We start from the raw sequence: 55018 nt of genomic DNA on the forward strand, positions 1-55018 counted from the left end.
AACAAGTTCCTGAGCGACTACGGCACCTGGTACCTGCTGGGGCTCGGGCTGCTCGCGATCGTCGTCACGCTGTTCTTCAAGCAAGGGCTCTGGGGTTATGCGCAGCAGCGCTGGGGGTGGTCGCTGTTTCCGACGCAGCGAAAGCTGCTGCCTGCGCGGTCGGGATGAAGGGGAATGACCTTGCGCGAGCCTGACCTGGGCTTGCGCATCGCGGTGTCATCATGTAACGTTGTGTAAGTGAAGCGTAAGCATCTTCCCTAATCCCAACCCCTCTGGAGTCACCTTGACGATCACCAAACGCCGCTTGCTCGAAGGCGGCGCTGCAGCCGTTGCCACATCGCTGTTCGCGCCGGGCGCATGGGCCCAGCAGCGCCCGGCCGCTGGCGGCGGCGACGCATGGCCAACCAAGCCGGTCCACATTCTCGTGGGCTTTCCCGCCGGCGCATCGCCCGACCTCGCGGCCCGTGCCATTGCCGAACCCCTGTCGAAGATCCTGCGCCAGCCGGTCACGGTCGAGAACAAGCCCGGCGCCAGCGGCAACCTCGTGGCCGACCAGGTGGCCAAGGCCACCGACGACCACACCATCGGCGCACTGATCAACGGCAACCTCACCATTGCCAAGCTGCTCAACCCCGCGATCCCGTTCGACCCCGAGAAAGACTTCGCACCCGTCGGCATGATCGGCACCGCGCCGCTGGTGCTCGTGGTGTCGGGCAGCGCCACCGGCAAGAGCGCGGCCGACTGGCTGCTGTGGACGCGCAACCTCGGCAGCGGCGGCAAGTACGGCACGCCGGGCGTGGGCACCGTGGGCCACCTGGGCATGGAACTGCTCAAGAGCCGCGCCGCCATCACCGCGCAGCACAAGCCCTACACCGGCAACCCGCAGGTGATCGCGGGCCTGCTGGCGGGCGAGATCCAGCTCGCGCTGCTGCCGCCCGGCCTCGCGATGCCGCATGTGAAGTCCGGCAAGATCAAGGCGATCGGCGTGACCTCGCCCGAGCGCAGCCCGCTGGCCAGCGAACTGCCCACGATCCGCGACGCCGACGTGCGCGGCGCCGACCTCGAGATCTGGACCGCGCTGGCCGCGCCCGCGGGCATGAAGCCGGCCGCCGTGGCCCGGCTCAATGCCGCGCTGGTCGAGGTGATCAGCACGCCCGACGTCAGCGAGGCCCTGCTGAAGACCGGCTGGCAGGCGCAGCCGGGTTCGCCCGACACGCTGGCCAAGCGCATGCGCGCCGACACGGCGCGCCTGGGCGGCGTGATCATCATGAAGGGCATCCGCTCGGAAACCTAGGACGCCCCCCGAAGCGCCTTCGGCGCCTCCCCCCACTGGGGGGCGCACCCGGCGGCCCGGCAAAGCCGGTTCCGCGGGTGCACTGGGTGGGGCCGCTTTCTCGTTACAGCAGTTGTGAGACCTTCTTCGCGGCATCCATCAGCGCCGGCAGCATCGTCTCCTGCATCACCTTCGCGCTGGTGCGGTTCGCCTGCCCGGTGATGTTGAGCGCCGCCACCATGCGCCCCTGGCGGTTCACGATGGGCGCGGCCACCGAGATCAGGCCTTCTTCGAGCTCCTGGTTCACCAGGCACCACTGCTGCCTGCGGGCCTGCGCGACCTTGGCCATCAGCGCATCGACATCGGTCACCGTGTGCTTCGTGAGTGCCTCGATGTTCGAGGCTTCGAGCCGGGCGCGCACCTCGTCGTCGTCCAGGTCGGCCAGCAGCAGCCGTCCCATGGACGTGCAGTAGGCCGGCAGGCGCGAGCCCACGCCCAGGCTGATGTGCATGATCTTCTTCGTCGGCACGCGCAGCACGTAGACGATGTCGGTCGCGTCGAGCACCGCGGCCGAGCACGACTCCTGCACCTGCTGCACCAGCGCCTCCATCACCGGCTCCGCGCGATTCCAGATCGGCATCGACGACAGGTACGCAAACCCCAGGTCGAGGATGCGCGGCGTGAGCGTGAAGAGCTTGCCGTCGGTCACCACATAGCCCAGCGCCTGCAGCGTGAGCAGGATGCGCCGCGCGCCCGCCCGCGTGAGGCCGCTGCCGGCGGCCACCTCGCTCAGCGTCTGGCGCGGCGCGCTCTCGCTGAACGAGCGGATCACCTGCAGACCGCGCGCGAACGACTGCACGTAGCTGTCGCCGGGGGCGGGCGTTTCGGGGTTTTTCAGGTGGGTTGCCATGGTGCGTGATGTTCTCTAAAATTCATTATACGAACAAATGTTCTTTAGACGAACAAGTTCGATTTCTTTCTTCACCCCCGGAGACAAGCTTCATGATCAACAAGATCGCGCGCTCGGTCGCCGATGCCCTGGCGGGCATCCCCGACGGCGCCACGGTTCTCATCGGCGGCTTCGGCACCGCCGGCATTCCCGGCGAACTCATCGACGGCCTCGTCGAGCAGGGCGCCAAGGACCTCACCGTCGTCAACAACAACGCGGGCAACGGCGAGACTGGCCTCGCGGCGCTGCTCAAGGCCGGCCGTGTGCGCAAGATCATCTGCAGCTTTCCGCGCCAGGCCGACAGCCAGGTGTTCGACGGGCTCTACCGCAGCGGCAAGATCGAACTCGAGCTCGTGCCCCAGGGCAACCTCGCCGAGCGCATCCGCGCCGCGGGTGCAGGCATCGGCGCCTTCTTCTGCCCCACGGGCTACGGCACGCAGCTCGCGGGCAACCGCGAAACCCGCGAGATCGACGGCCAGCAGTACGTGCTCGAGTACCCCATCCACGGCGACGTGGCGCTCATCAAGGCCGAGCGCGGCGACCGCTGGGGCAACCTGGTCTACCGCAAGGCCGCGCGCAACTTCGGCCCCGTGATGGCCATGGCCGCGAAGAAAACCATCGCCACCGTGCACGACATCGCCGAGCTCGGCACGCTCGACCCCGAGAGCRTCATCACCCCGGGCATCTTCGTGCACCAGGTGGTGCGTATCGAACGCGTTGCCACCCAGGCTGGCGGTTTCAAGAAGGCAGCATGAACATGGCATACACACGTCGCACCAAGGACCAATTGGCCGCCCGCGTGGCGCAGGACATCTTCGACGGCGCCGTCGTCAACCTCGGCATCGGCCAGCCCACGCTCGTGGCCAACCACCTGCCGCTGGGCCGCGAGGTCATCCTGCAAAGCGAGAACGGCATTCTCGGCATGGGCCCCGCGCCCGAGGCCGGCGAAGAAGACTACGACCTCATCAACGCCGGCAAGCAGCCCGTCACGCTGCTGCCGGGCGGCTCGTTCTTCCACCACTCGGACAGCTTCGCGATGATGCGCGGCGGCCACCTCGACATCTGCGTGCTCGGCGCGTTCCAGGTGTCGGCCACCGGCGACCTTGCCAACTGGCACACCGGCGAGAAAGACGCCATTCCCGCGGTCGGCGGCGCGATGGACCTTGCCATCGGCGCGAAGCAGACCTGGGTGATGATGGACCTGCTGACCAAGCAGGGCGCGAGCAAGCTGGTCAAGGAATGCACCTATCCGCTGACCGGCATCGGCTGCGTCAAGCGCGTGTACTCCGACCTCGCCACGCTCGAATGCACGCCGCAGGGCCTGAAGCTCATCGACCTCGTCGAGGGCCTGGGCCGCGAAGAACTCGAGAAGCTCGTCGGCCTGCCCATCGCGAGCTGAGCAGCCCGACCCCATTCAAGCCAACACGGAGAGACAACGCACCATGACCAACCAAGCCTTCATCTGCGACGCCGTTCGCACCCCCTTCGGCCGCTACGGCGGCTCGCTCAGCAGCGTGCGCACCGACGACCTCGGCGCCGTGCCCCTGCGCGCGCTGATGGAACGCAACAAGAACGTCGACTGGCAGGCCGTGAGCGACGTGCTCTACGGCTGCGCCAACCAGGCCGGCGAAGACAACCGCAACGTCGCGCGCATGTCGGCGCTGCTGGCAGGCCTGCCGCTCGAAATCGGCGGCGGCACCATCAACCGCCTGTGCGGTTCGGGCCTCGATGCCGTGGGCACCGCAGCCCGCGCCATCCGCGCCGGCGAGGCCGGTTTGATGATCGCCGGCGGCGTGGAAAGCATGAGCCGCGCGCCCTTCGTCATGCCCAAGGCCGAGAGCGCCTTCAGCCGCAACAACGCGGTGTACGACACCACCATCGGCTGGCGCTTCGTCAACAAGCTCATGAAGGCGCAGTACGGCGTCGACTCGATGCCCGAGACGGCCGAGAACGTGGCCACCGACTACAAGATCGAGCGCGAAGCGCAAGACCTGATGGCGCTGAACTCGCAGCTGCGCGCCGTGGCCTCGCAGAAGTCCGGCTTCTTCGACGCCGAGATCGTGCCCGTGAGCGTGCCGCAAAAAAAGGGCGACGCCGTCATCGTCAACAAGGACGAGCACCCGCGTGAAACCAGCCTCGAATCGCTCGCCAAGCTCAAGGGCGTGGTCCGCCCCGACGGCACCGTGACGGCAGGCAATGCCAGCGGCGTGAACGACGGCGCCTGCGCGCTGCTGCTGGCCGACGAAGCCAGCGCCGCCAGGCATGGCTTGACGCCGCGCGCCCGCGTGGTCGGCATGGCCACCGCCGGCGTTGCGCCGCGTGTCATGGGCATCGGCCCCGCGCCCGCCACGCAGAAGGTGCTGGCGCTCACCGGCCTCACCATCGACCAGATCGACGTCATCGAACTCAACGAAGCCTTCGCGGCGCAAGGCCTGGCCGTGCTGCGGCTGCTCGGCCTGAAGGACGATGATGCGCGCGTGAACATCAACGGCGGCGCCATTGCGCTCGGCCATCCGCTCGGCGCCAGCGGCGCACGCCTGGCCACCACCGCGGTGAACCAGCTGCACAAGGGCGGCGGCCGCTACGCGCTGTGCACCATGTGCATCGGCGTGGGGCAGGGCATTGCCGTGATCCTCGAACGCGTCTGACACCTGACACCCACGCAGAACACACAAGAAGACAGCACCCCAGCCATCGGCAGCCGCACAGCGGCCCGGTGGCTTTTTTTCAACCCAAGAGGAAGAGAAGAGGATCAGAGGATGAACAGCAAGATCGTTTCGAAATCGCGCCGCGGCCTGGGCTTGGCGGCCGTTGCGTTGGCCGCGGCCGGCCTGCTGCCCGCAGCCGCATGGGCACAACAGCAACAGGCTTTTCCCACCAAGCCCGTGCGCATCATCACGCCGTTCCCGGTCGGCGGCGGCCCGGACGGCGTGGCCCGCCTCGTGGCCGACAAGCTCTCGCGCGCCTGGGGCCAGCCCGTGGTGGTCGAGAACCGCCCGGGCGGCAATGGCTTCATCGCCATCGACGCCTTCAAGCGCGGCGCCAAGGACGGCCACGACATCATCGTGCTCGACAACGTGCACCTGGCCGCCTACCCCGCGCTCTTCAAGAAGCTGCCCTACGACGCCAGCAAGGACTTCGACGCGCTGCTGCCGCTGTTCAAGACCTACTTCTTCTTCACCGTTGCCACCAACAGCAAGTACAAGACCATCGGCGACCTGATCGCCGATGCCAAGGCCAACCCCGGCAAGCTCGACTACGGCTCGTGGTCCGTCGGCAACCCGGTGCACCTGGGCTCGGAACTCTTCGAGTCGGCCACCGGCACGCAGATGGAGCACGTGATCTACAAGGAAACCACGCAGCTCTACACCTCGGTGGCAACCGGCGAGCTGGCCTTTGCGCTGGGCAGCAGCGCCACCGCCGGCCCGCTGCAGCGCGCGAACAAGCTGCGCTTCCTGGCGGCGGCCGCGCCCGCGCGCGTCGCGGCGTTCCCCGACGTGCCGACCGTGAGCGAATCGGGTGGGCCGAAGGGCTTCGAGGTGATCGGGTGGAACGCGATCGCGGTGCCGAAGGGGCTGCCTGCTTCGGTGACGGAGAAGATCAAGCGCGACATCGAGAAGGGCCTGGCCGAACCCGATGTGCTGGAGAAGTTCAAGAGCTTCGGGTACGAGCCGTTTCCGACGACACGGCCGCAGTTCGATCAGTTCGTGGCGAGCGAGACGAAGCGGTTTGGGGATGTGATCCGGAAGGCGAACGTTTCGCTGGATTGAGCGGGGGAGGGCCGTAAGTCACGTCGCTTGCTTGGCAAGCGGCGTGACAGTGGATGACCGTTGAAGACTGGTTGCGGTCCTAAGGTTGCGACGCCCGAACGTCGCAATCGGGCCCATTTGCGACATTGGGTCTTGCTCAAAGTGGGCACAGGAAACCCGTGCAGTTGCTCGCTATTGCCCCTTGAAATCTGGAATCAGCACCTCGTCCACCGGCTGAGCAGTCAACGCCTGTCGGATCGCTTCAAGTAGTGACTCGATTGATTTCCTATCATCGCCAAAATATCCTGAGATTAAGAGTTGCCCAGATCCTTCGTCGCTTGACGCGACAAGTCCATGGCTTCGGCCACCGGTTGCACTCTCTTTTCTGCAGTTCACAAGCATCATTCTTTGTCCGATGATCGAACTGTGCTCAGTGCACGAAAAACCAGCGTCTCTAGCGCTCGCTTCAACGATCTGAAATATGCGCGCCTTTGACGCTTCATCGAATCGCACTTGGAGTTGCACGTCAATGGGCAGAGGAGTTATCCCGTGCGCATGTGATGCCATCACAACAGAAAGTACCAATAGAGCTAAACGAATCATCCTTCGATCCCTATCTTCTATGGAACCATCCCTGACACCGGAATGACTGCTGTTCGTCGGCATGAAGTAGAACGCCAGAAAGGCCGGTCTTGGTCGACTGCAGGCATGCTACTGAAACTCGATTGCAAGCCGAAACGGATGGTTCTGATTCGGAGAAGGCTGATCTTGGTGAGCTCGAAAGTGCACGGAAAACTGCGTATATCCATAGGCGTCTGAGCCGTCGTCCGGGTCAAATGCAAGCCGGACGATGTAATCGCAGCCGGCCCTCTGAGCTTCCAAGCCGATATCAATGTCGCTCAGAGACCAATCACCGAGGTCCTTCATGAAGGAATCGGCTACGGCGATGGCCTTGGCCTGAATCTCGTTCAACGCGGCAACAACAGCTTTGGCCAGTGTGACTGCGTTCTCATCGGAGAAGTCATCTCCTCCATGGATATAGAGACCGACGCCGTTCCCGCTTTCGCAAAACCACTCAGCCGAATGGTGTGACTTCTTCAAGGCCGTGTAGTCAAACACTTCTTTCCTCCTCAATTAGCGGTCCATGCTCAACGACCGGTCCTGGCCGAACCCGGAAGTCTAGCCTCGGCCAACGACAGACCGCTTCCGCTGCATAGCTACCCTTCGTTTTTGTCCACTTCAGACTGGTCGCAGTCGATCGACTGGCGCGCTCGAACGACTGCTGTTGTTGCAAGCAGTCGGTCGTTCGCTAAGAAGGATCCTTCTTGGCCCCGAGCGACCGCCGACGTCAGATCTCGGTCTGCTCTGAAATCTCCAGAGCGTCATCGACCTCGATGCCGAGATATCTCACGGTGGACTCGAGTTTCGAGTGCCCGAGAAGCAGTTGCACCGCGCGCAGGTTCCCGTTCCATGCATTGATTGCGCCGCGTGCTCGACGTCTGAGCATCGTCGAGCCCTTCAACCAGTCGGAGTCAAGAGGGCCTTGAGGCCGCACTTACATTCGAGCAGTCGCCGGTCGAATATCGAGCGGTCAAGGTCTGAACGGCAGATGGCTCAGACCCGATGCAGCTCTCGACGCTTCCGAATTAACTGAAACCCATGCCCAGATACTTTTCCGTCCCCTTCCGCCGCTCGAGAACCGCGCCACTCGCCGTGCTGTGGAGCGCGATCGCGGCGCTTTGCGTCGGTTGCGCCGCCAGCCGCACCGAGCCTGATCTCTCGCCGCTGCACGACACGCTGCGGCAGTTGGCCACCCGCTACGGCATCTGCAGCGTCGCCATCGCGGTGGTCAGGGATCGCCAGCTCCAGGCCGTCGACGCGACGCCGGGATGCACGACCGACTCGCCAACGACGCCCGACAGCGTCTTCGAGGCCGCTTCGCTCAGCAAGCCCGTGTTTGCGTACGCAGTGCTGATGCTGGTGCAGCAAGGAAAGATGGACCTCGACGCGCCGGTGGTGAAGTACCTGCCGAAGGGGTATTGGCACCGCTTCCAACCGCATCTTGCCGATTCGCAAGCCGATCTGGTGTCCGATGCGCGCCTGCAGGCGGTCACGGTGCGCATGGCGCTGAACCACACCTCCGGTCTGCCCAACTGGGCTGGCGGACCTCTGGACTTCGACCGCAAGCCCGGCGAGCGGTGGCAATACTCGGGCGAAGGCTATGTGCTGCTGCAGCGTGCCGTCGAGGCCGTCACGAACGAGGAGCTCGACGACTTCATGAAGCGCCAGGTGTTCCAGCCGCTCGGCATGACCCGCAGCGGATACACGAGCAAGCCGCGTCTGGAGAAATACATCGTCCCAAGCGTGGGCCAGGATGGCGCGCCGATGAAGCCGCGGCCTTTCCTCGCGCCGGTGTCCGCGTTCACGCTCTACACCAGCGCGCACGACTACGGCCTCTTCCTCGCAGCGCTGCTCAACGATGAACGCTCGCTGCGACAGATCGTCGAGTCCCCGGTGCCGGTGAGCCCGAAGCTGAATCTGAGCTGGGGACTGGGCTGGGGCCTCGAACAAGACAAGGCCGACACCCTCATCTGGCACTGGGGCAACAACCCCCACTACCGGGCCTTCGTGATCGCATCGCCGCGAACTGGAGACGGCTTCATCATGTTCACCAACAGCGATGGCGGCCTGCGGCTGGCCGAACCGCTGAGCAACAAGATCCTGCCGGGACCGCACAAGTTGTTCCGTTTCCATCTGCTGCGCGAGGGGCTCGACAACCTGATTTGCGAGACGTTCGATGTCTGCCTCTAGTATCGTCCTGCGAGTTAACCAGCAGGCAGCTACCGTCTGGTTCGTTTTCGGCGGCGATGGTGGCGGCGAACTCTATGCGTTCGCCCTGACGGGCGAGCAGCCGTGGCCGGTTGTGCGGTTCGACGGCATCGACCCAGAAGGCTCGGTCGAAGACGTAGCTGAGAGCTTTGCCAGTTTCATGCAGCTCCTGGCCACGGCGGCGGATTCAACCGGACATTCCGTGCAGCCTTGGGAATCCCGAAGGAGCTCGAATGCCGCCCTTCGAAGAAGCTGACTCACTTGGTCGTGGATGCCCTTCGTCAGAAGGCACTCTTGACAACACCGCCGTCGACGCGAAGGGCTGCGCCCGTGGTCGCCGACGCGAGCGGACTTGCCACGTAGGCCACCAGCGAGGCCACCTCCTGCGGCGAAGCGAAGCGCTTGATCAGCGATGTCGGGCGGACGTGATCGAAGAACTCTGCCTCGACCTGCTCGAAGCTCTTGTCGCTCGATCGGGCCATGCCTTCCACGAAGTCGCCGACGCCACGCGATTTCGTCGGGCCTGGAAGCACGCTGTTCACCGTGATGTTCGTACCGGCGACCGATTCCGCAAGCCCGCGCGAAACGGCAAGCTGCGCGGTCTTCGTCATGCCGTAGTGAATCATCTCGGTCGGTATCTGCACCGCGCTCTCGCTCGAAATGAAGATGATCCTTCCCCAATTCGCTCGCTTCATTTCCGGCAGCACCAAGCGTGCAAGGCGCACGCCGCTCAGGACGTTGACGTCGAAGAAGCGCTGCCAATCTTCATCTGGAATATCTTCGAAAGCCTTGGCCTCGAAGATGCCCAGGTTGTTCACGAGGATGTCGATGCCGGGGTGGCGACGCACGGCCTCCTCGGCGGCATCGGCCCGGCTGAGGTCTGCGGCATAACCGAGAACCGCGCCGTTCGTCTCCGAGCGGATGCGATCCACCGCCTCGTCGACCGCCGCCTGCGACCTGCCGTTGACAATGACGCTTGCGCCTTCCTGGGCCAGCGTGCGCGCGATGGCATACCCGATCCCGGCGGTGCTGCCGCTCACCAGTGCCAGCTTGCCGTTGAGTTGAAGGTCCATGTTGATTCTCCTTGGTCGGTTCGGCGTTTGTGCCCGTTGAGTTCTGCTGTTCGTGCCATCGGGATGGCGGCACGCGGCGGGCACCTGTCGTTCGATGACGGGCCCCATTTGCCGCTGGATTGGCCGCTAGCCCAGGAAGGTGATCAACGCCGGTATGACTTGGTCTGGCGCCTCTTCCATGAGCCAGTGCCCGGAACCTTTGACGATCACGCCCTGCACGTTGGTCGCAACCATCTTGCCTTGCTCGATCAGGAAGGTCCCGCCGGCCTTTTCACCGGAGAGGACCAGCATCGGCATGGGCAGCGGCGTCTTGCCCAATTCGGCGAACTCGGCCGCGTCCTGCTCGAAGGCCTTGAAGTATTCGAATCCGGCACGCATGCCGCCGGGCTGTGCGTAGGCCTTGGCGTAGAACCGGCGATCGGCTTCGGGCACCGAGTGCTTCGGGTCGGCCGCAAAGTCATTCCAGAAATGCTCGAAGTAGATGCGTTCGCGCCCGCTCACGAGCGCCAGCGGCGTCTTACCGTGGAAATGGAAATGCCAAAGGTCGCGCAGGAGCCAGACGTTTTGCCATTCGCCGATGCCGGGCAGGAAGGCGTCCATGAGCACCACCTTGTCGGTCTCGGAAGGGAACTGGGCGGCATACGCGTAGGCCACCATCAGGCCGATGTCGTGGCCGACGATGCTGGCGCTGCGGATGCCGAGCGACCGGACGAGTTCGCGGATGTCGACGGCCATGTTCTTCTTGCCGTAGCCCGTCTCGGGCTTCGACGAACTGCCGGCGCCCCGAAGGTCGGGCACGACCACGGTGTGCGTTTTCGCCAGCAGCGGCATCAGCGGGTTCCACATGTGCCCGGTCTCGGCGTAGCCGTGCAGCAGCACAACGGCCGGCCCGGTGCCGCCAATGCGGTAGTGGATGCGGGTGCCGTTCACCTCCGCGGTGCCTGCGCGGAAGCCCGGCACCGCGTCGATAACAGGTGCGGCGTGCGCTGTGGAGCCCATGGTCAGCGCGGCGCCAACCGCGACTGCGCCGGCGATCAGCGCGCGGCGGGTGGGGGTGGGATGGGTATCGGTCATGCTGGGGTCCTTTTCTGTCGGTGTCTGGGGTGACGAGAATTTATGATTCAGCTTCACTTCCACAAAGGCCTCAAAAGTGGTTTACTCATTCAGCTTTCATGAATGATTGGAGCCGACGCCCATGGACCGATTGCGTGCTTACGAGGTGTTCGTCGCGGTGGTCGCGCGGGGCAGTTTCACCAAGGCGGCCGACGCGCTGGACACCTCCCCGGCCAACGTGACGCGCTACGTCAACGAGCTGGAAGCCCACTTGCGCACGCGGCTGATCAACCGCACGTCGCGCCGCTTGTCGCTCACCGAAGGGGGCGAAGCATTGTTCGACCGGGCGAAGTCGATTCTTGAAGAAGTGGCGGAGACCGAGGCGCTGGCGACCACCGCGTCGCTCCAGCCCCGTGGGCGCCTGCGCATCAACGCGCCGCTGAGTTTCGGCAGCCTGGTGCTGGCGCCTGTGTGGCCGAGGTTCATGGCGAAATATCCCGATGTCGAGCTGGACATCGCACTCATCGACCGCGTGGTCGACATCGTCGAAGAGGGCTACGACCTGGCCATCCGCATCTCGCGGACCACGTCGGGAAACCATATCGCGCGCCGCCTGGGCCGCTCGCAGAACCTGGTCTGCGCCTCGCCCGAATACCTTGCGACCCATGGTATGCCCAAGGTCCCGGCGGACCTTTCGCGGCACCTGTGCCTGGGCTACACGTACGGCGCGACATCCGATGAGTGGCAGTTCGCCGGCCCCGGCGGGACGCTGGAGTCCGTGCGCGTGCGCTGGGCCCTGCGGGCCAACAACGGCCACACCGCTCGAGCCGCGGCACTCGCTGGCATCGGCGTCATCTGGCAGCCGAGCTTCGTAGTGGGCCAGGATGTGCGGGCCGGTCGATTGGTCGAGGTCATGCCCGGCTATCGCATGCCCCCCATCGACATCCTGGCGATCTACGCAAGCCGTCGCCATCTCAGTGCAAAGGTGCGCGTGATGGTCGACTTTCTGGTCGACGCATTTCAAGATTCGCCGCGGGAGGAAGGCGAATTGGCGGCGGTTGGCGAGTGACCCGGCATGTGGCCCAACGGAGTTTTCACACAGCCTCGGCCATCAACGGTCGGTGGCGATGGGCAGCTTCCGGGCGGGCGTCGCGGCACGGCCCGCCAGGGTTCACCCCTGGGGCTGTCGCATCGGAGGCTGGAGGTGTTGCAGTCATGTCGCGCCGCGAACTGAGGCGGGATCCAACACTGGCCGTGTTACACCGTAGCGGGCTTCGGGTCGGATTTTGATGCGTTTACCCGCTGATCGCGCCAGCGCAAGAACGGGCGCTCGACGAGGTAGTGCAGAGCTGCCCCAAGCAGAAGAGCGGCGAGCGAATATGTCAGAAACAGGAGTACATCGTAATCCTGCATCGACGGTGCGACCGCCGCGTGCACGACATGAAAAGCGATCTTGTGGCTCAGATAGAGGCTGTACGAGATCGTGGCAATCCAGCCCACGCCTGGCGCTCGCCAACGGCCGATAAGACTACGGCGATCTGCACCGGCAAACACCAGCAGCCCGAACCCGAATGACAGCAATGGCCAGCCGAGCGTATTGGCGAGAAGACCCGTGCGGTCACGAAACAACCAGAACGCCAGGCAGCACACCACCACTCCTCCCAGCAAGAAGGCATCGGAACGTAGCTGCAGACGTGTCCAAATCTGCGGCCGATACACCCGCAGGGTTGCCAGCATCACGCCCATTAGCAGGCCGTCCAAGCGCATCCACGTGGGGTAGTAGAGTTCCTCAATGAACCAGTTGCGCGGCGGATCGATCGCCGCATAGTGCAGCCAAGTTGCGCCCCGCAGTGCAATGCCAAGTATCACCGCGGTCGCGCAAGCGCCTAGGAATCGCGACGCGGATGCTCGCCTCGTCAGCCACCATGCCAGAAGCGGAAAGACGAGATAGAAGTGTTCCTCCACACAGAGGGACCATGCGTGCGAGAACGCCTGGTTGCGGTCGTAGTCGATCAGCAAGTTCATCGTGAACGTAGCGAACTGCCACCACGGCTGAAGCCCTGGCGCTTCGCGCAGAGTCGGGAAGAACGCATAGAGCGCCAACACCACGGCAAAGGGCGGCAGGATGCGCCAAGCACGTCGCGCGTAAAAGTCGCGCACTGAAAAGGCTGCGCTTCGCTGCAGCTGCCGGAGCACCTGCGTGCCGATCAAGAAGCCGCTGAGTACGAAAAAAATGTCCACGCCGGCCCAGCCAAAACGCGAAAGCCACTCGAAGGCTGGCCCCATCCCGCCAACGAGGAATGAATGGAAAAACATGACCCAAACGATGGCGATGKCGCGAAGCAGGTCCAGACCAGGAAGGCGACTCATGGATATCAACGAGACAAGTTGGTGTTGGGCAGGGATTGTCAGAGGGGTGGCTGAGTGAATTCACACTGCCCGGAAAATATCGAGCGCTGGCCAGAACCGGCCTGTAATGGAGTGAAATGGACTGGCGCATGAAGAGGCGCCACAGTGCTCAGGTTCGGTTTCCGGCGTGGGCGGAGATGGGCAAGATGATGGCTTTCTTTGGTGCCATCGTCGGTCTGGACGAAGAGATCGCATGGCGCGTGGCCTTCGGTCTGTTGCGCCCCGTGTCGGCCTCCGGGCATCCCCGTCACGTCGGGGGCGAGCGCGCATTTTTCATCTATCCACTCAAGCAAGGAGCACAGCCATGTCTTTCAAGATTCTCTGCTGCGACGGCGGCGGCATCCGCGGCGTCATCACGGCGCTGCTGATCCAGGACCTGGACCGAAGCTTCGGCATCGTCCAAAGCGCAAACGGTTTCGCCGGCACTTCCACCGGTGGCCTGATCTCGCTGGGCCTGGTGAGCAACGTGGGCATCGACGCCATCGTCAATCTCTACCAGAACCAAGGCTCCACCATCTTCGAGCCCAACGGCTGGTTGCTGGACGCACAGGCCAAACAGCAGGACCGTGCGCCGGCGCAGTCGACGGAAGAACTGCTGGGCAGCGGCCCTGGCATCTTCAGATGCCAGTACGTCAACACCGGCTTGCAGCAAGTCGCTCAGAATCTGGTGGGTAATGGCGCGCTGTCTTCGGCGAGCCGCTTCGTGGCCGTCAACTCCGCGCGACTATGGGATGCGAGCGACAACAGTTGGGCGCCGTGCACCATCTCCAACGGTCCGAGCAACACCTACCGTGGCATCAGCATGGTGGACGCCGCGCTGGCCACCTCGGCCGCGCCGACGTACTTCCCGCCGTACCAGGTGGGTGACTTCGGCTACTTCGCCGACGGAGGCACCTTCGCCAACAACCCCTCGATGACGGCGATCGTGGAAGCGATCTACCAGGGCTACGCCACCGCCACGTCGGACATCGTGATGCTGTCGCTGGGCACCGGCGCCAATCCCGTGGGCGTGCCGCCCAGCTCCGTGTCCAATCCGCTGGACTGGGGCGTCACGCATTGGCTGTGGCCGTTCAGCGATGGCGCGGTGCCGGCGACGGCGCTGCTCAATCTCACCATGGATGCCACCGCGGAGTTGGCGGCGATCCAGGCCCAGCAACTGCTCGGCAGCAACTACATGCGCGGCAATGTGCCGCTGAGCCAGCCGTTCGGTCTGGACGACTACAAGAACGTGGGTGAGTTGGTGAGCGCGACGCTGAACTACATAGAGACCTCGCCCGAGTGGGCGGCGGTGCGCAGTTGGGTGCAGCAGAACTGGACGGCGTGAGCGAGCATGCGCGTGAGGGGGCTGCGTATGGCGATGAAGGCGTCGGGCGCCACGGCGGCGTGGGCCCGAGGGTCAGTCAGAGTTCCCCGGCGTGGCGGGCATCGCGATGCTGGCCTGAGCGGGAGGGGGATCGAGGTCCTTCGCCACTTCGGCGAGGTAGGCATTGACCTTGGGAATCGACAAGACCTTCTGTGCCTCTTCGCGTGCATCGCACGGCAATGTCCCGAACTTCAACTTGGCAACAGCGGGAAAGGGTGACCCTTGCCCCTTCTTGACGGTCACCAGCCACGCATCGAAGCGCGCCCGGTTCTCCGTCGAGGGCGGGTCCGATCTGTCGAGCGCACCGTAGAGTGCTTCCGCGTACGCGAGGTAGTTGTCCAAGGCGAGCGTGTCCTTCGCGATGTTGTCCGGGTTGACGCCGAACACGCTGTCCCACGCGTGCCCCCAAACCTTGTTGTAGGACTTCAGCGTCTCGCCCTTTCCGTGGACGTGCGCGTAGCTGTCGCCCAGCGCGTGGATCAGAAACCCGACCTTCCAGAGCTCGTCCTTGTTCTTGAAGCTCAGATCGAAGTCCTTGATCATCGCGGCAAGCAGCCTGCGCCTCGTCTTGACGGCCTCCTCGTGGCCGCCATGCAGTGAGTGAAGTGTTTCGACGATCCGCTGCCGGTAGGGAATCCACACCACGCCCCAGATGGCCACAGCCGTGGCCGAGTACGAAAGCGCCAGGTCGTCGGGAGCCTGGCTGAACAGCGTGATCTCCCGATTGACCTCGGCGCTGACACCCGCGAGTTCGGCGACCTTGTTGGTCGTGAAGTAGTGACCGTCGGGGCCGAACTGCGGATGGTCGGGGCCTGCACAAAGCTCGGGGAACGGATTCCGGGTCTGAAGCTCCTTGTTGAGCTCCACCATCCCCTGCTGGAAGTCTTGTGCAACGGCACTTGCGCCGAGAAGCGCGGTCAGCAGGAGCACTGGGATTCGGGTCGACAACCTCATGCTTTTTCTTGTTCTTTCATGCACATCACCTGGGGGGCGGCCGACGAGGCCCCCGATGAGCGCCAGCCTGTAGCGCCCGTGCACTGCCGCAGGGTTTCAGGCGTAGGCCTTGGAAGAAAGCTCCTGCAGCATGGTGTTCTGCCGAACCTCCTCGGAGTCCCGCAGGCTCTTGGCGGCGCGGGCCGCCACATAGGCGACGTACAGGGTCTCGATGGCCTTGGCCCAGTCGTGCGCCTTCTGGGAAATGCCCTCGGGTTTCAGGGTCGATCCTGTGACGGCGTTGGTCGAGAGATCGTCGTCCGGACGGGCCGGCACGTCGAACCCCACCTTGCTGAGGATGTTGGCTTTCTGAAGGATGGTGAGCATGCGGATTGCCTCTCTGTGTTCATCGCATTAGCAGGTTAGTTGTACTTGGCAAGGGGCGCCATCAGCCGTACGACGTATGCGCCTGCCACTTGTTGTGGGGTATCTTTCAAGATTCGTGCCATGGGCAGGCCCAGCCCGTTTTCTGGCTGGTGAAATGGCGCTCATGGAGTTTCCCCTGTGCATGGCCTGCACATGGGTTGCCGGACCCTCCTAACGATTGGGATTTACCCTCAACGGAAGGTTCAGGCCGCCGCGTCCTGCCACACCAGCGTGGCGGCCGCCAGGTCTTCCAGCGCGCTGCCCACGGCCTTGAACACGGTGCGTTCCTCGCTGTCGGCACGGCCGGGGCGCTCTCCGCGACACAGTTCAGCGAGCGTGCCCTGCACCGCGTCGGCGCGCAGCATGCCGGCCGCCATGGCGTCCAGCAGGTCGCCCGACTTCTGCAGCGCCTCGCCGGTGTCGATGAAGGTGCGCGCCCCCTCGAAGCAGCGCGCATCCGCCTCGCGCATCGCAGGCGTGAAGCTGCCGATCAGGTCCAGGTGCGACCCCGGCGCGAGCCATTCGCCGCGCACCAGCGGCGCGGTGGCCAATGTGGCGCAGCTCACGATGTCGGCTTGGCGCACGGCCGTCTCCAGATCGGTCGCAGCCTGCGCATTCCAGCCCTCGGCGCGCCATTGCGCGGCCAGGGCTTCGGCGCCTTCGGGACGGTGGTTCCACACGCACACCTCGTCGATGGGCCGCACGCTGGCATGCGCGGCCGGCAGCATGCGCGCGATGCGGCCGGTGCCCACCACCAGCAGGCGGCGCGCATCGCCCCGCGCCAGAAACGAGGCGCCGAGCGCCGACGCGGCAGCGGTGCGGCGCGCGGTGATCTCGTTGCCGTCCATCATCGCCAGCGGCACGCCGGTGCGCGCGTCGTACAGCACATAGGTCGCATGCAGGCCGGGCAGGCCGCGCGCGCTGTTGCCGGGAAAGATGTTGATGGTCTTGATGCCCAGAAAGCCCGCATCGCTCCACGCCGGCATGATGAGCACGGTGCCTTTGTCTGCGCCGGCGGTCTCGATGCTGTGCACATGGCGCGGCGGCACCTGCGCCTCGGCGGCGAAGGCTGCGCGCAGTGCGGGCACGAGCCGCTCGAAGCCCAATGGCGCGCGGGTGGCGGCTTCGTCGAAGTGCTTCATGGCTTGAGCGGACGCACGGATGCGTCGAAGAAATCCGTCAGCGCCTGCTGGTAGGTGGTGCCGAATCGCGGCGCCGACATCGGATCGAGGTGCCCGGCGCCCGGCACTTCGATCAGCCGCTTGGGCTCGCGCGCCTCGGCGAGCAGCCGCTGCGAATGCGTATGCGGGATCGCGTCGTCGGCCGTGCCGTGGATCAGCAGCAGCGGAATCGGCGAGATGGCGGCAACGAACTTCGACGCCGCGTAGTCGTTGCCGACCAGCAGGCCGGCGCCCATGAGCTTGTCGTTGGCAATCGAGGAATACGAATAGAAGGTCGACTCGATGGCTGCCGCCTTCACGCCGGCCCGGTTGCCCGAGCCGACGACGGCGATCGCATTGGTGCCGCCCAGGCTTTGCCCGAAGACGAACAGCCGCCCGGGATCGACATCGCCGCGCGAGCGCACGTAGTCCAGCGCGGCGCCGGAGTCCTCGAACACGCCCTTGGGCTCCGGCTTGCCTTCGGACTCGCCATAGCCGCGGTAGTCGAACACGAACACGTTGTAGTCCTGCTTCGGCAGCCACGCCACGAAGCGCCAGTGCGACGTCATGTTCTGCGCATTGCCGTGGAAGTGAACCACGGTGCCCTTGGCTTCCTTCGGGTTCTGACGGCCCACGGCAGGAATGAACCAGCCGCTCAGGCGCGTGCCGTCGGCGCTCTTGAACTGCACGCTCTCGTAGCGCAGGCCGAGCGCGTCGGGCGTCTCGTAGCGCATGCGGTCGGGGTAATAGAACATCGACTGCACGCAGCCGCCCAGGAAGAGCGGTACGGCGCACAGCGCCACCCTCCACCATCGGCGGTCGGATGCTGTCATTGCTGTCCGTCGGCCCTGCGGCTTTCCGCGAGCATGTTGCAGAAGAGGGCGCCTTGCTCGATGGCATCGTCGAGCGCGACGTGGGTGTGCGGCAATTTGTCGAACCAGCGTTTCGGCATCGCGCGCTTGGTGCTGTCGCGGTAGTCGAGCTTCAGCATCGCCATCGCGAACGACTTGACGTCGAGCGCCGAGTGGCTGAACGGGCTCTCGCCCGCGAAGCGCATCAGGTACCAGTAGACGAACAGGAAGTCGAAGCCCGCCGGATAGGCGACGAACACCGGCCGCGCGGGCAGGCCCTTGAGCCAGCTCACGTAGTTCTTCATGGCGCGCGCCGGGTCCTGCAGGTCGGTGCGGCACGCGGCCCAGGCCTCGGGCTGGGTCTTCCACCATGCGGCCGTCTTCGGGTCGGCCTCGGCGTCAGGCAAGGTGTGGAGGTTGGCGCTGAAGGTGGAGAGGAGTTGCTTGTCGGCCGTGTAGGCGGCCGAGCCGAAGCTGAGCATCGAATGCGGGCCGGGGATGGGGCCGTCGGTTTCGACGTCGGTGCTGATGTAGATTTCTGACATTGATTCAATCGATTTCGAGGATGGACCCTACCGAGCGTTGGAGTTCTTCTATGAGCTCAGGGTCCATGTATTTGTATTCGTCGGGGATGTCGAGCACGTGGATCGGCTTGCCTTCCAGCATCCGCGTGAACTCGGCCACCAGCCGCGACTTGTGTTTTTCTTCCATCACGAGGATGACGTCGGCCCAGTCGATGTCGTCGACGGAGACCTTGTGCCGGGCATTCGGACTGGTGCCCGCAGAACGCACCGAGAGCAGCGGATGGCGGCGCCAGATCTGTTCCGCGGTCGGGCTGCGCCACTGGTTTCGGCTGCAGATGAAGAGCACGTTGCGCATGGATCAGGCGCCCGCTTCCGGCAATCGGAAGATGTGAAAGTCCTGCCAACGGCCGGACGAGTTCTCGATCAATGCAACCTCCGTGCAGCTGGCATGAACGGCGCCCAGCGTGAAAAGACGGGCCTGCAATTCGGCCGCGGCTGCGTCCGCATCGAGAGGATTGCCGTGCGCCACGGTGAGATGCGGGATCACGCCCTGGTGCTCGCCGCCGTACGGAGGGAAATCGGGAAAGGCTTTCACGAGGGCCAGGGTCATCGCGATGAACGGCCTGGCCGGTTCCGGTGCAAGGTAGGCCGTCCCGGGGAATCGCCCGATCTTGCCCAGCGAGAACGAAAACGAAGGCGTGCGGTTCAGCGCGCGCTGCGCGCGGGCCAGCATTTCCGGTGTGATCAGCGCGGGGTCCATGAAAGGAACGAGGACTGTGATGTGCGCCGGCACACCGAGCGCCACGGTGGCGTCGTAGCGGCGGCGCAAGTCGCCAGCGAGCGATTCGGCTGCGGGGACTTTCACGACGAATGCAGAGATGGCCATCCGCGCGGAGGATAGCTCAGGCGTCGGCGATGCGGCTCCATTCGATGCCGTGCTTCGCAAGGTATTTGCGCAGCCTGTCCGCATCGTTCACCACGCTGCGCTGCTCGCGCGAAGCCTGAAAAAGCTGCCGCCCTGCATCGGAAAGGCTGCGCGATTGTTTGCAGACCCGCACTACCGCTTCGAGTTGCAGCCGGTCGAACAGGTCGAGCGCAGCCGCGCGCTCTTCGCCCAGCAATGCATCCAGATCCACATCGCCGCTGCCCGCCGCCACCGGCCCCCCGCGTTTCCAGAGCCACCGCAGCCGCGCAATCTCGGCCTCGACCAGCGCCACTGGAATGCGCCCGCCATCCGCCAGTGTGGCCAGCCGCGTCACGCTCGCCGAGAGGTCGCGAAAGTTGCCGCTCCAGATCGCCTCGCCACTCTGCGCAAAGCGCAGGTAGGCCGTACGTGCTTCGGCGTTGAAGCGCACCACGCGATGGTTCTCGGCCGCGTGAATGGCCAGCAGATGGTCGACATTGGGCTCGATGTCTTCGGGCCGCTGCGCGAGGCCGGGCAGGTCGTACGTCCAGAGGTTGATCCGTGCGAACAGGTCTTCTCGAAACCGCCCGGCCGCGACATCGCTGCGCAGATCGCGGTTGGTGCCGGCGATGAGCTGGAAGTCGCTCTCCACTTCCCTGTCCGCCCCCACCGGAAAGAAGCGCTTCTCCTCGATGGCCTTGAGCAGCATGGCTTGCTCGTCGGGCCCGAGTTCGCCGATCTCGTCGAGGAACAGTGCGCCCTGATGTGCGGTGCGCAGCAGCCCGGGCCGGTCGCTCGCGGCCCCGGTGAAGGAGCCCTTCTTGTGGCCGAACAAGGTGGACGCTGCACCATCGCCGCGCAACGTGGCGCAGTTCACCTCGACGAACGGCCCCGTCATCTGATGCCGCGCCTGCTTCAGCTCGAACATGCGCCGCGCCAGGAACGACTTGCCCGCGCCCGTCGGGCCGACCAGCAATATGGGCGCGCGCGATCGCACGGCCACGCGTTCGATCTCGTCGATCAGCGCGTTGAAGCGCGCATTGCGCGTGGCGATGCCGCTCTTCAGGAAGGCGACCGCATCGCGCTGCTCCGCGTCGAAGCGCCGCGCGATCACGTCGTAGCGCGACAGGTCGAGGTCGATCAGCGTGTACTTGCCGGCTTCGCCTTCGCGCTGCTTCTTGGGCGGTGAGGTCTGCGCCAGCACGCCCGGCACCACGCGCGATTCCGACAGCAGGAACATGCAGATCTGCGCGACGTGCGTGCCGGTGGTGATGTGCGTCCAGTACTGCTCGCGTTCGGTATCGAAGGTGTAGGCGCGCGCCCAGTCGTACAGGCGCGTGTAGACCTCGCCGAAATCCCACGGGTCCACGAGGTCCAGCGGCACGAGGTTGACCGTGGTCTCCGGCGACACGGTGGCGATGTCGGCCTTCACCAATTCGGCCAGCGCCTTGTGGCGCAGCGTGTAGAGCAGCTCCATGCGCGAGACGACCATGTCCTCGTGCTGGGCCAGCGAGACGGTGGGGCGCCACTTGTTCCAGCGGCCGGCGCCCTGGCCGGCGTCGAGCTGGGTGCCGAGGAAGCCGATGACGACGATGGATTTTTTCATTATTGGATAAAAGACTATCCAAAATTATAAGAAAACAGGATGACTCTCGATGGAGCAGATGAAAACTGAGAGCGATACATCAGAAAAAGTCCAATCAAATCAAAGGCTTGAAGGATTCGCGCGTAGAACGACCCGGAGCTGGCACACCCGTTGCAATAAGGATCACACATTCAAGAAACGAACGAACAAAAAGAACCCCACAAGGAGAAGTCACATGGCCAACCTTCAACTCTTCCAGACCCGCCGCGGCGCCCTGCAGCCTTCGGCCAATGCGCTCAACGAAGCGGGTGGCGTGGCCTGCGCGCTGCCGCCCCAGCACCAGCTGGCGCAGCTCGCTGCGACCGGTTGCCTGAACAACACCTTCTACGCACAAGCGCAGGACCAGCTCGACGCCGTGCTGGCCCTGGCCCGCGAAGTCGATCCGGTGTTCGTGGCCAAGACGGCCGTGTACGCCCGCCGCGCCGGCCATATGAAGGACATGCCGGCGCTGCTGGCCGCATCGCTGGCGGTGCGCGACGTGTCGCTGCTCGCCAAGGTGTTCCCCCGCGTGGTGGACAACGGCAAGATGCTGCGCAACTTCGTGCAGATGCTGCGTTCCGGCGCGGTGGGCCGCAAGTCGCTCGGTACGCGTCCGAAGAAGCTCGTGCAGCAATGGCTGCTCGAAGCGACCGAAGCGCAACTGCTGAACGCCTCGGTGGGCAACACGCCGTCGCTGGCCGACGTGGTGAAGATGGTTCACCCCAAGCCCGCCGAAGCCTGGCGCGCCGCATGGTTCGCATGGCTGATCGATCGTCCGTATGCGCTGGAGGCACTGCCCCCGGTGACGCAGGCCTTCGAACGCTTCAAGCGCGACCGTTCGCTCGAAGTGCCCGACGTGCCGTTCCAGATGCTGACCGCGCTGGAGCTGGACACGCAGGCGTGGGCGCAGATCGCGCAGCGTGGATCGTGGCAGATGGTGCGTCAGAACCTGAACACCTTTGCGCGCCACGGCGTGTTCGAACTGCCGGGCCTCGCGGAAGCGGTGGCCGCCAAGTTGCGCGATGCGCAGGCGGTGGCCAAGGCCCGCGTGCTGCCGTACCAGCTGATGGCGGCCTACACCGCAACCGGCGCCGAGGTGCCGCACGTGGTGAAGGAAGCGCTGCAGGACGCGATGGAACTCGCGCTGGTCAACGTGCCGGAGTTCGAGGGCCGCGTGGTGGTGTGCCCCGACGTGTCGGGCTCCATGAGCTCGCCGGTGACGGGTCACCGCGGTTCTGCGACCTCGGCGGTGCGATGCATCGACGTGGCCGCGCTGGTGGCTGCCGCCGTGCTGCGCCGCAATGCGGATGCGCGTGTGCTGCCCTTCGAGACGAAGGTGGTGTCGCTGAAGCTGAATCCACGTGATTCGGTGCTGACCAACGCGGCCAAGCTGGCGGCGGTGGGCGGTGGCGGAACCTCGTGCAGCGCGCCGCTGGCGCTGCTGAACCGCGAGAAGGCGCAAGCCGATCTGGTGGTGCTGGTGTCGGACAACGAATCGTGGGCCGACCGTGCCCGTGGCCGCGGAACCGCGACCATGCAGGAGTGGGAGGCGTTCAAGCAGCGCAACCCGAAGGCGCGGCTGGTGTGCATCGACATCCAGCCCTATGCGACCACCCAGGCGCAGGAGCAGGCCGATGTGCTGAACATCGGTGGCTTCAGCGACGAAGTGTTCAAGCTGCTGGCGGTGTATGCCGCAGGTGGCCTGGGCGCCGACCACTGGGTGGGTGTGATCGAAGAGGTTTCGATCTGAGAGAAAAGAGAGAGGGTGCCGTGGGCCTTGGCCCGCGGTGCCCGATCCGAAACGAATTGAACGTCGTCGTTCGGCGAATGCAGGTGTGACTACATCACCAATCCGATGTCACACCGACTGTTGGTCGCCGAACGGAGATGAGGGTTTTTGTGCGAATGCAGGCAGGACTACATCTGGTTTGACCAGGGTTCGACTCCCGGCGCCGGTTCTCCGGCGTGGTCTACGTCTTGCCATCCTCGTCGCACTGTTTTTTGCAGCGAATGCTGGCGGAACTACAGCCTCTTAAGCTCGTGGTCGCGGGTTCGAATCCCGCCGGTCGAAAGGCCGTAGCTCAGTGGTAGAGCACGATTGTTTCGTCGATTTTTGTCGCTGCTTTTTTGTTTTGGGCACGCAGGCACCGAAGGGAGCGCCACTGCGAAAAATGTTGTTGTCATGTCCGCAGTCCGGGTAGCACCGGATGCGGCGGGAAAGTCGGTTGACGAGTACGGTTGAGGATGCAGGTGCTGGCTCCGATGACGGGTCTGTCACTGGCGCGCGTTTCCAATCGTCGACTGGGCCATCGGACTCAAACACCATGGTCGCCGTATTGATGCGGGTTCGAATCCCGCCGTGTCCACCAGTCATGTGAACGTCGTTGTTGTTGAACAGAGAAAGAAAATCATGTTGGAAGAAGATCGCACCACCCAGGAACGGATCGGCTACGTGCTGAGCGGCACCGGCTGGGCCACGTTGAGCTTTCGTGCCGATGCCGGGCCCGTGGAGTTCGCGGTGTCGTACCTGCACGATTCGCTGGCCGATCTCGCCTGCATGGCGCTCGACCTGGTGAAGGGCGCACAGGGCGCTGCGGCGGTCTTCATGGACGAGCCCGGAGAAGTGCACTTGGTGGTGACCGGTGACAGGGATGACCTGGCGTTCGAGCTGCGCCACTACCGCGATTGGGCGAGCTGGGGAATCACCGCCATGGACGACTATGAGGTGCTGGACCATGGGGTCGTCCAGCGGGTGGAGTTGGTGGGCAACATCCATGCGCTGCTGGAGCGCATCTATGTGGACGTGGGGCTCGTGAAGTACCGCGAACTCTGGGTGGAGCATGAGTTTCCGCTCGGCACGTATGAAGAACTCGTCGCCGCATCCAAGCAGTGGCCCTCGGCCTCCTGCAAGTAGAAATTGAACAAAAGAGAGATAGAGAGAGAGAAAGAAAAAATGACGAACTACAAAGTGCATGAAGTAGCCAACGGCGTCCCCGTAAAGATGTGGACTAACGGCGTGCCCGTGGAAGACGAAGCGCAAAAGCAGCTCGAAAACGCAGCGCGCCTGCCCATCGTGTTCAAGCACATTGCGGCCATGCCCGACGTGCACTACGGCATCGGTGCCACCGTGGGTTCGGTGATCCCGACCTTCAAGGCCATCATCCCGGCCGCGGTGGGCGTGGACATCGGTTGCGGAATGATGGCCTGCAAGACCACGCTCAACGCACGCGACCTGCCCGACAACCTGGGCCCGCTGCGTTCGGCGATCGAGAAGGCCGTGCCGCACGGCTCGAACCCCAAGCGCATGGGCCGCGACAAGGGCGCGTGGGAAACGCCGCCCGACGAAACCGATGCGGCCTGGGCCCAGCTGGTGGACGAATTCGACGCGATCTGCGAGGACTATCCGCGCATCAAGAACACCAACAACCACAAGCACCTGGGAACGCTGGGTACCGGCAACCACTTCATCGAGGTGTGCCTCGACGAAGCGGGCGCGGTGTGGTTCATGCTGCACTCGGGTTCGCGCGGCGTGGGTAACGCCATCGGTACGCACTTCATCGAACTCGCGAAGAAGGATGCCGAGCTGCACCAGCGCAACCTGCCCGATCAGGACCTGGCGTACTTCGAGGAAGGCGCCAAGTACTTCGGCGACTACGTGCGTGCGGTGGGCTGGGCCCAGAAGTTCGCGCGTGCGAACCGCGAAGTGATGATGCAGCGCGTGGTTGGAGCCGCGCGCAAGGTCATCGCCAAGCCTTTCGAGGCGCATGTGGAAGCGGTGAACTGCCACCACAACTACGTGAGCCGCGAAACGCACTTCGGCGAAGACGTGCTCATCACCCGCAAGGGCGCGGTGAGCGCCAAGGCCGGCGAACTCGGGATCATCCCCGGCAGCATGGGGGCCAAGAGCTACATCGTGCGCGGAAAGGGCAACCCCGAGAGCTTCATGAGCTGCAGCCACGGCGCGGGTCGCAAGATGAGCCGCACCAAGGCGAAGAAGCTCTTCACCGTCGCCGACCAGATCGCCGCGACCGAAGGCGTGGAATGCCGCAAGGACGCCGACGTGATCGACGAGATCCCGATGGCCTACAAGGACATCGACGCGGTGATGGAAGCGCAGAAGGACCTGGTGGAGGTGGTCTACACGCTCAAGCAGGTGGTGTGCGTGAAGGGCTGACGATGGGACTGGAGTACCGCATCAAGGTGGCCTTGCCATCGCGGGAGGACGCCCGTCGCATCTGCACCCAGGCGGGGTGGGGCTTGCATGTGAAGGAAGGCCCCGATGGTGCCGACTTCTATGCGGCGGCGCCGGCCTCGCCTTCGGAATGGCCCCAGGCCTCGTTGTACGTCGAGGCCGGGGGCTTCCTGATCTGCCTGCATGCGAACTCCGATGTTGCGCGGCAGGTGTTCGGCCGCGTCGTCCAGATGGCGGCCGGCGAAGGCGTCGTGACAGTCGAGGAGCTATAGAAGACCGCGCGGTGGAATCACCTTCGTCGCGCAGTCATCGGAGGTTGAAAAGAATGAAAAGCAACAAGCAACGCCGCGCCGAGATCAAGGCGCACCGCCTGGCGCGCGCTGCGCGCCTCGAGGCGCAACTGCATGCGCCCGATCGGCAACGCAACCCGTGCCTGCGCGCGCCCGGGATGGAGCCGGCCGACCTCGACGTGCTGGGCCGCCATAACAACACCTATGGGCCGCTGCCCACGTATTACCTCGACCGCCCCTTCATCTGCCGAGACTGCGGTGCCGAAGAAATCTGGACCGCGAAGCAGCAGAAGTGGTGGTACGAGGTCGTGCACGGAAGCATCGAGAGCAACGCGGTGCGCTGCCTCGCATGCCGGCGTGCACGCCGTGCATCGCACGCGGCATCGCGCGAAGGCGAGGGCGCAAACCTGATTGGCGAGACGTCGGAGCGCCTGCGCGTGCTGGCCCGCTCCGCGCCGACGCCGGACGCGCGCGCAGAGGTGAACGCCGCGCTCGAGAGCAAGTGGTGGAGCCTGCGCACGCTGGCCATCGCGGCGCTCGGACACTGGGGCGCCGACGACGATATCGCGCGGCTGCGTGCGCTGGTCGACGCGTACCGGCCGGCGTGGGGAAGCTGGGAGCGCGTGGGTGCCGATGCGGCGGCAAAGGCCCTCGCCGAGTGCCTGCGGCATCCCGCCGACGAGGCCTGGGCCATCGAAGCCTGCCTGAGCGGTCTTGCGAGCCCATGGCGATGGCGCACCTTCCTGGGCTGCATCGCGGGCGAACGGATCGCGGCGAATGCCAAGGCCGAGTTCGCGCGCCGGCCGGAAGATCCGCAGCGCCTGTCGCGCATGCTTGCGTTGATGCATTGCATCGGCCAGCCGCCATCGTCGTCGCAGATGGCCATCGTGCGCGCCCATGCGCGCGGCGAGGTGAGCCTGTGGGCCCGGCACTTTCCATCGGAGGCGGCATGAGCACGTTCCCGCTGGGGATGGCGCCGCTGCCGCCGCGCGAGGAAGCCGAGACGGCCGCGTTGCGCGACACGCTGCGGCGCGTGGGCTCGGCCTTCGAATTCGCGGTCTGCCGCGTGGCCGACGACGTCGTGGTGGTGGGCGAGGCGCACCATCGCGCAGTGCTTCGGCTGCTGTGCGACGGCATCGTGGCGGAGTTCGAGCGCTACCGGCAGGAAGCCGTCGCGCGCGACCCGTCGCTCGCGGCAGCCTTCGGCGCCGGCCTCGCCTTCGACGTCGATGCCGCGCATGCCACGCCGCTCGATGCGTCGGCCGTCGTCGCTGCCGGGAGATTCGCCCCGCTGCACCGTGTGCCGTACATGCGCGATCCCGCGCAGGTGCCGTGGTTCGAATGGTTCTGCAATGCCTTCGGCGATCCGCCCTACACGCTGGCCGTCGCGGACGAAGCCGAGCGCGCGCAGCTGTTCCCGCGCTTCTGCGCCTGCACGGGGCTGCTGCCGGGCGAAGACATCGCCGTGCTCGACTGGGTCGGCGACCCGGAGCGGGAACCCGAGCGCAGCACGTGGAGCGGCTATTTCGACGATGGCAAGGAGTGGTGGGGCATCTGGTGCCTCACGGTATGGAACCCGCGGCGCCGAACGCTCGCGGCCATGGTGGCGAGCCAGACCGATTGAACGAGAAAAAAAGAGACCCCCGTGGGAGGACCGAGTGATGAAGTGGTGGAACAAGCGATCCGAGGTCGCACCGAAGACTGACGTCTGCGCGCTGGCGTTCGAGGCGCTGCTGGAACTCGCTTGCTCGTACGACGGATTCCAGCGGGAGGCGGCCGTTGCCGAGCTGGTGCGCCGTGCCGACCCGAGGGCCATTGCCCCGTTGCTGGTGCGCACGGGCGACTGGGTGCCGCAGGTGAGACTGGGCGCGCAGCAGGGGCTTGCGAATCTCATGCGCGACGAATTCGTCGTGCAATGGGCGCACGCACTGCCCGAGCTGGCCTATGTCTTGCGCGTTCGCCGGGCGGACCTGGGCGAGCTGATCGCCGCCATCGAGCAGTTCATGCGGCGAAACGTCGATGCACTGGAGCAGCATGCGCGCGCGCCGGACAACGCCATGCGGCGCTGGATGTTCGCCCTGCGACTCGGCCAGCCGCACACCGGGGCCGAACTGCATGACGTGCTGCGCCGGGGCCTTCGCTCGAACGAGCTGCTGACGTCGCAGCTGTGCCTGAAGGCGCTCGACCGCCTGCCGGAGCCTGCGCAACGTCGGGGGGTGCTCGAAGCCGCGCTGCGCTCCCGCCTGCCGCGGGTGAAGACGGCGGCGATGCGCGAGCTGCTGGTGCGGCTCGCCGGCGCTGATGCCCAGTCCATCGTCCGCGCCATGTGCTTCGACCGGAGCCCGGCGGTGCGCTCGCTCGCCGTGGCGACGCTGGTGGCCGGGCAGGAAGAGATCGCCGATCGCGCGAAAGAGACGCTGCGCTCGCCCGCCGGCGACGCACGGCAGCGCGTCGCGGCGCTGCATCTGCTGTGGTTGCTGAAGGACCCCGAGGCGCTCGTGCTGGCCCGGACCTGGGTGGCGTCGCCCGTCGCATCGTTGCGCCGTCTTGCGCGCTGGCTCCTGCTGGCGGCGGCGCAGGCCGAGCGCGCGGACGTCGGCGCCCAGTTGCTGGATATCCTGGTCGACGTCTCGCCCAGGGTGCGCCGGATCGCGGTGGAGCACGTGCGCCGCGGCGGCCCGTTGCCCGAGGTGGGGGCGCTGATGCGCCTGGGCCTCGCGCGCCGGGACCTGGCGCACGATGTTCTTGCGATGCTCGGGCATGGTTCGCCATGGGACCGCCTGCTGTTCGTCTTCGAGCTCATGGAAAGCGGCGATCTGCCGGGCGATCTCGCCGGCGTCATCACGAACGAAGTGCATGCATGGGTCGAGGCCATGGGAAATTGCTATGTTCAGCCCCTGGCGCCGCAGCGCACCAGGCTGGCCTGGCTCTGGGAGCGGCGCGCACGGTGGCTGTCCGGCGGGCACCCGAAGGGGCTCCTGCCGCATGGCTTTCCGCCGCTGGTCGAATACCACCTGCGCGCGTTCCACGTGATCCGATAGTGAGGGAGGAAAAGAAATCATGATGTTGAAACTCACGTTCCTGGGGACTTCCTCGGGCACGCCCACGCGGCAGCGCAATGTCTCCGGCATCGCCGTGCAGACCGTGCTGGGGCCCGACTGGTTCCTGGTCGACTGCGGCGAAGGCACGCAGCACCGGCTGCAGCAAACGCCGCTGTCCCTGCACGACATGGCCGCTGTCTGCATCACGCATGTGCACGGCGACCATTGCTATGGCCTGCCGGGACTGCTCGCGAGCGCCGGCATGGGCAAGCGCTCGAAGCCGCTGAAGTTGATCGCGCCGCTGCCGGTCTGGGAGTGGTTCCAGGCCACGCGTCGGCTGACGGATCTGCATCTGCCCTACGAGGTCGAGCACGTGGATCTCGAAGCCCGGCCGCTGGTGTACGAGACACCGGGCCTGCACATCGAGCGCCATGTGCTGCGCCATCGCGTGCCCAGCCACGCCTACCGCGTGCAGGTGGAAACCCGGCGTGTGCGGTTGAAGGCCGACGCCCTGCGCGCCACCGGCCTGCCGCCGGGGCCGGCATGGCGCGCGCTGCAGAACGGCGAAGACGTGCCTTTCGACGGGAGGGTGCTGCGCAGTGCCGATTTCGCGGAGACGCAGATCGATACGGCAAGCACTGTGCTGGGCGGCGACAACGCCGAGCCCGCGCTGCTGCACGACGCCTGCAAGGGCGCACAGCTGCTGGTGCACGAGGCCACCTACACGCAGGAGGCGCTGGACAAGGTCGGTCCTGGTCCCATGCACAGCTCGGCACGCTTGCTGGCCGAGTTCGCGCAGGCTGCCGGTGTGCCGAACCTGGTCCTCACGCACTTCAGCCCGCGCCACCAGAATGAAGAGGGCATGGCGGCACTGATGGCCGAAACCCAGGCTTGCTATCGCGGCAATGCCTTCCTGGCCAACGACCTGGACGTGTTCGAACTCGACAGCACCGGCAAGGTGACCGTGACCCGCGCCTGAAGAAATGAAGAATCAGGCGCCAAGACTATTTTCATGACGACTCAAGAATTCCTCCGCTCCGCCCATCCCATCGACCCCGCCATGCGCGTGCAGGTCATGGAGAACCTGCGCGCCATCGAAGCGCGCCACGACGTGACCGTGCTCTTCGCCTGCGAATCCGGCAGCCGCGGCTGGGGCTTTGCCTCGCCCGACAGCGACTACGACGTGCGCTTCATCTACGTCAACCGCCTGCCGTGGTATCTCACGGTGACGCCGCGACGCGACGTGATCGAGGTGCCGATCAGCGGCGATCTCGACATCACCGGCTGGGATCTGCGCAAGGCGCTGGGCCTGATGCGCGAGTCGAACCCGACGCTGCTCGAATGGCTGCGTTCGCCCATCGTGTACCGCGAAGATGCACTCGCGATGCCGCGGTTCCGCGCGCTGTCGGAGGCGGTGTTCTCCAACGCGCGCGGCTGGCATCACTACAGTTCGATGGCAAAGAAGAATTTCCGCGAGCACCTGCAGGCCGACGAGGTGCGCTACAAGAAATACCTCTACGTGCTGCGCCCGCTGCTGGCCGCGCGCTGGATCCGCACGCAGCCCGGCGTGCCGCCGATGCGCTTCGCCGACCTGGCGCAGAAGACGCTCGACGCCGTGCGCGATGCCGCGCTGATCGACGAGATCAACGCACTGCTCGAGGTGAAGATGCGCGCCGGCGAGGCCGCAACCAGCCCGCGCTGGCCCGGCATCCATGCGTTCATCGAAGCCGAGCTGGCGGCCAACGCGGCCGAGCCGGTGACGCCGCTGCCTCAGGCCGAAGAGGCGGGGCTCGATGCGTTCCTTTGCGAGACCGTGCTGCGTTTCGACCCGGCTGCCTCGGCCTCGCAAGAAGGAGTCCACGCATGATCGAACTCGACGGCTCCCAGGGCGAGGGCGGCGGCCAGATCCTGCGCACCAGCCTCGCGCTGTCGGTGGTCACGGGCCAGCCCCTGGCCATCGAGAAGATCCGCGCAGGCCGCGCCAAGCCCGGCCTGATGCGCCAGCACCTCGCGTGCGTGAATGCCGCAGCCGAGATCAGCGGCGCGCAGGTCGAAGGCGCCGAACTCGGTTCGCAGTCGCTGCGCTTCGTGCCCGGCCCGGTGCGCGCGGGCGACTACCGATTTGCGATTGCCAGCGCGGGCAGCTGCATGCTGGTGCTGCAGACCGTGCTGCCGCCGCTGCTGCTGGCCGGTGCGGCGAGCAAGGTGCACCTGAGCGGCGGCACGCACAACCCGATGGCGCCGCCGTTCCACTTCCTGGAGCGCGCTTTCGCGCCGCTGGTGCGCCGGCTGGGCGCAGACCTGCAGCTCACGCTGCGCCGCTGCGGCTTCTACCCGGCCGGCGGCGGCGAGGTCGACGCGGCCATCGTGCCGGCAACGGGCACGCTGCAGCCTTTCGACCTGATGGCGCGCGGCGCGCAGCAATCGGGCTATGCGGAATGCCTCGCCCCAGGCCTGCCGCGCCATGTGCCGACGCGCGAGCTCGACACGCTGGGCGGTGCGATGGGCTGGTCCGGCGAGCAGCTGCGCTTCGGCACGGTCCGCCAGAATGAAGGCCCCGGCAATGCGCTGCTCGCCACGCTGGCCTACGAGCACGTCACCGAGGTCTTCACGGCCTTCGGCGAGAAGTCGCTCAGCGCGGAGCAGGTGGCACACGGCCTGGTGAAGGAACTGCGCGCGTTCCAGAAGAGCGAGGCGGCCGTCGGTCCGCATCTGGCCGATCAGCTTGCGCTGCTGCTCGCGCTCTCGGTGTGGCAGAGCCACAAGACCGCCGCGTTCACCTGCAGCGAGGTGACGGCGCACACGCGCACCAACTGCACGGTGATCGAGCGCTTCCTGCCGGTGCGCTTCGCGATCACCGAAGGCCGCGAAGCCTCGACGGTGCAGGTCTTGCCGGCCTGATGCGGAAAAAGCCGCTCGCTCAGGCGAGCGGCGTCGCGTTGGCGTAAAGGCGCAGCAGCATCGCGCGCAGCGTCTTCACTTCGGCCGCGCTGAAGTCGGAAGTCGCCACCGCTTCATAGTGCTGCGCGAGCGGAATCAGCTCGCAGGTCAGCGCCAGGCCGCGCTCCGTCAGTGCGATGCGCACCGCACGCTTGTCGGTGTCGCATTTTTCGCGCGCCACCAGCTCCTGCGCGGCCAGCCGGTCGACGATGCGCGACAGCGCCGACAGGTCGGTGGACGCATGCGTCGCCAGCTCCGACAGCGTCTGCCGCGGCGTGTGCTGCAGCGACGCGCACACGCGCCACTCGCTGAGACTGAGTCCGTAGGGCTTGAGCGCCTTCGCGAAGGCGTTGCCCATGCGCGCGCCGGCGCGCGCCAGGAGGAACGGAATGGCCTTCTCGAGGTCATGATCGCGGTGCAGGGTTTTCATGGAGACATGCTTGAACAATCAAGTATATAGTCCGCCCCAGTTGCTTGAATAATCAAGTAAAAATGGAGGCGATCATGAGCCGGAACCCTTCCCGTCGGGGCGCCATCGCGGTGGTGCTTTCTCTTCTGTCGGCGGCGCCGATGGCCCATGCCCAAGGGGCTGCGGCCAAGTGGCCCACGCAGGCCGTGCGCTTCGTGGTGCCGTTCCCCGCAGGGTCGGCGCCCGACGTACTGATCCGCCACGTGGGCGCCAAGCTCGGCGAGAAGTGGGGGCAGGGCGTGATCGTCGACAACAAGCCCGGCGGCAGCGGCGTGATCGGCATGAACGCGATCCTCGCGGCGCCCACCGACGGCTACACCTTCGGCTTCGTGCAGGGCTCGGCCATCTCGGTCGCCCCGAGCACCATCAAGGGCGTGAGCTACGACTTCAACCGCGACTTCGTGCCGGTCACGCTCGCGGCCGTCGCGCCCTTCATGCTGGCGGTGCCGGCCAACTCCCCGTACAAGACGCTGGCCGAGTTCATCGCCGCCGCGCGCGCCAAGCCGCAGGGCATCGAGGTGGCCGACAACGGCCGCGGCACCGCGCCGCACCTGGCCTCGGCGCTGCTGGGCCTGCAGTCGGGTGCGCAGTTTCTCGAGGTGCACTACCCCGGCGGCGCGCAGGCGATGCAGGCCACGCTGGGCGGCCAGACCCAGATGATGGTCGAGACCTACAACGTGGTCGCGGGCAACGTGCAGGGCGGGCGCATGCGTGTGCTGGCCAGCATGGGCGACCGCGTCGAGGCGGGGCTGGAGTCGTTTCCGCTCGCAAGCAAGACGGTTCCCGGCGCGGTGGCGCACGGCTGGTTCGCGGTGATCGCGAAGAAGGGCGTCGACCCGCTCGTGCTCGCGAAGCTCAACAAGGACATGAACGAGGCGCTCTTGCTGCCCGACGTGGTCGCCAAGTCGCGCGAGCTCGGCACCTACCCGCGCCCCGGCACGCCCGAACAACTGGCGCGCTACATCGCCGACGACCGCAAGACCTGGCAGGACGTGCTGGACAAACTCAACATCAAACCGGAGTGATCATTTCCATGCAGAACAAGATTGCGCTCGAAGAGCATTTCGCGATCGATCTCACGATTGCCGACTCGCAGGTCTACGCCCGCCCCGAGGTGTGGCAGGGCCTGAAGAACAACCTGCTCGACTTCGAGCAGCAGCGCCTCGCGCAGATGGACGAATGGGGCACCGAGTTCTCGATCCTCTCGCTCAACTCGCCGGCGGTGCAGGCCATTCCCGACGCGAAGCGCGCCATCGAGGTGGCGCAGCGCGCCAACGACGTGCTGGCCGAGCAGGTCAAGCGCCACCCCACACGCTTCGGCGGATTCGCCGCGCTGCCGATGCAAGACCCCGAGGCCGCCGCGCGCGAGCTGGAGCGTTGCGTGAACCAGCTGGGTTTCCACGGCTTCCTGGTCAACGGCTTCTCGCAGGTCGGCGACGAGAACACCGTCGTCTACTACGACGACGCGCGCTTCAACGATTTCTGGACCACCGCCGCGGCGCTGAAGAAACCGTTCTACATGCACCCGCGCGATCCGCTGCTGAGCCGCGAGCCGATCTATGACGGTGCGCACTGGCTCACCGGCCCGACCTGGGCCTTCGCGATGGAAACGGGCATCCACGCACTGCGCCTGATGTCCAGCGGCATGTTCGACCGACACCCCGAGCTGCAGATGATCCTTGGCCACTTCGGCGAGGGCATTCCGTTCAACATCTGGCGCGTCGACCACATCCTGCGCAAGGGCCGCCGCGGCATGCCCTGCGACAGGGAGATCGGTGACTACCTGCGCAGCAACGTGCACATCACGACCAGCGGCAACTTCCGCACGCCGACGCTGCTGTCGACGATGCTCGAGGTGGGTGCGGACCGCATCATGTACTCGGTCGACTATCCGTTCGAGAAGCACGAGGACGCCGCCCGCTGGTTCGACAAGTGCGAGATCAGCGAGAACGACCGCCAGAAGATCGGCCGCGACAACGCTCGCAAGCTCTTCGGCTTGAACTGACATGAACGCCACCAAAGACCCGCGCCCCGTGCTCGTGGCCGGCGGCGGCATCGGCGGCCTCGCCGCCGCGCTGGCGCTGGTGCGCGAGGGCTATCGCGTGAAGGTGATCGAACAGGCCAGCCAGATCGGCGAGATCGGCGCGGGCATCCAGCTGAGCCCCAATGCCTTTGCTGCCTGCGACGCGCTCGGCGTCGGCGAGCATTTGCGCGCCAAGGCGGTCTACACCGAAGAGATGGTGATGTTCGACGCGATCGATGCAAAGCGCGTGGCGAGCATCTCGCTGTCGGGCAGGTTTCGCGAACGCTTCGGCAACCCCTATGCAGTGATCCACCGCGCCGATATCCACGGCGCGCTGCTCGAAGGCGTGAAGGCGACCACAGACGGCATCGAGTTCCTGACCTCGACCAAGGTCGTGCACATCGAGCAGGACGACCATGGTGTCACGCTCATCGACGCACAGGGTGGCCGCCACGAGGGCCAGGCCGTGATCGGCTGCGACGGCGTGCGCTCGGCGGTGCGGCAGCAGTACGTGGGCGACAGCATCCGCGTCTCGGGCCATGTGGTGTTCCGCGCGGTGGTCGACACGGCCGAGTTCCCCGAGGCGCTGCGCTTTACCGCGCCCTGCATCTGGGTCGGCCCCAACTGCCACCTGGTGCACTACCCGCTCAAGGGCGGCGACAAGTTCAACATCGCCGTCACCTTCCACAGCGACCAGCCCGAGGAATGGGGCTCGATGGACGGTGATCCGGCCGAGGTGCAGCGCTATTTCCGCCCGACCTGCGAGCAGGTGCAGCAGCTGCTGCGCATTCCGAAGGCGTGGAAGCGCTACTCGACGGCCGACCGCAACCCCATCGAGCAATGGACCTTCGGCCGCGCCACGCTGCTGGGCGATGCGGCGCACCCGATGGTGCAATACCTTGCGCAAGGCGCCTGCACGGCCTGCGAAGACGCGGTAACGCTGGGCCTCGCACTGCGCCGCGCAGGCGGCGACTGGCCCCGCGCGCTCGCGCTGTACGAGCGCTCCCGCGTGGCACGCACCGCGCGGGTGGTGCTCTCGGCGCGCGAGATGGGCCGCATCTACCACGCCAAGGGCGTCGAGCGCCTGGTGCGCAACAGCATGTGGAAGGGGCGGCCGCAGGAGCGCTTCTACGACGCGCTCGAATGGCTCTACGGCTGGACAGCGGCCACCTGTCTCGACGAGACGCAGCACCCAGGAGAAACGACATGACGACGACTTCCTTCCGGGGCTGGACCCTGGCCGCCCGCGTGCTGATGGCCGCGATCTTCCTCGTCGCGGGCGTGCGCAAGCTCCTGACCTATGGCGCGACGCTCGGCTACTTCGCCAAACTCGGTATTCCGCTGGGCGACGTGGTGCTGCCGCTGACCATCGCGCTCGAGATCGGCGGCGGGCTGCTGTTGATCGCCGGATGGCGCGTGCAGTGGGTCGCGAGCGCACTGGCCGTGTTCACCTTGGCCACGGCCTTCGCCGCGCATGCGTTCTGGTCTGCCGACGCGGCGCAGTTCGCGGGCCAGCTCAACAACTTTCTCAAGAACGTGGCCATGGCGGGCGGCTTCCTGGTGCTCATCGTCCACGCCGGCAGCAGCGAGCGGAAGGCCGGTTCTACGGGCTGAGTGGAAAACTCCTTTCCGCCCGTGTGGTTGAACGGTCCGCGGGGCGGGGAGACACTCGCACGCAATCCCCTCAGGAAAGATCGAGCGATGTCCGTCCAATCCTTCGTCTACAACAGCGTTCCCCAGCGGGTGGTCTTCGGTGCGGGGTCGCTGCAGCACCTGGCGCGCGAGATCGACGCGCTCGGCGCACGCCGTGCGCTGGTGCTTTCCACGCCCGAGCAGCGCCCGCAGGCCGAGCGCATCGCCGACATGCTGGGCGCGCATGCGGCCGGCGTGTTCGACCGGGCCGTGATGCATGTGCCGATCGAAACCGCACGCGAGGCAAGGGAAGTCGCAAGCCGTCTCGGCGCCGATTGCGCCGTGGCCATCGGCGGGGGCTCCACCACGGGGCTCGGCAAGGCGATCGCGCTCGATTCGGGCCTGCCGATCCTCGCGATCCCGACCACCTACGCGGGCTCCGAGATGACGCCGATCTACGGCATCACCGAAGCGGGCATGAAGAAGACCGGCAAGGATTCCAGGGTGCTGCCGCGCACCGTGATCTACGACCCCGAGCTGTCGCTGAGCCTGCCCGTGGGCATGAGCGTGACCAGTGGCATCAACGCGATCGCGCATGCGGCCGAAGGTCTCTACGCCACCGATGCCAATCCGATCATGGACCTGATGGCGCAGGAGGGCATCGCCGCGCTGGGCCGCGCCTTGCCGGCGATCCGCGCATCGGCCCGGGACCTGGGCGCGCGCAGCGATGCGCTCTACGGCGCCTGGCTTTGCGGCACCGTGCTCGGCAATGTCGGCATGGCCCTGCATCACAAGCTGTGCCACACGCTGGGCGGCAGCTTCAACCTGCCGCATGCCGAGACGCACACCATCGTGCTGCCGCATGCCCTGGCCTACAACGCCGCGGCGGCGCCGGAAGCCATGGCGCGCATCGCGAAGGCGCTGGGCGGCAGCAATGCCGCGCAAGCCGTGTTCGACCTCGCGCGCGACAACGGCGCGCCGGTCGCGCTGCGCGACATCGGCATGAAGGCATCGGATCTCGACCTGGCCTGCGCGCATGCGCTCCAGAACCAGTACCCCAATCCGCGCCCGCTGGAGCGCGAGGCGATCCGCGCCCTGTTGCAGAACGCGTGGGAAGGCGTGCGGCCGTAGGCAGGGCAGGGCCGCGCGGGGTTTTCTTTCTTACAGGCCGGCCTGGCGGGTGAACGACACCGTCGGCTTGTTGTAGGCCGAAGGCACCTGGTCGCGGTAGAAGGCGCGGCGGTCCAGGCTTTGCAGCGGGTCGTGCGCGGTGGCGACGGCCTGGTCGCGCACGGCGTTGCGGTCGAGCGTGGCGTCGATGGCCACCACGCCTTCGCCGTTGGCGTCCGAATACGTGTTGCCGCTGCGCGCGGCTGCGACGGCTTCGGCCTGCACGTCGGCGCGGCTGGCATGCGAGGTGATCGCCTGCACGCCTTCGTAGGTTTCGGCGTGCGCGCCGGCGGCGCCCAGCATGGCGAGTGCGGCGGCGGAAAGAGCGATGAGTTGCTTCGTCTTCATGGTGAGAGTCCCTTTGACTGTCTGCGTGGACGGCGGACATTCGTCGTTGCCACAAGATGCAGTGTGAAACCGCATCGTGGTTTGCGCTGTGCGTTTGCGCACCGCTTTCTCCAACTACAGGGGCGTCGTCGCAGGGTGCGGATACAGCACCGCAAGGGGCTCGGAGCGGCCGCGAACGGCCAGCGTCTCGGTGGGGCCCATCGTGTCTGCAACGCCGGCCTGCTGCGCGGCGTACAGGGAGACAACGAGGCGCGATGCAGCGGTCTTGGAGTGGTCCTGCAAACGGCTCGCCGTGTTGACCACCTCGCCGATCGCCGTGAAGGTGGTGGTCTCCAGATAGCCGACTTCACCCACGGCCGCGCGTCCCGCATGCAGGCCCATGCCGAAATCCAGCCGCTGCCCGAACTGGGCTTCGAAGCCTTCGCTCCAGGCGTCCATGCGCCGGCCGATGAGCTCGGTCGCGCGCAGCGCCTGCTTGCATGCGCTCGGCAGGTCGCACTCGAGCCCGAAGATCGCCATCACGCTGTCGCCGATGAACTGGTTCGGCACGCCGCCGCTCTCGCGCACGGCCGCGCCGACGGTGGCGAAGTAGCGGTCGAGCACATAGGCGAGGTCGAAGGGCCACTGCCGCTCTGACAACCCCGACCAGCGCCGCAGGTCGACGAAGAGGATCGCCACGTCGCGCTCGCGCCCGAAGCTGCCGACCGGTGCGGGCCGGCCCTCGTTGGGCCGCGGTGCGAACAGCGGCGTGACCTCGATGTCGCCGTGCGGGCGCAGCTGGCAGGCCAGGCGCACATCGCCCGGCGCGCGCACGCGTTCAAGCGTGCGCTGCTCGTCGCGGCCCGGCTCGCCGATGTGTTCGGCCGGGCCGGCCACGCGCACGCGGCAGGTGGAGCAGCGGGCACGGCCGCCGCAGATCGACACATGCGCGATGCCGTGCGAGCGGCTGGCCTCCAGCACGCTCCAGCCGCGCGGCACCTGCACGGTGCGGTCGGGATAGCGCAGGGCGATGGACGGCTGGCGCGACAGGCGTGCAAACCGGTTCCGCCCCCAGCGCGCCGCCAGCAGGGCGAGCAGCGCGAGTGCGTAGAACCACTTGATGTTCCACTCGGCCGCATTGAGCGCCTTGCCCTGTTCGGGCGTTGGCAGCACGACCGGCGGCACGCCGGTCCACTGGAACTCGCGGCCCATCGAGACGAAACCCATCGCCGCCGTCAGCGGCAGCACCACCGCAACGGCCAGCAGCAGGTAAGAGAAGCGCCGGTAGGCCGGCTGCACCCGCAGCGCGAAGTGCAGGCCGAGGCAGCCGTGGGCCCAGGCCGCGAGCATCATGCCGAGCTGCGCGGCCGCCCCCGGCAGGTTCCACAGCCCCCAGACCACACGGACGTAGGAGCCCTCGATGCCGTAGGCCAGGTAGGCGCCGCGCATGGCGGTCAGGTGGGTGGCCAGCAGCAGCGGCAGCGCAAAGCCCAGCAGCACGCGCAGGCCTTCGAGCGGCGGCATGCGCAGGGTGCGCCGCTCCCACAGGGCGACGACGGCCAGCGCCAGGTGGGTGAAGGCTGCGCCGTACAGCAGCACGGTGCCCGGCAGGCTGTGCCAGAAGCGCTGCACGCCGCGCAGCACGGTCTCGGCCGCGTCAAAGGAAAAGATGCCGAGCGAATGGTTCAGCAGGTGCGCTGTCACGTAGGCCATCAGCACCAGCCCGCTCGCCCAGCGGAGATTGCGCCGCGTCGGCGGTCTCAGCGGAAAAAGGGCTGGGGGGGAACGTCTGTCCATGAACGGGTTCGAAGCGGCACCCGAGCATAATGCGCGCGCCCCAACCGACCGGCATGGCCAAACCTGAACCCACCCCCCGCTCCAGCCTCGCGCTGCGCCAGATCGCGCTGCTCGAAGGCCTCTCCGACCAGCGCCTCGACCTGCTCGCGCAGCAGTGCCTGTGGCACAGCGTGGAGGCCGGCAAGCCCCTGCTGCTGCGCTCCGAACAGCAGGGCGAGGTGTTCCTGCTGGTCTCGGGCCGGGTGCGGGTGACGACCTATTCGGCCAACGGCCGGCAGGTCACCTTCCGCGATTCCGAAGCCGGCGAGCACTTCGGCGACATTGCCGCGATCGACGGCGGTCCGCGTTCCGCCGATGTGGTGACGCTCGAACCCAGCGTGGTTGCCAGCCTCGACCGGCCCGCCTTCATGGCCCTGCTGCGCGACGAGCCGCTGGTGGCCGAGCGGGTGATGCAGCGGCTGGCATCGCTGGTGCGGCAGCTGTCGGAGCGCGTGATCGACCTGAGCACGCTCGGGGTGCAGAACCGGCTGCATGCCGAGCTGCTGCGCCTGGCGCGCGCCGCCGGTTTCGAGGGCAACGAGGCGCGGCTGGAGCCGGCGCCCAGGCATGCGGCGCTGGCCAGCCAGATCAGCACCAACCGCGAGCAGGTGACCCGCGAGCTCAATGTGCTGGTGCGCAGCGGCGTGCTGCGCAAGGACGGCAAGGCCCTGCTGGTGGCCGATGCCGCCCGCCTCGAGCGCATGGTCGCGCAGGTGCGGGGCGACGCCGGCTGAGCCGGATCAGTTCCAGCGGCCGTTGCGGCCACCGATGCTGAAGCGGCCCGCGCCCAGCAGCACCACGGTCAGCGCGCCGAACAGGTACAGGCCCTGCAGTTCGAGCGCCCAGCCGCCTTGCTTGGTCATCGCGAACAGGTCGGCCGCGTGCACCAGGCCGAAGGCCACGAGCATGTTGATGACGACCACGCCGGCTGCCGCGCGGGTCCAGACGCCGGCGATCATCAGCAGCGGGGCCGCGATCTCGCCCACGAACACGAGGTAGGCCAGCCCGCCCGGCAGGCCGGCCTTGGCCAGCATGCCGCCGATGAAGCCGACGCCGGCCGAGAGCTTGAAGATGCCGTGTAGCAGCACGAGCACGCCGATCACCACGCGCAGCAGCAGCTTGCCGGAATCGTCCAGCGTGGCGGGGGAGGGGGTGGCGAGCGACGACGGGGCGATCGGCGCACGCGCGGTGTTGGCGGCTACGGCCTGGGTGTTCATGGCAGATCCTTGAAAGTGGAAGGGTCCGCCACGGAGTGCGGCGGTTGCGGTTCCAGTGTTGCGGAGCTGCCCATCGCCGGGCTGTGCGTTTACGCACATTTTTTGGAGAAAAGCCTGGTCAGTGCGTGCCGAAGTGGCCGGTCCATTTGCGCTCGTAGTCCATTTTCTGGAAATGAGCCGCCATGAAGTCGATGAAGCTGCGCACCTTCGCCGACAGGTGCTTTCGGCTCGGATAGGCCAGGTTGATCGTCAGGTGCGGCAGGTCCCAGTCGTCGAGCGCGGGCACGAGCCGCCCGGCCACGATGTCCTCGTAGACGATGTAGGTCGGCTGCACCAGGATGCCCATGCCGTCGAGCGCGGCGGCGCGCAGCACCTGGCCGTCGTTCGATTCGAGCAGGCCGCGGACCGACACGGTGCGGGTCTCGCCCTTGCGGGTGAAGCGCAGCTCGTTCGGGTTGTTGGCGTGGGTGTAGATCAGCAGCTTGTGCTGCGCGAGCGCTTCCAGCGTCTTCGGAAAGCCGTGCTGCGCGAAGTAGCGCGGCGAGGCTGCGAGGATGCGCCGCGTCTCGCCGAGCCGGCGGATCGTGACGTTCGAATCGGGCTCGAACTCGCGCGTACGGATCGCCACGTCGATGTTGTTGTCGATCAGGTCGAAGTAGCGGTTGGCCGCCTCCACGTGCACCGTCACGCCCGGGTAGCGCTGCGTGTATTCGCGCAGCAGCGGTGCGATGTGGTGGATCGAGAACGAGAGCGAGGCCGTGATGCGCAGCGTGCCGGTGGGGTTGAGCGCCGTGGCGTTCACCGTCGACTCGGCATCGGCCAGGTCGGCCAGGATGGTCTTGGCCCGGCCGCAGAACTCGCGGCCGGTGTCGGTGAGGTAGAGGCGGCGCGTGTTGCGCTCCACCAGCCGCGCGCCGAGCCGGGCTTCGAGTGCGCTCAGGTGGCGGCTCGCGGCGGCATTCGAAAGCCCCAGCGCCTCGGCCGCGCGGCTCAGGCTGCCGGCATCGGCGATCTGCACGAGCAGGGCGATTTCGGTCCAGCGGTCCATGGGGTCTCCGGGGCTTGGTTGTCTCTTTCGGGGTTGATTCCGGGGGATAAACCGCTGGACCCAAACTTTTCCAAGCCTTTGATTTTATGGGGTCGTCCAATGAATCACGATTGAATAGTCTTGAACTGAATTGTTTTGGGAGGACCGAATCCCAAGGAGGCCTCGTGGCGTCGAGTGATTCGCGGCAGCGGTTCGGTAAGTAAATGTTGCTACATTTGCCGTGTCATGGGTCTACGAAATGAAGCGCTCGTGTGGCGCCTGCTGTTGCTGATGTTCGCGGTGGTGGGACTGGGGTGGTGCGTCCCTGCACGGGCCGTGACGCTTGTGGAGCAGGCGCAGCTCACGCTGGCCTTGCGCGGCGAGGCGCCGGCCGAGGTCCAGAAACCGCAGACCGTGGCATTGCCCTATGACTGGGATCAGCGGCAAGGCGCGGTCGACGGCGAGGCGCGGTTTGCGTTCGAGATACCGGCGGCCGATCCCTCCACGCCCGTGGCGCTGTTCGTGCCGCGCATAGGCAACAGTTTTCGTCTGTCGGCGAACGGCCAGGAACTGGCGCGGTTCGGCGCCTTCCCGCCGGAGCCCTACGACGATGCCTCCATTGCGCCGCAGTACTTCGTGCTGCCTGCCTCGGGCTCGGCGTCGCCGCAGCGTGTGGAAATCGTCATCGCGGCGCAGACGGCACGGCAGGGCGGGTTGTCGCCGGTGGTGGCGGGCAGCGAGGCGGAGATTCTTCCGCTGTACGAACGTGCCCTGTTCTGGCACGTCAGCGGTGGGCGCTTCATCGCCATCGTGAGCGGCGTGTTGGGGGCGCTGTCGCTGCTGGTGTGGCTGCGACAGCGCGAACCGATCTACCTCTACTACGGCCTGGGAGAGTTGTTGTGGTCGGTGCAGACGGCACGCGTGCTGTTCACGCATGCACCGTTGCCCTGGCCCTGGTGGGGCGTGCTGCCGCTGGCGGCGTTCCAGGCCGCGGTGCCCCTGCTGTGCCGCTTCGCCCTGGCCGTGGTGGGACGCGAGCACACCCGGCTGGCGCGCCTCCTGGGCCTGATGGCCTGGCTGGCGCCGGTTGCGGCCGTGCTCGGCATCATGGTGCCCTGGCTGTGGCTGATGCCGCTGTGGCGGGGGCTGTGCCTCCTGGCTGCACTGTCGATGATGGTCGTCGTGCTGCGCGTGGCGCTGCGCAGTGCCGTGCTGGAACACCGCGTGCTGGGCCTGGCCGCGGTGTTGATCGTGCTGTGCGCTGCGCGCGACGTATGGGTCATGCGCACCTCGCCCGAGGCCTACGCCATGGTGCCCTGGATCCGCTTCGCCTGGGTCGGCTTCGCCATCACGCTGGCGTGGGTCATCGCCGAGCGCATGCGCAAGGACGCCCGGGCGATGGCGCAAATGAACGCCTCGCTGGAGACGGAACTCGCCGAGCGCAACGCCGCTCTGGAGGCTGTCTTCGCGCGCGAACGGGAGGGAGAGAAGGCGCGCGGCGCTCTGGAGGAACGTCAGCGCCTGGTGCAGGACCTGCACGATGGTCTTGGAGGCCAACTGGTGGGGCTGCTGCGGATTGCCCAGCAGCCAGGGGCGGCCCGCGAGGATGTCGCGCTGCACCTGCGCGACGCGGTCGACCAGCTCAAGCTCACGGTGGACGCCATGCATGCCGATGAGGGCGATGTGGCCTCGACACTGGGCAGCGTGCGCTACCGGTTGGGGCCGCGCCTGCAGGCCGCCTGCATCGATCTGCACTGGGATGTCAGCCGCCTGCCGCTGATGACGGGTTGGAGCGCGCGCGAGTCCCACCAGTTGCAGATGCTGCTGTTCGAAGCGTTCGCCAACATGATGGCGCACTCGGCGGCGACGCGGGCCAGCCTGCATGCGCGACGGGTACCCGTTGGCGGCGCGGATGGCGCGACGGGTGAAGCCATCGAGGTCAAGCTGTGCGACAACGGCCGTGGTTTCGATGCCAGCGCCAAGTTCGCCGGCAGGGGATTGGCGAACATGCGTGCGCGCGCTGCCGCGCTGGGCGGCACGCTGACGCTGCGCTCGCGACCTGGGGAGACCTCCTGGTGCTTGCATCTGCCTGTGCCAAGTAGCAAGTCCCGTGAGGCAACGGTGCTGCTTCCGAGCGCTGCCTCGGGGGGGCATGCGAGCGCTCAGGATGGCTGACGCCGGGCTGGGCATCCAACCATGCAGGGTGGGGAAATCCATTGCGGCATTGACACGCATCCTCGTCCGAAAGAGGACAACCACCCCGGAAACCCATACACTTACTTACAACCAATCCTGCTTCAGACAGGTCTCGAGTTGGGCTCGGAATAGCGATGTAACTCAATAGTTGCACGGAGCGGTGAAAGATGCGCTCATCCCAATGAGCAATTGCGCGCATCCGAGCTTCAATCCTTTCGATTTAATCCGGATCACATGACGGCCCATGCCAGAAAATCTCTGCGCGGTCCGGCTTGAGAAGACAGTCGCACCTGCCCGGTGCTCGCAGTTTTATTGCGACAATCATTTATAAATTACGTCACACATGAAAAAGATCTTTCTGCTGCTGCCCGTCTGCTTCCTCTTTGGCTGCGCCAATCCTATTGCCGATGGCGTCAATAATCTGAGAACATCGGTTAGAAATGGGTTCCAAGACATGAAGATCGAGGTCAGTCCCAGTGTTTCACAAGTGGCAACGCTGGAGGAATTGAAATTGCAGGCATTCCTGGATGACAGGTTCAGCCTGACCGGATTCGTTGCTTACAGCAAATCTTGCAAAAACTTCTTGACGGTAGATGTGCGGTTCTATAGCGCAGATGGTACATCTCTAGGCAATACAACTGCCATGTCGAAAGCGTATCGAGCCCAGGAGCGGGCAAAGATTCAAGGCTCCTTCAAGCAAATCGCACGAGATCGCAAAGAGTTGATCAGCAGAGTTTTGATCGACGACCTGAAGTGCATTTGATTCTGAATTGAGGGTGCCATTGATCAATGGCACTGTGATCAGGAATTTCTCTCTCCGACCGCCGGCAAGATACGGCACACCATAAGAATTTCTCATTCAAGGAAAGGGAGATATTTCCCATGAAAAGGTTCGCTCTTCTCGCAACATCTCTCGCTCTGCTTGGCTGTCAAGTCACCGTTAGAACCTCTGACGGACAGACCACCTCGATCAAGCCTGTGATCCAGGATGGCGCCGCACCACAGGCCAATCAACCCGTAACTGCTGGCGCACTGACCTCTGGCGTTTATAGCTACCAAGCGCAGTCGCGACGCAAAGATGGCAAAGGAAAACTGCAAAATGAAGTCGCCAAATTCAGTTATTCCGTTGCAGACATCGGTAGTGGGCGTGCCCTGGTGAAATTCAAAGGCGACGCCAGCGCTGCTGACCCCGGTGGCTTTGGCGGCGTGATCAACGGAGCTGTTGAGACCTCCGGCGTTGCCACATTCAGCAATGGGGTGTGGGTACTGAGCGGCAAGAGCGAGGATGGTGGGTGTGAAAGTCGTTTTGTCGTCGAAGACACCGCGATCAAACATCTCGGTGGCCGCTGCAAAGATGCCGGCAACCTGGGCGATATGGCCTGGCCGCGCGAGAATGCCGTATTGCGCTTTACCCGCCCGTTGCGCGACAGCGAACGTACGGAACTGAAACGCAGCACCGGTGTCACGCAAAGCACGATGACCGGCTCCACGCCAGCCAGAGGCGATGGCGTTGCGTTTGCCGGCCTGATCGGCAAGACCTTCCCCGCAATGCAACTCCCCTATCAAGCCTTTGGATTCGACGCATATGACGCCAAGCTCGAACCCATTTCTGTGAACGAAATGCGTGAAGGCAAAGTCACGGTCTATCCGGTTCGCAAGGGCAACGTGCGCTATGTGGTGGTGGCCGCTGCGGCGGGCAACCAGATGCAGCGTGTGGTCGACGTGCGTCAGGCTGCGCCCAACACTGGAAAACTGCGCTTTGTCGCGTCGAGCCCTGAGACGGGAGACCTGATGACCGACTGCACGATCAACGGTAAGCAGGTTGCTCAAGTGTTTGGTTTCGCCCAAGCCGGAAAGAAGCGGACTTATGCCGGACAAGTCACTGCCTCTGGTGAATCGGCTTGGCTGGTGCAACCTGGCGGCACCAATATTGCCGCCCTCAGGCCAGGCGACAAGCTGGTCTGCACGGATGTGATCTTCGGCGGTTAGTCGTCCCTGCTTTCGACAACGCCACGCCACTGACGGCGGCGGCTTTGTCGACGGCGCACAGGGCTTGGCCTTCGGGAGCTGACTCTGAGGAATACTCCGCTGGACTCAAACGCGGCTAACCTGTTGATTGCTGGCGGCCACCCAAAGAGTCACAACCAAATAGTCCTGGACCGAGTTGTGTCAACGATTCCAACGCCACACTGAATAGTGTGTTGGACTGATTTTCTTTCCTATCGCCTTGGCACGGTCTTTTTTTTTTGAGGCCACTGCGCCTATTGCGAAAAGGAACTTAGCCCCGGGTGCTAGTCGCGCGATAGCCATTGACTGTCGGTCGATGGGGCGGCTACAGAAGATCAAAGAGGGTTAGACAGAAAAAGGGCGAGTGAGGCATGCCGCCTACAACTCGCCCGCGTACAGATGCGTAGGGCACTCAGGTTGCAAACGGCATCGAATCAAATTCGGACTCGATGGTCTTGTGCGTTGGCGCATAGACCACCGGCGTGGCCGAACTCGAGCCGTTCAGCCCCCATTCGGCACTCTTGCTATAGACGTACCCGCACGGGCAAGAGAAGAAGCCGAGCAGCTTGTTGCCGGTGCGTTGCACTCTGACGTACTTGATGGGCTGCGCGTCGGCATGAGGGACCGTATGGTTTGGGCACTCCCAGGGACCTCTGCCGTACTGATGTGAGAAATCCTCTTCGTGCTCGAGGAAGTCTTTCATCAGCAAATGAGAAAGCGGATGAGCTGCGGGGTTCCCTCGCACCAATTGAGTCAACCAGTATCCGGAATTGAGCGCGTGGTGGATCGCACCCGGAAGCAGTTCAAGCGATCGACCGATGTGTGCTCGCAGTCTTGCAGTTGTTCGAAGTCTGTCCAGAGCCTTGCTGCCTTTGTACGAACCCTTGGCGCGCAGTTGATGGCTGAAATCCGTACCGGCCTGGTCGTCTGCAGGTGCTTCACGCCGCTGCCCCAGAAGCTCGTAGCTTGCCTGCGCGATCCGCAAGAGAAATGGATATTCGCCGACATGCGCAGCGGGTATCAAAGGAGGTCGATCTTCTGTGCAGCGCTCTGGTGATGCATAGAAGAAGGTTTTTCTGATCGATGCGAGACCCTCTCCAGCGGGCTCGAATGCAAAGAGACTGAAACGATGTCGCGGACAGACCAGCACACCAGGAATCTGATGCTCCCGACGCCAATAGACCTCCCCATGCTCTTTTTCCATCTCCCTAGCGCAGTCGGCGCAGTACTTCAAGCGCAAAGGGCCGGAGCTTCGGCCAGCAGCCAGACCGGTCTGCTGGCCATAGAGCGTCGGTTGTCCCGTCTTGAGTTTGGAGCGAAGCGCACTGCGTGAGACTTCCGTCTGAAAAGTCATCAGGTACGGAAACAGGGTTTCGTCATCGATGAGCCGGTCCGGGTCGATGCCAAAAGAGGCCGGAAAGCATCCCGTCAGATGATCCAAGTGACCCGGGAGGTCGAGGACCGTCGAGCAATTGATACCCCCGACAAGACGTCGCAATATCCGCGTCGGCGGGGGGGCCCCCATGTGTCGCCACATCCTGGCCAGGCGGGAGTAGAGAATCTCACCCGGATAGGGCTTGGGAATGTAGGCGAGCATGGTGGGGCAAGGGCTGAGTCAGGGGCCAGGCAGATCAAGGTCCTTGCCCGCTGGCCTGATGAGCCCCGCCTCCCGCAAGGCCTCGTAGGCGCCTTTCTCGTCCTTCGAACCGGTTTGCACAATGCCGCGCAGGTCATCTTTCGCCATCGGTTCGCGCGGAGCTTTTTGGGCCGCCGATTCCTTGGGGGCTGCGCGCGTGGCGGGAGGTGTTGACGTTGCCGAAGGTACCTCCACCCGCGCAATGGCGTCCGAAACCACTTTCATCAACTCCAGGGGATTCGTCGGCAGGTCCTTGCCAAGCGAGGCGAGCACGAGCGCGGCCAGATCTTCGGACAGGCCGAATTGCTGCATCGCTGCGATTGCTCGGGACTGCGGTGTGTTGTCTGCCGTCGAGGCTGTCCGTACGGACGGCGGCATTTGATACGAGGTCGCGCCCGTGCTCGCGCTTGTATAGACGCTGTCGAGGTGCTCGTCCAGCGACTGGAGGTCGTCATACTTGGCGAGCAACGTCTCATTCTTGTTGCGCAACGCCGCGATCAGATCCTTCACAAGATAGAAGTCGTCGCGGAACACCTTCTTCAGCAACTTGACCGTTGTCGTTTCTTTCCGAGCAAGGTCGGCTTCGCCAATCGAGATCAGCCGCAACTGAGCGACCATGAAGATTGCAACGACCAGACTGGTGATGCCCTGGGTGAGGTCGTGCAGTGTCGCGGAGAGTTCAGGCGTGAGTGCCGTGAAGTTGCGCGTCCACTGGAACACCCACAGTCCAGAGACGAAGGCGTCCCATTCCGGCCCCATCGGCAGTGGATTCCAGGCGATCGAGCCGTTCGCCGCAGCCCGCCGGGCCGGGGCGAAATTGCGCTTGAGGACTTTCATCGCTCGAGGCGTCCCGACAAACGCAACTGGAATCCCGATCTCGTTGCCCAGCTTGACGAGGAATGCCAGGACCTCTTGTCCCAGGTCACTCTGGGCTTCGGCGAGATGCTGGATCTCGTCGATCACCAGAATGCCCAATGCGTGCGTCGACGCCACCACCGCCATCTGGACGATCATGATGTCGGTGGTGCCCTTGCCGTACAGATCCATGTAGTTCAGGCCCAGCAATCGATCGATTGCGGAGAAGAAACTCAGACACAACTGCTTCGGGCCACCCGCACGTGGGCACTGGATGCGCAGGTGTGTCAACTGCGACATCCCGAGGTCCGGGTGCAGGATGACCTGGGGGTAGTAGCCCAGAGCTCGTTCCAATGCACGTGTCTTTCCCGCACCAGAAACCCCAAGAATCGCGAGACTGATCGCGGTCGATTCGAAAGGGGCAACGAAGCTCGGCGCATTGCTGGCCTTCATGACGGCGGCAACGCCACCGGCCAGGCGCAGCGCGTAGCCGCGCTGCACCGGGTCGCGGCCCATATAGCCGTCGCGCAGCATCAAGTCCAACGTTTCCGCTAGAGAGACCTGCCTAGCCATCGGGAGGAAGAAATGTCGGAGCCGCAGAACGCAGTGCTTGCGCAGCTTGGCGGGATACTCGCGTTCGTTCGGATGGAAAGTGATGGGCTGCGCCATCTGGTCGGCCCATTCTTGTGCGGAAAGAATGGGTGGAAGCACCCGTGTGAACGGGTGGGCCTCGTACTCGGGCAGCGTGACCGCGCTGCGCATGGATTCGGACACCGCTTCAGGCACCGATGCAGATACCACCTCAGACATTTTGCGGACCCTTCCTGATTTTGGTGATGCTCGGCAAGTCGTAGTCCTCGTCCTCATCCTCAGGCGTGTCGGGCGTCGGACTCGGGAAGTCGATGACCTTGGCGCCCTCCGACGGTGCGTCGGTGGGAAGAGAGCCCTCCGGACGGAAGGCCTCGGTGCGCCGGATGTCCCGCTTCTCGGCGGCGCGGTTGTCGCGGATGTCCGCCACGCGTTGCGCCTTGGTCAGGTGGTCCATGTCCGGCCGCATGCCCTGAGCCAGCGCGACGATGGCGTTGATGGTGTCGGTGGTCTTCGCGCCGGCCAGTTTGTGCTTTGTCTGGCGCATCGACGCGGCCATCTTCTCCTCATAGCGAATCTGCTGGATCTCGACGTCCGAGAGGCCGCGAACCCCGCGGCTGCGCTCGGTCAGTTCGCACACGACATAGTTGAGCGCTCCTTCCAGGTGAAGGTAGATGTGGTCCATCAGGCGTGGGTCGTAGGAGGCCTTCAGGCCGCTGCGGGCGTTGCCCTGGCGGGCATGATCGAACCAGCCTTGCTTCATCGCGAGGTCGCAGGTGTAGAAGTTGCTGCGGAAGTAAAGCCCTTCGGGCTGCACCGAGACCTTGTCGGTCGGCATCACGGCAAAGCGCACCTTGTCCGGCGGATAGGCGCGAAGGGCGCCGGAGGTATTGGCAATACCCCACTCCCACATCTCGACGGGGATCGGCGGGACACCGTCTTCGATCATCCCCGCCGACTTGTCGTAGGTCACGAGCTCGCGGTTGTTGTTGTGCTCGAGGATGCACCGGATGATGATCTGCGTGAACTGCTCGATGTCGAGCGTCGCGTCGAGCCGGTAGTCCTCGGCACCACGCTCGCGGAAGTCCGGCTTGACGTAGCCCGGAACGTAGGGCGCGAACATGGCCTGCAGCAGGCGGAACCGCACCTCGACCACGGACTTCCAGTCCGCCCGGTAGGGCGCGGTGTTGTACACGTCCACGTTGAAGTTCTTGGTCAGGCTGTCCGATGCCGCGCTCTTGACCTCGGCGCCATCGGCCATGACGGCGGCGCAGACATGCTGGCACGGCCACTCGTGCGGCTCGATATTGACGCCGGCCTGCTTGCAGTATTCGACCTTGTCGGAAAACGCATTGGCCAGCGCCATCATGGCGCCGATCCAACTCGCGGGTTCCAGCGAGGCGTACACGCCTACCACCATGCGGGAATAGGTATCCATCACCACGTATAAGGTCGGCCTGCCCACTATCCTCGTGCGATCGGCGCGCGAGACCAGATAGACTGTTGGCGCCGACCGGAAACTGAGCCAGTTTTGTATGTAGTGCCGAAGTAAAAGTGAGCCAGGTGTTCAACCTACCCTGCTGTTTATTTAAGCAGCGGGGTTCGAGGAGTGATCACCATGGACATGATTGGCAGAATCCGACGGCTGCACGTGAGGGACAAGCTGTCGGAGCGCGAGATAGCGCGCATGACAGGGCTGTCTCGCAACACGGTGTCGAAGTGGCTGCGTGCACCGGTTGCCGAGGCGCCGAAGTACCGGCGCGAAGCACGGCCGAACAAGCTGAGTGCATTCGAGACAGCGCTGAAGCAGGCATTGACGGCCGATGCGCGACGGCCCAAGCACGAGCGGCGCACGGCACGTGCGCTGCACGCCGAGATCAAGGCGGCGGGCTACGACGGCGGTTACTCGGCCGTCACTGACTTCGTTCGAGCCTGGCGCCAAGGCGAGGGGCAGGCAGTCAACGTCACCGCGTTCGTTCCACTGAACTTCGAGCTCGGCGAGGCCTTCCAGTTCGATTGGAGCGAAGAAGGCCTGGTCGTCGGCGGCATCTACTACCGCATGCAGGTGTCGCACCTGAAGCTGTGCGCGAGCCGTGCGTTCTGGCTGGTGGCGTACCCGAGCCAAGGGCACGAGATGCTGTTCGACGCCCACACGAGGTCATTCGCAGCGCTGGGCGGTGTGGCGCGCCGCGGGATCTACGACAACATGCGCACCGCCGTCGACAAGGTTCACAAGGGCAAGGGTCGCACCGTCAATGCCCGCTTCGCAGTGATGTGCGCGCACTACCTGTACGACCCTGACTTCTGCAACGTCGCATCGGGCTGGGAGAAGGGGCGTGTGGAGAAGAACGTGCAGGACAGCCGTCGGCGCATCTGGATCGAGGCGGCCCGGCGCCGCTTCGGCTCCTTCGTCGAACTCAATGCCTGGCTGGGCGAGCGCTGCCGGGCGCTGTGGACCGAAGTCCGCCACCCCGAGCACAGCCAGTTCAGCGTGGCCGAGATGCTCGAGTACGAGCGGCCTCACCTGATGCCAATGCCCGAACCCTTCGATGGCTATGTGGAGAAGCCAGCGCGGGTGTCGAGCACCTGCTTGGTGTCGGTGGCACGCAATCGCTACTCGGTGCCATGCGAGCTGGCCGGGCAGATGGTCAGCACGCGGCTGTATCCGGGCAACGTCGTGGTGGTCGCAGAGGACGCAGCGGTGGCGCGACACGAGCGCCTGAGCGCCTCTGGGGGCACCCGCTACGACTGGCAGCACTACGTCCCGCTCATCCAGCGCAAGCCTGGTGCATTGAGGAACGGTGCGCCCTTCGCAGACATGCCCGAAGCACTGCAACAACTGCGCCGCGGCCTGCTGCGCCAACCCGGTGGAGATCGCGTGATGGCCCAAGTGTTGGCCATCGTGCCGACGGCGGGGCTGGACGCGGTGATCGCGGCGGTCGAGTTGGCGCTGGAGAGTGGTCCGCCGTCCGGACGGGTCAGCGTGGAGCACGTCGTCAATGTGCTCGGCCGGCTCACCGCGCCGGCAACACCGCAGAGTGCCGAGACGGCGCTGCAGATCGTCACACCGCCGCTGGCCAACACGGCACGCTACGACAGCCTGCGTGGACAGGAGGTGGACCATGCGTGACGTGACAGTCGAACTCAAGGCACTGCGCCTGCACGGCATGGCCAGTGCCTGGTGCGATCTGGCGGAGCAAGGTGCCGCGTCCGGCCTGGATGCCTCGCGCTGGCTGGTCGAGCACCTGCTGCAGGCCGAGACCACGGACCGTTCGATGCGTTCGGTGCAGCACCAGATGAGCTCGGCGCGCTTCCCCGTGCGCCGGGATCTGGCCGGCTTCGACTTCGACGCGTCGGTGGTCGACCAGAAGCTGGTCCACCAACTCGCGATGCTGGAGTTCACCGAGGCCGCGCACAACGTGGTCTTGGTCGGYGGTCCGGGCACAGGAAAGACCCATCTGGCAACGGCTCTGGGCGTGTCGGGCATCACGCGCCACGGCAAGCGAGTGCGGTTCTACTCGACGGTCGATCTGGTCAATGCACTGGAGCAGGAGAAGGCCCAGGGCAAGGCCGGGCGTATCGCGCTGAGCCTGCTGCGAATGGACCTGGTGATCCTGGACGAACTGGGCTACCTGCCGTTCAGTCAGGCCGGCGGCGCGCTGTTGTTCCACCTGCTGTCCAAGCTGTACGAGCACACCAGCGTGGTGATCACAACCAACCTGGACTTCGCCGAATGGTCGACGGTGTTCGGCGACGCGAAGATGACAACCGCCTTGCTCGACCGTCTCACGCACCACTGCCACATCGTGGAGACAGGCAACGAGAGCCATCGGTTCCTGCACAGCAGCGCCACGGCGAAGAAGTGCATCAAGGCCAGGGAGCAGACCCGCAAGACAGGCACAAAGGCCGATCCAACAGACGCCGCCGATTGACGACTACCGCTCGTGGCAAGGCGCTACGGGCTTCGCCCTTCGCGCCTTATGAGTTCGATCACAAGAAGCGAAAAGAGGTCACAGAACAAGGCAAGACATACACCTATCCACAGCCGACCATTGCTGCGTCGGCTTCCACCCCTGGCACACGATTCAGTCGGCGCGGTGGCTCACTTCTACTTCGGCGCGGACACTATTGCGCTTGTCGAGGAAATGGGAGAACGGGCCGCCGAAGGAAGGCGGTGGCGATGGCCGCACCGAGACACAGGACAGCGCTGAGGACAAAGGCGCGCCCCCCAAACGCAGCGTACAGGTGGCTTCCGCCAAAGATGATAGCGGCCGTCAGCATGCCCACTGTCGCAGCATAGACGCCGGTGCCTCTGGAGATGGCATGCGGCGGGACTGTCGTCTTGATAAAATTGGCTGCGCTCAACTGTGTGCAGCTGAGCGTAGCACCCTGCAAAATCTGGACGATGACAAGCGTACTGAGTCCCCCGGCTTCGGCCAGCAAGCCCCAACGCACCACACCTGCCAAGCAGGCATAAAGCAAGAGCGTCGGGGCGGGCACGTGCGCCAAGATACGACTGCCCAGCACGAAAACCAGGATCTCCACCGAAACGCCCAGGCTCCACAAGGCGCCGATTGATGACGACGACAGGCCGAGGCTTTGCCAGAGGATCGCGTTATAGGCATAGAAGAGACCATGGCAGGCTTGGGAGACAGCAGCACTACACAAGAAGGGCACGAAGCCTGGCAGGCGCAGCACCTGCATCAAGGAGGCCTTCGTTGCCCGAGTCGCCAGGATGCGCACGTCAGGGAGTCTGGTCGCCATGGCAGTCTGAATCAGATAGAAAAAGACCAGCGCCAGTGCCACATAGTTCAGTCCGATTCGGTCAAGGACTGCACCCAGGGTAACAATGATGAACACCACGGCCAAGGAGCCGATGCCACGTAGGCGACCAAAGTCAAGGCCAAAGCGTGTGGCATTGTTCAAGACGATCGATTCGCTCAATGGGATGAGGGCGGTACAGCAGGCGTGCATGGCCGCATACGCCGCCACCACCCAAACGGGGCTACGCGCGCTCAAGAGCAGCAGCGCACCGATCGATGACCCTCCCAGCAGAACCAAAAGTACATTCTTTCGGCTTTCCCGTGCGTCGGCGATCATTCCCACCAGAGGATTGATCGCCAACTGCAACAATGCTCCAAAGGCGAATAGCTGGCCAAGCTGTTGGGTGGTCAGCCCTTGCGACTTCATCCACAGTGGTAGAAAGCTGATTGTGACGGCCACTGGCCCATACAGCGCCACGTAGTAGACGTAAAAGGCGGCTCGAGTATGCACTGCTAACCTCTTTTCAGGATTCGCGACTTAACATGTTCATCTGACACTGCAGTGCAGTGCAGTGCAGCAGGTGCAGAAGCTCATCGCCGAGAGTCTTGCCACATGCTCCTCGCACTTCATCGAAAGACGTGCACCTGTGCGGCACGCAACGCTCCGCGCACAGCACCACCAATGGCGTGGATCTCCATCTCGTGGTCTCGTGGAGCGCTTTGTCTCGCGTAAACATGCGGGGGGACTACATTGCTGTAATCCCCGACGTGACCAATCGGGCTGCGCAGCCTCCCTGCGGCTGGTCCATATACGCAGGAGGAGCTGAACTTCTACCAAGCGAGAGCACCCGGCGCATTGGCGAGATGCAGGGCCTGTCCAGAATCTTTGATGCGGCTGGGGTCACCGCTTGCTGGCGGCGCTTTGTAAACGACGTGCATCGCGTCCCAGCCTTGTTGCAAAGCGCCGCGAATGTCTGTCTCCAACCCATCGCCAATAGCCAAGACGCGCTTCGGTGAAGGCCAAAGTGAACTAGCCACCGATAGGGCTTTGGCATAGATAGGTGCGTATGGTTTGCCGGTGTAGCGCACGCTGCCGCCATATTCGCGATAACGACGGGCGAGCTCACCCGCGCAGAAAGAGATTTCGGTGCCGTTCGGCGCAACGAGATCGGGATTTGCACACAACATGGGCAAACGCCGTGCAGCTAAGCGTTCCAACAGTTCGTCGAATTCCCCAGGATGGCGCCCGCTCGTACCCGTACAGATGATGATCTCAGCGTCCTCGGCTTTGCTGAGGGGCGGCCGCATGCCAGTCCGGTCTTCTACCTCGTCGAAGAGGACGAGGTCCCGATCAGGTCCGAGGTGGAAGAGCGGGAGGTGGGTCCATTCGCTCAAGATGTCCACAGCGATATCTCCCGATGTCACGATGGCGTCCCAGCTGTCGCGCGGCAGTCCCATCTCCTCGAGGTGAGACTGGGTGTGTGCACTGGGTCTGGGCGAGTTGGACAGCAGCACGACAGCCCCCCTCGCTTCAGCGCGGTAGCGCCGCAAGGCGACGACTGCCGCAGGGAATAGCGCTACGCCGTCGTGAAGCGTTCCCCAGAGGTCACACATCACAACGTCGTAGTCGCCCGCAAGCTGCGACAGCCCGCGGATGTTGCCAGCCTCGTAAACACGTGATGTCATTGA

General features: G+C 65.1%; 55 protein-coding genes and 1 pseudogene (2 of these 56 running past the window's edge). 31 read left to right on the forward strand and 25 right to left on the reverse strand.

From position 1 onward, the window contains the following. Positions 1 to 168 carry the 3' portion of a branched-chain amino acid ABC transporter permease gene (locus tag AC1DXX_RS06830; protein ID WP_478133417.1) on the forward strand. The gene continues 837 nt to the left of window position 1, outside the view, so 168 of the gene's 1005 nt are visible here — the last part of the coding sequence; the start codon falls outside the window, past its left edge; it ends in the stop codon at positions 166 to 168. Between the two features lie 115 nt (positions 169 to 283). After that, the gene (locus tag AC1DXX_RS06835) at positions 284 to 1294 is read left to right on the forward strand and encodes a Bug family tripartite tricarboxylate transporter substrate binding protein (protein WP_478133418.1); all 1011 of its coding nucleotides are present in this window, start codon (positions 284 to 286) and stop codon (positions 1292 to 1294) included. 103 nt (positions 1295 to 1397) lie between these two features. Here AC1DXX_RS06835 and AC1DXX_RS06840 read toward each other — a convergent pair whose 3' ends face one another. Beyond that, positions 1398 to 2183, reverse strand: a complete 786-nt coding sequence (locus AC1DXX_RS06840) for an IclR family transcriptional regulator domain-containing protein (protein WP_478133419.1) — start codon at positions 2181 to 2183, stop codon at positions 1398 to 1400. A gap of 92 nt (positions 2184 to 2275) precedes the next feature. Between AC1DXX_RS06840 and AC1DXX_RS06845 the strand changes: the two genes are divergently transcribed. The 4 genes from AC1DXX_RS06845 to AC1DXX_RS06860 all read left to right on the forward strand — a co-directional run bounded on the left by AC1DXX_RS06845 (position 2276) and on the right by AC1DXX_RS06860 (position 5992). Then, positions 2276 to 2977, forward strand: a complete 702-nt coding sequence (locus AC1DXX_RS06845) for a 3-oxoacid CoA-transferase subunit A (RefSeq protein WP_478133420.1) — start codon at positions 2276 to 2278, stop codon at positions 2975 to 2977. Next, complete coding sequence (locus AC1DXX_RS06850; protein WP_478133421.1) at positions 2974 to 3621, forward strand: 3-oxoacid CoA-transferase subunit B; 648 nt, start codon at positions 2974 to 2976, stop codon at positions 3619 to 3621. The genes AC1DXX_RS06845 and AC1DXX_RS06850 overlap by 4 nt, the downstream gene beginning before the upstream one ends. A 43-nt stretch (positions 3622 to 3664) precedes the next feature. Continuing rightward, entirely contained in the window at positions 3665 to 4870 is a 1206-nt protein-coding gene (gene pcaF, locus AC1DXX_RS06855) for a 3-oxoadipyl-CoA thiolase (RefSeq protein ID WP_478133422.1), read from the forward strand. 111 nt (positions 4871 to 4981) lie between these two features. Further along, positions 4982 to 5992, forward strand: coding sequence for a Bug family tripartite tricarboxylate transporter substrate binding protein (locus tag AC1DXX_RS06860; RefSeq protein ID WP_478133423.1), 1011 nt, complete (start codon positions 4982 to 4984; stop codon positions 5990 to 5992). 171 nt (positions 5993 to 6163) lie between these two features. Here the strand turns inward: AC1DXX_RS06860 and AC1DXX_RS06865 are convergent, their stop codons facing one another. The 3 genes and pseudogenes from AC1DXX_RS06865 to AC1DXX_RS06875 form a co-directional block, all read right to left on the reverse strand. After that, entirely contained in the window at positions 6164 to 6637 is a 474-nt protein-coding gene (locus tag AC1DXX_RS06865) for a hypothetical protein (RefSeq protein ID WP_478133424.1), read from the reverse strand. A 45-nt stretch (positions 6638 to 6682) separates the two neighbouring features. Beyond that, positions 6683 to 7090, reverse strand: a complete 408-nt coding sequence (locus tag AC1DXX_RS06870; RefSeq protein ID WP_478133425.1) for a hypothetical protein — start codon at positions 7088 to 7090, stop codon at positions 6683 to 6685. A gap of 229 nt (positions 7091 to 7319) precedes the next feature. Beyond that, positions 7320 to 7436, reverse strand: a pseudogene (locus AC1DXX_RS06875) (integrase); the annotation flags it as partial. Between the two features lie 194 nt (positions 7437 to 7630). Here AC1DXX_RS06875 and AC1DXX_RS06880 point away from each other — a divergent pair. Beyond that, the gene (locus AC1DXX_RS06880) at positions 7631 to 8782 is read left to right on the forward strand and encodes a serine hydrolase domain-containing protein (protein ID WP_478133426.1); all 1152 of its coding nucleotides are present in this window, start codon (positions 7631 to 7633) and stop codon (positions 8780 to 8782) included. Beyond that, entirely contained in the window at positions 8769 to 9056 is a 288-nt protein-coding gene (locus AC1DXX_RS06885; RefSeq protein ID WP_478133427.1) for an SMI1/KNR4 family protein, read from the forward strand. The genes AC1DXX_RS06880 and AC1DXX_RS06885 overlap by 14 nt, the downstream gene beginning before the upstream one ends. Positions 9057 to 9081: 25 nt before the next feature. Here the strand turns inward: AC1DXX_RS06885 and AC1DXX_RS06890 are convergent, their stop codons facing one another. Together AC1DXX_RS06890 and AC1DXX_RS06895 are read right to left on the reverse strand one after the other, a co-directional pair. Continuing rightward, positions 9082 to 9873: an SDR family NAD(P)-dependent oxidoreductase gene (locus AC1DXX_RS06890; protein ID WP_478133428.1), complete on the reverse strand. Its 792-nt coding sequence runs from the start codon at positions 9871 to 9873 to the stop codon at positions 9082 to 9084. Between the two features lie 126 nt (positions 9874 to 9999). Next, entirely contained in the window at positions 10000 to 10947 is a 948-nt protein-coding gene (locus AC1DXX_RS06895; protein ID WP_478133429.1) for an alpha/beta fold hydrolase, read from the reverse strand. A gap of 121 nt (positions 10948 to 11068) precedes the next feature. On the opposite strand from AC1DXX_RS06895, the gene AC1DXX_RS06900 reads away from it, so the two are divergent. After that, the gene (locus tag AC1DXX_RS06900) at positions 11069 to 11995 is read left to right on the forward strand and encodes a LysR family transcriptional regulator (protein WP_478133430.1); all 927 of its coding nucleotides are present in this window, start codon (positions 11069 to 11071) and stop codon (positions 11993 to 11995) included. 188 nt (positions 11996 to 12183) lie between these two features. On the opposite strand, the gene AC1DXX_RS06905 is transcribed toward AC1DXX_RS06900, so the two are convergent. Further along, positions 12184 to 13296 carry an acyltransferase family protein gene (locus AC1DXX_RS06905; RefSeq protein WP_478133431.1) on the reverse strand — a complete coding sequence of 371 codons (1113 nt, stop codon included), beginning with the start codon at positions 13294 to 13296 and terminating at the stop codon, positions 12184 to 12186. Positions 13297 to 13639: 343 nt separating this feature from the next. Here AC1DXX_RS06905 and AC1DXX_RS06910 point away from each other — a divergent pair, with 343 nt between their 5' ends. Then, complete coding sequence (locus AC1DXX_RS06910) at positions 13640 to 14659, forward strand: patatin-like phospholipase family protein (protein WP_478133432.1); 1020 nt, start codon at positions 13640 to 13642, stop codon at positions 14657 to 14659. A 72-nt stretch (positions 14660 to 14731) separates the two neighbouring features. Here AC1DXX_RS06910 and AC1DXX_RS06915 read toward each other — a convergent pair whose 3' ends face one another. The 8 genes from AC1DXX_RS06915 to rtcR all read right to left on the reverse strand — a co-directional run bounded on the left by AC1DXX_RS06915 (position 14732) and on the right by rtcR (position 21102). Beyond that, positions 14732 to 15628: a hypothetical protein gene (locus AC1DXX_RS06915; protein ID WP_478133433.1), complete on the reverse strand. Its 897-nt coding sequence runs from the start codon at positions 15626 to 15628 to the stop codon at positions 14732 to 14734. A 120-nt stretch (positions 15629 to 15748) separates the two neighbouring features. Continuing rightward, positions 15749 to 16018: a hypothetical protein gene (locus AC1DXX_RS06920; RefSeq protein WP_478133434.1), complete on the reverse strand. Its 270-nt coding sequence runs from the start codon at positions 16016 to 16018 to the stop codon at positions 15749 to 15751. Positions 16019 to 16260: 242 nt separating this feature from the next. After that, positions 16261 to 17199 carry a bifunctional Delta(1)-pyrroline-2-carboxylate/Delta(1)-piperideine-2-carboxylate reductase gene (lhpI, locus tag AC1DXX_RS06925; RefSeq protein WP_478133435.1) on the reverse strand — a complete coding sequence of 313 codons (939 nt, stop codon included), beginning with the start codon at positions 17197 to 17199 and terminating at the stop codon, positions 16261 to 16263. Further along, positions 17196 to 18050, reverse strand: a complete 855-nt coding sequence (locus AC1DXX_RS06930; protein WP_478133436.1) for an alpha/beta hydrolase — start codon at positions 18048 to 18050, stop codon at positions 17196 to 17198. The genes lhpI and AC1DXX_RS06930 overlap by 4 nt, the downstream gene beginning before the upstream one ends. Beyond that, on the reverse strand, positions 18047 to 18613 hold the full coding sequence (locus AC1DXX_RS06935) for a 3'-5' exonuclease family protein (RefSeq protein ID WP_478133437.1): 567 nt from the start codon (positions 18611 to 18613) through the stop codon (positions 18047 to 18049). Before AC1DXX_RS06935 ends, AC1DXX_RS06930 begins: the two co-directional genes overlap by 4 nt. A gap of 4 nt (positions 18614 to 18617) precedes the next feature. Beyond that, complete coding sequence (locus AC1DXX_RS06940; protein ID WP_478133438.1) at positions 18618 to 18947, reverse strand: low molecular weight protein tyrosine phosphatase family protein; 330 nt, start codon at positions 18945 to 18947, stop codon at positions 18618 to 18620. A 3-nt stretch (positions 18948 to 18950) separates the two neighbouring features. Then, positions 18951 to 19478: a 2'-5' RNA ligase family protein gene (locus AC1DXX_RS06945; RefSeq protein WP_478133439.1), complete on the reverse strand. Its 528-nt coding sequence runs from the start codon at positions 19476 to 19478 to the stop codon at positions 18951 to 18953. Between the two features lie 16 nt (positions 19479 to 19494). Beyond that, positions 19495 to 21102 carry an RNA repair transcriptional activator RtcR gene (rtcR, locus tag AC1DXX_RS06950; protein WP_478133440.1) on the reverse strand — a complete coding sequence of 536 codons (1608 nt, stop codon included), beginning with the start codon at positions 21100 to 21102 and terminating at the stop codon, positions 19495 to 19497. A gap of 214 nt (positions 21103 to 21316) precedes the next feature. Between rtcR and AC1DXX_RS06955 the strand changes: the two genes are divergently transcribed. The 10 genes from AC1DXX_RS06955 (at position 21317) to rtcA (ending at position 31544) form a co-directional block, all read left to right on the forward strand. Continuing rightward, the gene (locus AC1DXX_RS06955; RefSeq protein ID WP_478133441.1) at positions 21317 to 22870 is read left to right on the forward strand and encodes a vWA domain-containing protein; all 1554 of its coding nucleotides are present in this window, start codon (positions 21317 to 21319) and stop codon (positions 22868 to 22870) included. Between the two features lie 660 nt (positions 22871 to 23530). Continuing rightward, entirely contained in the window at positions 23531 to 24034 is a 504-nt protein-coding gene (locus tag AC1DXX_RS06960; RefSeq protein WP_478133442.1) for a hypothetical protein, read from the forward strand. A gap of 39 nt (positions 24035 to 24073) precedes the next feature. After that, positions 24074 to 25294 carry an RtcB family protein gene (locus AC1DXX_RS06965; RefSeq protein WP_478133443.1) on the forward strand — a complete coding sequence of 407 codons (1221 nt, stop codon included), beginning with the start codon at positions 24074 to 24076 and terminating at the stop codon, positions 25292 to 25294. Positions 25295 to 25296: 2 nt separating this feature from the next. After that, positions 25297 to 25584: a hypothetical protein gene (locus tag AC1DXX_RS06970; protein WP_478133444.1), complete on the forward strand. Its 288-nt coding sequence runs from the start codon at positions 25297 to 25299 to the stop codon at positions 25582 to 25584. A gap of 53 nt (positions 25585 to 25637) precedes the next feature. Then, complete coding sequence (locus AC1DXX_RS06975) at positions 25638 to 26555, forward strand: zinc-ribbon domain containing protein (RefSeq protein WP_478133445.1); 918 nt, start codon at positions 25638 to 25640, stop codon at positions 26553 to 26555. Continuing rightward, positions 26552 to 27226 (forward strand): hypothetical protein, encoded by a 675-nt coding sequence (locus AC1DXX_RS06980; protein ID WP_478133446.1) that lies wholly within the window; start codon positions 26552 to 26554, stop codon positions 27224 to 27226. Before AC1DXX_RS06975 ends, AC1DXX_RS06980 begins: the two co-directional genes overlap by 4 nt. 37 nt (positions 27227 to 27263) lie before the next feature. Then, positions 27264 to 28643, forward strand: coding sequence for a hypothetical protein (locus tag AC1DXX_RS06985; RefSeq protein WP_478133447.1), 1380 nt, complete (start codon positions 27264 to 27266; stop codon positions 28641 to 28643). A 19-nt stretch (positions 28644 to 28662) separates the two neighbouring features. After that, complete coding sequence (locus tag AC1DXX_RS06990; protein WP_478133448.1) at positions 28663 to 29622, forward strand: ribonuclease Z; 960 nt, start codon at positions 28663 to 28665, stop codon at positions 29620 to 29622. A gap of 33 nt (positions 29623 to 29655) precedes the next feature. After that, positions 29656 to 30510 carry a nucleotidyltransferase domain-containing protein gene (locus tag AC1DXX_RS06995; protein WP_478133449.1) on the forward strand — a complete coding sequence of 285 codons (855 nt, stop codon included), beginning with the start codon at positions 29656 to 29658 and terminating at the stop codon, positions 30508 to 30510. Next, positions 30507 to 31544 carry an RNA 3'-terminal phosphate cyclase gene (gene rtcA, locus AC1DXX_RS07000; protein ID WP_478133450.1) on the forward strand — a complete coding sequence of 346 codons (1038 nt, stop codon included), beginning with the start codon at positions 30507 to 30509 and terminating at the stop codon, positions 31542 to 31544. Before AC1DXX_RS06995 ends, rtcA begins: the two co-directional genes overlap by 4 nt. Positions 31545 to 31563: 19 nt before the next feature. Here rtcA and AC1DXX_RS07005 read toward each other — a convergent pair whose 3' ends face one another. Next, positions 31564 to 32013, reverse strand: a complete 450-nt coding sequence (locus AC1DXX_RS07005) for a MarR family winged helix-turn-helix transcriptional regulator (protein WP_478133451.1) — start codon at positions 32011 to 32013, stop codon at positions 31564 to 31566. A 74-nt stretch (positions 32014 to 32087) separates the two neighbouring features. On the opposite strand from AC1DXX_RS07005, the gene AC1DXX_RS07010 reads away from it, so the two are divergent. The 5 genes from AC1DXX_RS07010 to AC1DXX_RS07030 all read left to right on the forward strand — a co-directional run bounded on the left by AC1DXX_RS07010 (position 32088) and on the right by AC1DXX_RS07030 (position 36838). Beyond that, positions 32088 to 33077, forward strand: coding sequence for a Bug family tripartite tricarboxylate transporter substrate binding protein (locus AC1DXX_RS07010; RefSeq protein WP_478133452.1), 990 nt, complete (start codon positions 32088 to 32090; stop codon positions 33075 to 33077). An 8-nt stretch (positions 33078 to 33085) separates the two neighbouring features. Further along, complete coding sequence (locus tag AC1DXX_RS07015) at positions 33086 to 34057, forward strand: amidohydrolase family protein (protein WP_478133453.1); 972 nt, start codon at positions 33086 to 33088, stop codon at positions 34055 to 34057. 1 nt (position 34058) lies between these two features. Next, the gene (locus AC1DXX_RS07020; protein ID WP_478133454.1) at positions 34059 to 35285 is read left to right on the forward strand and encodes a 3-hydroxybenzoate 6-monooxygenase; all 1227 of its coding nucleotides are present in this window, start codon (positions 34059 to 34061) and stop codon (positions 35283 to 35285) included. Beyond that, positions 35282 to 35689, forward strand: a complete 408-nt coding sequence (locus tag AC1DXX_RS07025; protein ID WP_478133455.1) for a DoxX family protein — start codon at positions 35282 to 35284, stop codon at positions 35687 to 35689. Before AC1DXX_RS07020 ends, AC1DXX_RS07025 begins: the two co-directional genes overlap by 4 nt. A gap of 87 nt (positions 35690 to 35776) precedes the next feature. Further along, positions 35777 to 36838, forward strand: coding sequence for a maleylacetate reductase (locus AC1DXX_RS07030; RefSeq protein WP_478133456.1), 1062 nt, complete (start codon positions 35777 to 35779; stop codon positions 36836 to 36838). A gap of 30 nt (positions 36839 to 36868) precedes the next feature. On the opposite strand, the gene AC1DXX_RS07035 is transcribed toward AC1DXX_RS07030, so the two are convergent. Then, positions 36869 to 37225: a DUF4148 domain-containing protein gene (locus tag AC1DXX_RS07035; RefSeq protein ID WP_478133457.1), complete on the reverse strand. Its 357-nt coding sequence runs from the start codon at positions 37223 to 37225 to the stop codon at positions 36869 to 36871. Between the two features lie 114 nt (positions 37226 to 37339). Continuing rightward, positions 37340 to 39001, reverse strand: a complete 1662-nt coding sequence (locus AC1DXX_RS07040) for an adenylate/guanylate cyclase domain-containing protein (RefSeq protein WP_478133458.1) — start codon at positions 38999 to 39001, stop codon at positions 37340 to 37342. A gap of 29 nt (positions 39002 to 39030) precedes the next feature. Between AC1DXX_RS07040 and AC1DXX_RS07045 the strand changes: the two genes are divergently transcribed. Then, positions 39031 to 39774, forward strand: coding sequence for a Crp/Fnr family transcriptional regulator (locus AC1DXX_RS07045; RefSeq protein WP_478133459.1), 744 nt, complete (start codon positions 39031 to 39033; stop codon positions 39772 to 39774). A gap of 6 nt (positions 39775 to 39780) precedes the next feature. Here AC1DXX_RS07045 and AC1DXX_RS07050 read toward each other — a convergent pair whose 3' ends face one another. Both AC1DXX_RS07050 and AC1DXX_RS07055 read right to left on the reverse strand, forming a co-directional pair. Beyond that, positions 39781 to 40257, reverse strand: a complete 477-nt coding sequence (locus tag AC1DXX_RS07050; RefSeq protein WP_478133460.1) for a DoxX family protein — start codon at positions 40255 to 40257, stop codon at positions 39781 to 39783. Between the two features lie 118 nt (positions 40258 to 40375). Next, on the reverse strand, positions 40376 to 41305 hold the full coding sequence (locus AC1DXX_RS07055) for a LysR family transcriptional regulator (protein ID WP_478133461.1): 930 nt from the start codon (positions 41303 to 41305) through the stop codon (positions 40376 to 40378). A 225-nt stretch (positions 41306 to 41530) separates the two neighbouring features. On the opposite strand from AC1DXX_RS07055, the gene AC1DXX_RS07060 reads away from it, so the two are divergent. From AC1DXX_RS07060 to AC1DXX_RS07070, 3 genes are all read left to right on the forward strand, one after another. Continuing rightward, positions 41531 to 43459 (forward strand): sensor histidine kinase, encoded by a 1929-nt coding sequence (locus AC1DXX_RS07060; RefSeq protein ID WP_478133462.1) that lies wholly within the window; start codon positions 41531 to 41533, stop codon positions 43457 to 43459. A 364-nt stretch (positions 43460 to 43823) separates the two neighbouring features. Next, entirely contained in the window at positions 43824 to 44243 is a 420-nt protein-coding gene (locus AC1DXX_RS07065) for a hypothetical protein (protein WP_478133463.1), read from the forward strand. 119 nt (positions 44244 to 44362) lie between these two features. Continuing rightward, a complete protein-coding gene (locus tag AC1DXX_RS07070; RefSeq protein ID WP_478133464.1) occupies positions 44363 to 45469 on the forward strand; it encodes a hypothetical protein in 1107 nt (368 codons plus the stop codon). A gap of 430 nt (positions 45470 to 45899) precedes the next feature. Here the strand turns inward: AC1DXX_RS07070 and AC1DXX_RS07075 are convergent, their stop codons facing one another. From AC1DXX_RS07075 to AC1DXX_RS07085, 3 genes are read right to left on the reverse strand one after another with little or no spacing between them, the layout of a single operon-like run. Then, entirely contained in the window at positions 45900 to 47084 is a 1185-nt protein-coding gene (locus tag AC1DXX_RS07075) for a TnsD family Tn7-like transposition protein (protein WP_478133465.1), read from the reverse strand. 18 nt (positions 47085 to 47102) lie between these two features. Beyond that, positions 47103 to 48788: an ATP-binding protein gene (locus AC1DXX_RS07080; protein ID WP_478133466.1), complete on the reverse strand. Its 1686-nt coding sequence runs from the start codon at positions 48786 to 48788 to the stop codon at positions 47103 to 47105. Continuing rightward, positions 48781 to 50004, reverse strand: a complete 1224-nt coding sequence (locus AC1DXX_RS07085; RefSeq protein WP_478133467.1) for a hypothetical protein — start codon at positions 50002 to 50004, stop codon at positions 48781 to 48783. Before AC1DXX_RS07085 ends, AC1DXX_RS07080 begins: the two co-directional genes overlap by 8 nt. Before the next feature lie 180 nt (positions 50005 to 50184). Between AC1DXX_RS07085 and istA the strand changes: the two genes are divergently transcribed. Together istA and istB are read left to right on the forward strand one after the other, a co-directional pair. Beyond that, entirely contained in the window at positions 50185 to 51696 is a 1512-nt protein-coding gene (gene istA, locus AC1DXX_RS07090) for an IS21 family transposase (RefSeq protein WP_478133468.1), read from the forward strand. Further along, complete coding sequence (istB, locus tag AC1DXX_RS07095; protein ID WP_478133469.1) at positions 51689 to 52498, forward strand: IS21-like element helper ATPase IstB; 810 nt, start codon at positions 51689 to 51691, stop codon at positions 52496 to 52498. The genes istA and istB overlap by 8 nt, the downstream gene beginning before the upstream one ends. A 193-nt stretch (positions 52499 to 52691) precedes the next feature. On the opposite strand, the gene AC1DXX_RS07100 is transcribed toward istB, so the two are convergent. Further along, positions 52692 to 53840 carry an MFS transporter gene (locus AC1DXX_RS07100; protein WP_478133470.1) on the reverse strand — a complete coding sequence of 383 codons (1149 nt, stop codon included), beginning with the start codon at positions 53838 to 53840 and terminating at the stop codon, positions 52692 to 52694. A gap of 320 nt (positions 53841 to 54160) precedes the next feature. Continuing rightward, positions 54161 to 55018: the 3' portion of a TIGR01459 family HAD-type hydrolase gene (locus AC1DXX_RS07105; RefSeq protein WP_478133471.1), read on the reverse strand. Its footprint extends 27 nt past the window's final position; the window shows 858 of its 885 coding nt (coding positions 28–885); the start codon falls outside the window, past its right edge; its stop codon occupies positions 54161 to 54163.

Source organism: Variovorax sp. P4_B10 (genome assembly GCF_056402375.1).

Excerpts from the sequence above, each read along its gene's own strand:
- AC1DXX_RS07030 (WP_478133456.1), top strand. The coding sequence starts at position 35,777 with ATGTCCGTCCAATCCTTCGTCTACAACAGCGTTCCCCAGCGGGTGGTC.
- istA (WP_478133468.1), top strand. The coding sequence starts at position 50,185 with ATGGACATGATTGGCAGAATCCGACGGCTGCACGTGAGGGACAAGCTG.
- AC1DXX_RS06920 (WP_478133434.1), bottom strand. The coding sequence starts at position 16,018 with ATGCTCACCATCCTTCAGAAAGCCAACATCCTCAGCAAGGTGGGGTTC.
- AC1DXX_RS06850 (WP_478133421.1), top strand. The coding sequence starts at position 2,974 with ATGAACATGGCATACACACGTCGCACCAAGGACCAATTGGCCGCCCGC.
- AC1DXX_RS06900 (WP_478133430.1), top strand. The coding sequence starts at position 11,069 with ATGGACCGATTGCGTGCTTACGAGGTGTTCGTCGCGGTGGTCGCGCGG.
- AC1DXX_RS06860 (WP_478133423.1), top strand. The coding sequence starts at position 4,982 with ATGAACAGCAAGATCGTTTCGAAATCGCGCCGCGGCCTGGGCTTGGCG.
- AC1DXX_RS07045 (WP_478133459.1), top strand. The coding sequence starts at position 39,031 with ATGCGCGCGCCCCAACCGACCGGCATGGCCAAACCTGAACCCACCCCC.
- AC1DXX_RS06960 (WP_478133442.1), top strand. The coding sequence starts at position 23,531 with ATGTTGGAAGAAGATCGCACCACCCAGGAACGGATCGGCTACGTGCTG.
- AC1DXX_RS07080 (WP_478133466.1), bottom strand. The coding sequence starts at position 48,788 with ATGTCTGAGGTGGTATCTGCATCGGTGCCTGAAGCGGTGTCCGAATCC.
- AC1DXX_RS07005 (WP_478133451.1), bottom strand. The coding sequence starts at position 32,013 with ATGAAAACCCTGCACCGCGATCATGACCTCGAGAAGGCCATTCCGTTC.
- AC1DXX_RS06975 (WP_478133445.1), top strand. The coding sequence starts at position 25,638 with ATGAAAAGCAACAAGCAACGCCGCGCCGAGATCAAGGCGCACCGCCTG.
- AC1DXX_RS07075 (WP_478133465.1), bottom strand. The coding sequence starts at position 47,084 with ATGCTCGCCTACATTCCCAAGCCCTATCCGGGTGAGATTCTCTACTCC.
- pcaF (WP_478133422.1), top strand. The coding sequence starts at position 3,665 with ATGACCAACCAAGCCTTCATCTGCGACGCCGTTCGCACCCCCTTCGGC.
- AC1DXX_RS06930 (WP_478133436.1), bottom strand. The coding sequence starts at position 18,050 with ATGACAGCATCCGACCGCCGATGGTGGAGGGTGGCGCTGTGCGCCGTA.
- AC1DXX_RS06990 (WP_478133448.1), top strand. The coding sequence starts at position 28,663 with ATGATGTTGAAACTCACGTTCCTGGGGACTTCCTCGGGCACGCCCACG.
- AC1DXX_RS07055 (WP_478133461.1), bottom strand. The coding sequence starts at position 41,305 with ATGGACCGCTGGACCGAAATCGCCCTGCTCGTGCAGATCGCCGATGCC.
- AC1DXX_RS07060 (WP_478133462.1), top strand. The coding sequence starts at position 41,531 with ATGGGTCTACGAAATGAAGCGCTCGTGTGGCGCCTGCTGTTGCTGATG.
- AC1DXX_RS07070 (WP_478133464.1), top strand. The coding sequence starts at position 44,363 with ATGAAAAGGTTCGCTCTTCTCGCAACATCTCTCGCTCTGCTTGGCTGT.
- AC1DXX_RS07015 (WP_478133453.1), top strand. The coding sequence starts at position 33,086 with ATGCAGAACAAGATTGCGCTCGAAGAGCATTTCGCGATCGATCTCACG.
- AC1DXX_RS06890 (WP_478133428.1), bottom strand. The coding sequence starts at position 9,873 with ATGGACCTTCAACTCAACGGCAAGCTGGCACTGGTGAGCGGCAGCACC.
- AC1DXX_RS06895 (WP_478133429.1), bottom strand. The coding sequence starts at position 10,947 with ATGACCGATACCCATCCCACCCCCACCCGCCGCGCGCTGATCGCCGGC.
- AC1DXX_RS06885 (WP_478133427.1), top strand. The coding sequence starts at position 8,769 with ATGTCTGCCTCTAGTATCGTCCTGCGAGTTAACCAGCAGGCAGCTACC.
- AC1DXX_RS06965 (WP_478133443.1), top strand. The coding sequence starts at position 24,074 with ATGACGAACTACAAAGTGCATGAAGTAGCCAACGGCGTCCCCGTAAAG.
- AC1DXX_RS06985 (WP_478133447.1), top strand. The coding sequence starts at position 27,264 with ATGAAGTGGTGGAACAAGCGATCCGAGGTCGCACCGAAGACTGACGTC.
- AC1DXX_RS06945 (WP_478133439.1), bottom strand. The coding sequence starts at position 19,478 with ATGGCCATCTCTGCATTCGTCGTGAAAGTCCCCGCAGCCGAATCGCTC.
- AC1DXX_RS06910 (WP_478133432.1), top strand. The coding sequence starts at position 13,640 with ATGTCTTTCAAGATTCTCTGCTGCGACGGCGGCGGCATCCGCGGCGTC.
- AC1DXX_RS07020 (WP_478133454.1), top strand. The coding sequence starts at position 34,059 with ATGAACGCCACCAAAGACCCGCGCCCCGTGCTCGTGGCCGGCGGCGGC.
- AC1DXX_RS07085 (WP_478133467.1), bottom strand. The coding sequence starts at position 50,004 with ATGGATACCTATTCCCGCATGGTGGTAGGCGTGTACGCCTCGCTGGAA.
- AC1DXX_RS06880 (WP_478133426.1), top strand. The coding sequence starts at position 7,631 with ATGCCCAGATACTTTTCCGTCCCCTTCCGCCGCTCGAGAACCGCGCCA.
- AC1DXX_RS06840 (WP_478133419.1), bottom strand. The coding sequence starts at position 2,183 with ATGGCAACCCACCTGAAAAACCCCGAAACGCCCGCCCCCGGCGACAGC.
- AC1DXX_RS06940 (WP_478133438.1), bottom strand. The coding sequence starts at position 18,947 with ATGCGCAACGTGCTCTTCATCTGCAGCCGAAACCAGTGGCGCAGCCCG.
- AC1DXX_RS06955 (WP_478133441.1), top strand. The coding sequence starts at position 21,317 with ATGGCCAACCTTCAACTCTTCCAGACCCGCCGCGGCGCCCTGCAGCCT.
- AC1DXX_RS07065 (WP_478133463.1), top strand. The coding sequence starts at position 43,824 with ATGAAAAAGATCTTTCTGCTGCTGCCCGTCTGCTTCCTCTTTGGCTGC.
- rtcR (WP_478133440.1), bottom strand. The coding sequence starts at position 21,102 with ATGAAAAAATCCATCGTCGTCATCGGCTTCCTCGGCACCCAGCTCGAC.
- AC1DXX_RS06935 (WP_478133437.1), bottom strand. The coding sequence starts at position 18,613 with ATGTCAGAAATCTACATCAGCACCGACGTCGAAACCGACGGCCCCATC.
- AC1DXX_RS06980 (WP_478133446.1), top strand. The coding sequence starts at position 26,552 with ATGAGCACGTTCCCGCTGGGGATGGCGCCGCTGCCGCCGCGCGAGGAA.
- lhpI (WP_478133435.1), bottom strand. The coding sequence starts at position 17,199 with ATGAAGCACTTCGACGAAGCCGCCACCCGCGCGCCATTGGGCTTCGAG.
- AC1DXX_RS07050 (WP_478133460.1), bottom strand. The coding sequence starts at position 40,257 with ATGAACACCCAGGCCGTAGCCGCCAACACCGCGCGTGCGCCGATCGCC.
- AC1DXX_RS07025 (WP_478133455.1), top strand. The coding sequence starts at position 35,282 with ATGACGACGACTTCCTTCCGGGGCTGGACCCTGGCCGCCCGCGTGCTG.
- AC1DXX_RS06865 (WP_478133424.1), bottom strand. The coding sequence starts at position 6,637 with ATGCCGACGAACAGCAGTCATTCCGGTGTCAGGGATGGTTCCATAGAA.
- AC1DXX_RS07035 (WP_478133457.1), bottom strand. The coding sequence starts at position 37,225 with ATGAAGACGAAGCAACTCATCGCTCTTTCCGCCGCCGCACTCGCCATG.
- rtcA (WP_478133450.1), top strand. The coding sequence starts at position 30,507 with ATGATCGAACTCGACGGCTCCCAGGGCGAGGGCGGCGGCCAGATCCTG.
- AC1DXX_RS07040 (WP_478133458.1), bottom strand. The coding sequence starts at position 39,001 with ATGGACAGACGTTCCCCCCCAGCCCTTTTTCCGCTGAGACCGCCGACG.
- AC1DXX_RS07010 (WP_478133452.1), top strand. The coding sequence starts at position 32,088 with ATGAGCCGGAACCCTTCCCGTCGGGGCGCCATCGCGGTGGTGCTTTCT.
- AC1DXX_RS06970 (WP_478133444.1), top strand. The coding sequence starts at position 25,297 with ATGGGACTGGAGTACCGCATCAAGGTGGCCTTGCCATCGCGGGAGGAC.
- AC1DXX_RS06995 (WP_478133449.1), top strand. The coding sequence starts at position 29,656 with ATGACGACTCAAGAATTCCTCCGCTCCGCCCATCCCATCGACCCCGCC.